Source organism: Pseudoneobacillus rhizolycopersici (genome assembly GCF_054786815.1).
Map to the genome: position 1 here is coordinate 57672 of NZ_JBTOOE010000006.1, position 57671 is coordinate 115342.

At 38.8% G+C, this 57671-nt stretch carries 47 protein-coding genes (2 of these 47 cut by a window edge); 13 read left to right on the forward strand and 34 right to left on the reverse strand.

Going from position 1 to position 57671, the window contains the following annotated elements; all coding sequences use genetic code 11:
• The 7 genes from helD to ACX9YW_RS08565 form a co-directional block, all read right to left on the reverse strand.
• Window positions 1-1059: the 5' portion of an RNA polymerase recycling motor HelD gene (gene helD, locus ACX9YW_RS08535; RefSeq protein WP_460344831.1), read on the reverse strand. It extends 1263 nt beyond the left edge of the window; 1059 of the gene's 2322 nt are visible here — the first part of the coding sequence; it begins with the start codon at window positions 1057-1059; the stop codon falls past the left edge of the window.
• A gap of 102 nt (window positions 1060-1161) precedes the next feature.
• Complete coding sequence (locus ACX9YW_RS08540) at window positions 1162-3150, reverse strand: DUF4855 domain-containing protein (RefSeq protein ID WP_460344834.1); 1989 nt, start codon at window positions 3148-3150, stop codon at window positions 1162-1164.
• A 175-nt stretch (window positions 3151-3325) separates the two neighbouring features.
• Window positions 3326-4105 carry a tryptophan 2,3-dioxygenase gene (gene kynA, locus ACX9YW_RS08545; protein ID WP_460345220.1) on the reverse strand — a complete coding sequence of 260 codons (780 nt, stop codon included), beginning with the start codon at window positions 4103-4105 and terminating at the stop codon, window positions 3326-3328.
• A 199-nt stretch (window positions 4106-4304) separates the two neighbouring features.
• Entirely contained in the window at window positions 4305-6083 is a 1779-nt protein-coding gene (locus tag ACX9YW_RS08550; RefSeq protein WP_460344837.1) for a S9 family peptidase, read from the reverse strand.
• Between the two features lies 1 nt (window position 6084).
• Window positions 6085-7338 carry a M20 family metallopeptidase gene (locus ACX9YW_RS08555; RefSeq protein ID WP_460344840.1) on the reverse strand — a complete coding sequence of 418 codons (1254 nt, stop codon included), beginning with the start codon at window positions 7336-7338 and terminating at the stop codon, window positions 6085-6087.
• A 122-nt stretch (window positions 7339-7460) separates the two neighbouring features.
• Entirely contained in the window at window positions 7461-9074 is a 1614-nt protein-coding gene (locus ACX9YW_RS08560; protein WP_460344843.1) for a sigma-54 interaction domain-containing protein, read from the reverse strand.
• 184 nt (window positions 9075-9258) lie between these two features.
• Entirely contained in the window at window positions 9259-10011 is a 753-nt protein-coding gene (locus ACX9YW_RS08565) for a GNAT family N-acetyltransferase (protein ID WP_460344846.1), read from the reverse strand.
• A gap of 95 nt (window positions 10012-10106) precedes the next feature.
• Between ACX9YW_RS08565 and ACX9YW_RS08570 the strand changes: the two genes are divergently transcribed.
• Both ACX9YW_RS08570 and ACX9YW_RS08575 read left to right on the forward strand, forming a co-directional pair.
• Entirely contained in the window at window positions 10107-10370 is a 264-nt protein-coding gene (locus ACX9YW_RS08570; protein WP_460344849.1) for a ferritin family protein, read from the forward strand.
• A 71-nt stretch (window positions 10371-10441) separates the two neighbouring features.
• Window positions 10442-10771: a spore coat protein gene (locus tag ACX9YW_RS08575; protein ID WP_460345223.1), complete on the forward strand. Its 330-nt coding sequence runs from the start codon at window positions 10442-10444 to the stop codon at window positions 10769-10771.
• 75 nt (window positions 10772-10846) lie between these two features.
• On the opposite strand, the gene ACX9YW_RS08580 is transcribed toward ACX9YW_RS08575, so the two are convergent.
• The 3 genes from ACX9YW_RS08580 to ACX9YW_RS08590 all read right to left on the reverse strand — a co-directional run bounded on the left by ACX9YW_RS08580 (window position 10847) and on the right by ACX9YW_RS08590 (window position 15735).
• Complete coding sequence (locus tag ACX9YW_RS08580) at window positions 10847-11788, reverse strand: D-2-hydroxyacid dehydrogenase (protein ID WP_460345226.1); 942 nt, start codon at window positions 11786-11788, stop codon at window positions 10847-10849.
• A gap of 4 nt (window positions 11789-11792) precedes the next feature.
• Entirely contained in the window at window positions 11793-13259 is a 1467-nt protein-coding gene (locus ACX9YW_RS08585) for an amidase family protein (RefSeq protein WP_460344852.1), read from the reverse strand.
• Between the two features lie 82 nt (window positions 13260-13341).
• Window positions 13342-15735, reverse strand: coding sequence for a glycoside hydrolase family 31 protein (locus tag ACX9YW_RS08590; RefSeq protein ID WP_460344855.1), 2394 nt, complete (start codon window positions 15733-15735; stop codon window positions 13342-13344).
• 188 nt (window positions 15736-15923) lie between these two features.
• On the opposite strand from ACX9YW_RS08590, the gene ACX9YW_RS08595 reads away from it, so the two are divergent.
• Window positions 15924-16619 (forward strand): DUF1287 domain-containing protein, encoded by a 696-nt coding sequence (locus ACX9YW_RS08595; RefSeq protein ID WP_460344858.1) that lies wholly within the window; start codon window positions 15924-15926, stop codon window positions 16617-16619.
• 70 nt (window positions 16620-16689) lie between these two features.
• The gene (locus tag ACX9YW_RS08600; protein ID WP_460344861.1) at window positions 16690-16905 is read left to right on the forward strand and encodes a DUF1540 domain-containing protein; all 216 of its coding nucleotides are present in this window, start codon (window positions 16690-16692) and stop codon (window positions 16903-16905) included.
• A gap of 68 nt (window positions 16906-16973) precedes the next feature.
• Here the strand turns inward: ACX9YW_RS08600 and ACX9YW_RS08605 are convergent, their stop codons facing one another.
• Window positions 16974-18566, reverse strand: a complete 1593-nt coding sequence (locus tag ACX9YW_RS08605) for an aspartate:alanine exchanger family transporter (protein WP_460344864.1) — start codon at window positions 18564-18566, stop codon at window positions 16974-16976.
• Between the two features lie 263 nt (window positions 18567-18829).
• Here ACX9YW_RS08605 and ACX9YW_RS08610 point away from each other — a divergent pair, with 263 nt between their 5' ends.
• The gene (locus ACX9YW_RS08610; RefSeq protein ID WP_460344867.1) at window positions 18830-19597 is read left to right on the forward strand and encodes a cell wall hydrolase; all 768 of its coding nucleotides are present in this window, start codon (window positions 18830-18832) and stop codon (window positions 19595-19597) included.
• A gap of 84 nt (window positions 19598-19681) precedes the next feature.
• On the forward strand, window positions 19682-19900 hold the full coding sequence (locus ACX9YW_RS08615) for a methionine aminopeptidase (RefSeq protein ID WP_460344870.1): 219 nt from the start codon (window positions 19682-19684) through the stop codon (window positions 19898-19900).
• Window positions 19901-20185: 285 nt separating this feature from the next.
• On the opposite strand, the gene ACX9YW_RS08620 is transcribed toward ACX9YW_RS08615, so the two are convergent.
• The 8 genes from ACX9YW_RS08620 to ACX9YW_RS08655 form a co-directional block, all read right to left on the reverse strand.
• The gene (locus ACX9YW_RS08620) at window positions 20186-20590 is read right to left on the reverse strand and encodes a hotdog fold thioesterase (protein WP_460344873.1); all 405 of its coding nucleotides are present in this window, start codon (window positions 20588-20590) and stop codon (window positions 20186-20188) included.
• An 81-nt stretch (window positions 20591-20671) separates the two neighbouring features.
• A complete protein-coding gene (locus tag ACX9YW_RS08625; RefSeq protein ID WP_460344876.1) occupies window positions 20672-21847 on the reverse strand; it encodes an ABC transporter substrate-binding protein in 1176 nt (391 codons plus the stop codon).
• Window positions 21848-21878: 31 nt separating this feature from the next.
• A complete protein-coding gene (locus ACX9YW_RS08630) occupies window positions 21879-22610 on the reverse strand; it encodes an ABC transporter ATP-binding protein (RefSeq protein WP_460344879.1) in 732 nt (243 codons plus the stop codon).
• The gene (locus ACX9YW_RS08635; RefSeq protein WP_460344882.1) at window positions 22607-23395 is read right to left on the reverse strand and encodes an ABC transporter ATP-binding protein; all 789 of its coding nucleotides are present in this window, start codon (window positions 23393-23395) and stop codon (window positions 22607-22609) included. Before ACX9YW_RS08635 ends, ACX9YW_RS08630 begins: the two co-directional genes overlap by 4 nt.
• Complete coding sequence (locus tag ACX9YW_RS08640; protein ID WP_460344885.1) at window positions 23388-24428, reverse strand: branched-chain amino acid ABC transporter permease; 1041 nt, start codon at window positions 24426-24428, stop codon at window positions 23388-23390. The genes ACX9YW_RS08635 and ACX9YW_RS08640 overlap by 8 nt, the downstream gene beginning before the upstream one ends.
• Complete coding sequence (locus tag ACX9YW_RS08645) at window positions 24429-25307, reverse strand: branched-chain amino acid ABC transporter permease (RefSeq protein WP_460344888.1); 879 nt, start codon at window positions 25305-25307, stop codon at window positions 24429-24431.
• Window positions 25308-25372: 65 nt separating this feature from the next.
• Window positions 25373-26698 carry a phenylacetate--CoA ligase family protein gene (locus tag ACX9YW_RS08650; RefSeq protein WP_460345229.1) on the reverse strand — a complete coding sequence of 442 codons (1326 nt, stop codon included), beginning with the start codon at window positions 26696-26698 and terminating at the stop codon, window positions 25373-25375.
• A 284-nt stretch (window positions 26699-26982) separates the two neighbouring features.
• Entirely contained in the window at window positions 26983-27519 is a 537-nt protein-coding gene (locus ACX9YW_RS08655; RefSeq protein WP_460345232.1) for a GNAT family N-acetyltransferase, read from the reverse strand.
• A 267-nt stretch (window positions 27520-27786) separates the two neighbouring features.
• Between ACX9YW_RS08655 and ACX9YW_RS08660 the strand changes: the two genes are divergently transcribed.
• Window positions 27787-29394: a ribonuclease J gene (locus ACX9YW_RS08660; protein ID WP_460345235.1), complete on the forward strand. Its 1608-nt coding sequence runs from the start codon at window positions 27787-27789 to the stop codon at window positions 29392-29394.
• A 107-nt stretch (window positions 29395-29501) separates the two neighbouring features.
• Here ACX9YW_RS08660 and htpG read toward each other — a convergent pair whose 3' ends face one another.
• The 12 genes from htpG to ACX9YW_RS08720 form a co-directional block, all read right to left on the reverse strand.
• The gene (gene htpG / locus ACX9YW_RS08665) at window positions 29502-31382 is read right to left on the reverse strand and encodes a molecular chaperone HtpG (protein ID WP_460344891.1); all 1881 of its coding nucleotides are present in this window, start codon (window positions 31380-31382) and stop codon (window positions 29502-29504) included.
• 211 nt (window positions 31383-31593) lie between these two features.
• The gene (locus ACX9YW_RS08670) at window positions 31594-32301 is read right to left on the reverse strand and encodes an ABC transporter ATP-binding protein (protein ID WP_460344894.1); all 708 of its coding nucleotides are present in this window, start codon (window positions 32299-32301) and stop codon (window positions 31594-31596) included.
• Window positions 32302-32315: 14 nt separating this feature from the next.
• On the reverse strand, window positions 32316-33095 hold the full coding sequence (locus ACX9YW_RS08675; RefSeq protein WP_460344897.1) for an ABC transporter ATP-binding protein: 780 nt from the start codon (window positions 33093-33095) through the stop codon (window positions 32316-32318).
• On the reverse strand, window positions 33076-34413 hold the full coding sequence (locus ACX9YW_RS08680; protein ID WP_460345238.1) for a branched-chain amino acid ABC transporter permease: 1338 nt from the start codon (window positions 34411-34413) through the stop codon (window positions 33076-33078). The genes ACX9YW_RS08675 and ACX9YW_RS08680 overlap by 20 nt, the downstream gene beginning before the upstream one ends.
• 18 nt (window positions 34414-34431) lie before the next feature.
• Complete coding sequence (locus tag ACX9YW_RS08685) at window positions 34432-35418, reverse strand: branched-chain amino acid ABC transporter permease (protein ID WP_460344900.1); 987 nt, start codon at window positions 35416-35418, stop codon at window positions 34432-34434.
• 65 nt (window positions 35419-35483) lie between these two features.
• A complete protein-coding gene (locus ACX9YW_RS08690) occupies window positions 35484-36692 on the reverse strand; it encodes a branched-chain amino acid ABC transporter substrate-binding protein (protein WP_460344903.1) in 1209 nt (402 codons plus the stop codon).
• A gap of 570 nt (window positions 36693-37262) precedes the next feature.
• On the reverse strand, window positions 37263-40781 hold the full coding sequence (locus ACX9YW_RS08695; RefSeq protein ID WP_460344906.1) for an AAA family ATPase: 3519 nt from the start codon (window positions 40779-40781) through the stop codon (window positions 37263-37265).
• Entirely contained in the window at window positions 40781-42052 is a 1272-nt protein-coding gene (locus tag ACX9YW_RS08700) for a metallophosphoesterase family protein (protein WP_460344909.1), read from the reverse strand. The genes ACX9YW_RS08695 and ACX9YW_RS08700 overlap by 1 nt, the downstream gene beginning before the upstream one ends.
• A gap of 134 nt (window positions 42053-42186) precedes the next feature.
• Entirely contained in the window at window positions 42187-42996 is an 810-nt protein-coding gene (gene zupT, locus ACX9YW_RS08705) for a zinc transporter ZupT (protein WP_460344912.1), read from the reverse strand.
• A gap of 192 nt (window positions 42997-43188) precedes the next feature.
• Window positions 43189-43428 carry a glutaredoxin family protein gene (locus ACX9YW_RS08710; protein ID WP_460344915.1) on the reverse strand — a complete coding sequence of 80 codons (240 nt, stop codon included), beginning with the start codon at window positions 43426-43428 and terminating at the stop codon, window positions 43189-43191.
• A 30-nt stretch (window positions 43429-43458) separates the two neighbouring features.
• Window positions 43459-44400: a magnesium/cobalt transporter CorA gene (gene corA, locus ACX9YW_RS08715; RefSeq protein ID WP_460345241.1), complete on the reverse strand. Its 942-nt coding sequence runs from the start codon at window positions 44398-44400 to the stop codon at window positions 43459-43461.
• A 126-nt stretch (window positions 44401-44526) separates the two neighbouring features.
• Window positions 44527-45291, reverse strand: coding sequence for a nucleoside-diphosphate kinase (locus tag ACX9YW_RS08720; RefSeq protein ID WP_460344918.1), 765 nt, complete (start codon window positions 45289-45291; stop codon window positions 44527-44529).
• A gap of 98 nt (window positions 45292-45389) precedes the next feature.
• Here ACX9YW_RS08720 and ACX9YW_RS08725 point away from each other — a divergent pair, with 98 nt between their 5' ends.
• On the forward strand, window positions 45390-46067 hold the full coding sequence (locus tag ACX9YW_RS08725; RefSeq protein ID WP_460344921.1) for an SOS response-associated peptidase: 678 nt from the start codon (window positions 45390-45392) through the stop codon (window positions 46065-46067).
• A gap of 84 nt (window positions 46068-46151) precedes the next feature.
• Here ACX9YW_RS08725 and ACX9YW_RS08730 read toward each other — a convergent pair whose 3' ends face one another.
• Window positions 46152-48254: a peptidoglycan D,D-transpeptidase FtsI family protein gene (locus ACX9YW_RS08730; RefSeq protein ID WP_460344924.1), complete on the reverse strand. Its 2103-nt coding sequence runs from the start codon at window positions 48252-48254 to the stop codon at window positions 46152-46154.
• A gap of 209 nt (window positions 48255-48463) precedes the next feature.
• Between ACX9YW_RS08730 and ACX9YW_RS08735 the strand changes: the two genes are divergently transcribed.
• Window positions 48464-49276 carry a hypothetical protein gene (locus ACX9YW_RS08735; protein ID WP_460344927.1) on the forward strand — a complete coding sequence of 271 codons (813 nt, stop codon included), beginning with the start codon at window positions 48464-48466 and terminating at the stop codon, window positions 49274-49276.
• Between the two features lie 69 nt (window positions 49277-49345).
• Here the strand turns inward: ACX9YW_RS08735 and ACX9YW_RS08740 are convergent, their stop codons facing one another.
• Window positions 49346-49501, reverse strand: coding sequence for a hypothetical protein (locus ACX9YW_RS08740; RefSeq protein ID WP_460344930.1), 156 nt, complete (start codon window positions 49499-49501; stop codon window positions 49346-49348).
• Window positions 49502-49618: 117 nt separating this feature from the next.
• On the opposite strand from ACX9YW_RS08740, the gene ACX9YW_RS08745 reads away from it, so the two are divergent.
• The 4 genes from ACX9YW_RS08745 (at window position 49619) to ACX9YW_RS08760 (ending at window position 56147) form a co-directional block, all read left to right on the forward strand.
• Window positions 49619-50038 carry a hypothetical protein gene (locus tag ACX9YW_RS08745; protein ID WP_460344933.1) on the forward strand — a complete coding sequence of 140 codons (420 nt, stop codon included), beginning with the start codon at window positions 49619-49621 and terminating at the stop codon, window positions 50036-50038.
• 425 nt (window positions 50039-50463) lie between these two features.
• Window positions 50464-53547: a GNAT family N-acetyltransferase gene (locus ACX9YW_RS08750; protein WP_460344936.1), complete on the forward strand. Its 3084-nt coding sequence runs from the start codon at window positions 50464-50466 to the stop codon at window positions 53545-53547.
• A gap of 17 nt (window positions 53548-53564) precedes the next feature.
• The gene (locus ACX9YW_RS08755; RefSeq protein ID WP_460344939.1) at window positions 53565-54419 is read left to right on the forward strand and encodes an amidohydrolase family protein; all 855 of its coding nucleotides are present in this window, start codon (window positions 53565-53567) and stop codon (window positions 54417-54419) included.
• Between the two features lie 135 nt (window positions 54420-54554).
• Entirely contained in the window at window positions 54555-56147 is a 1593-nt protein-coding gene (locus ACX9YW_RS08760; protein ID WP_460344942.1) for a M2 family metallopeptidase, read from the forward strand.
• Between the two features lie 64 nt (window positions 56148-56211).
• On the opposite strand, the gene ACX9YW_RS08765 is transcribed toward ACX9YW_RS08760, so the two are convergent.
• Window positions 56212-57671: the 3' portion of an MMPL family transporter gene (locus ACX9YW_RS08765; RefSeq protein ID WP_460344945.1), read on the reverse strand. It continues 649 nt past the right edge of the window; 1460 of the gene's 2109 nt are visible here — the last part of the coding sequence; the start codon falls outside the window, past its right edge; the stop codon is at window positions 56212-56214.

The following is a 57671-nucleotide window of genomic DNA, read 5'->3' on the forward strand; positions in this document are numbered from 1 at the left end:
ATCTTCCCTAGGTGCAAGGCTTATTTCAATATCATAGAGGTAACGGTCAATCAAATCTTTAAATTCCAGCGATCCTTTAAAACTAGATACCCATTGAACTGAACTCATTTTATCGCCCTTTTCGAGAAGAGACAGGAGTTTTGCATTCGGTGACATCATTTTCACCTTATTGCCTAAACATTGGCGCATATAGTCCATATAGGTAGTTTGGTTAATTTTATTTACCCCTAGTTCAGGTAGTACGGCTGAAATATAATCAATAAACAAACGATTTGGTGCTAAAATCATTAATTTTTCTGGAGGAAAACGGTAGCCAAAGGAATAGAGAAAGTAGGAAATTCTATGGAGTGCAATGGTGGTTTTCCCGCTTCCCGCAGCCCCTTGAACGATGATGGGGTGTTGAAGTGATGCTCGAATGACTTCATTTTGTTCATTCTGAATGGTTGCAACGATTTCGGTTAGTCGATTGTCGGCTTTACCCGACAACGATTTCTGTAAGAGTTCATCATGGGTGGTTAAATCAATGTCTCTGATTTCTTTTAAAATACCATCTTCAATTTCATATTGTCGTTTCAGCGACAAATAGCCGGATTGCATCTCGCCGTACGCCTCGTAGGTCACTTCCCCCAGACGCCCATCATAGTAAACATTGGCGATGGGTGAGCGCCAATCAACAATAATCGGCGTTTGTGTCTCACGGTCAAACAACGACGCTTTTCCGATATAGAGAATCTCTTCGTTCGGTTCGCTATCATTTTTAAAATTGATCCGTGAAAAATAAGGTTTGTTCACGACGCTCCTCAGCCTTTTTAATTCTGTTTCGGCTAGTTCTAAAAAGTTCGCATTCGCCAAAAGGTTGGTATAGCTGGCACTGCTGTCCTGGGGATCCAGATCAGCAAAGGCTTGCTTCATATTTTCGACAAAAAACTCTCTGTTACCCTTGGAAATTTCTAGGACGGTTTTAATATATTCCTTCGTAAATTCTAAACGTTCCACTTCGGCTTGATAATCTTTATGCTCGTGCACAGATTTCTGATTTTCGGAACTCATGCGGGTCATTCGTCACCTCACAATTTAATTTGGAAATAATAGATTATACCGAACTTTCTGTCTCGTCAAGTATCTAGATTAAAAAAGAGAGGACATAGATGTCCTCTCTAGTTACTTACCGCGTAAAAACTGATATATTTTTTCATAGTATTCTCTATATTTTGCTTCGTACATCGGAGAGTTTGGCGCTCCGAGACGGTGCATCATGACTGTTCCTTGGTACATAATTGTGCTATGCCCCTGAATACCATAGCGTTTTCCAAATTCCATATATGGATCAAAATCCTTGATCAGATTGTCAATCGCTGAATAAGATAGATCCTCCATTTCCAAGTTGACGCCCATACCGTATTGGTATGCATTCATATAGCCCCAATGAAGTCGAACCTTTCTTTCATCAGGATCATTAGATCTTCTGGAATTGCTTTGAAAATAAGCCGCATCAAAGCCGTATTCCTTCCAATTTTTATAATTGGTAGCATTGGCGTGCGGAGAAAAGATAAATCGTTTTTGTTGATCATGAATGAGAGTAGCTACTTCCTTAACCAGCTTTTCATCATCGATCCCTCTGACCGTTTCATTCAACCAATAGAATCCTTCAAATTGAAGATGAGGATACTTTCCACTATTAAACTCAGCAAGCATTTGATCGACATACCATTTGACCAGTTCGAAACGGGCTTCATAGCTTGCCGTCGTTTCGGTTCCATCTAATTTGGTGATGTTTCCGACCTTTTTCGGATACGGTATGCCCATATAAACTTTCACTTTATCAATTTCCGGAATGGCTGCCGCATCGGCATTTAAAGTTGAGATGACCCCGCCCGGTTGCAATGTACGGTCTTTATACCATTTCCATTCTTTATAATTCGCCTCGTTTGTTGCTGTTTCCTCAAATCTACCTTCCTCTGAGTAAAACCGCCCTGCAATAATGAAGGTATCAAAGAATTGGTCTACAAACTTTCCATCCTTTTGATAAGCTATATATGGTGTAAAGAAATTGTTTGGAAAATAGCCAGCAGTCCCTAGTTCATAATAGCCCTTATTCTTTTTATCAATTTCATAACCATTATAAATGATGACACCGTTCCCAATGTTAGCAGATTCCCGAGTTAAGAAGGAATTCGTGTATTGCGTGATATCATCGTTTAATGGTTGAATGTAGCTTTGGAGGTTGTCTCGTTCCAGAGCAATCGTGTAGGCATCCTCTAACAATCTAGTTGTCGTGTCAAAGCCTTCCGGACTTTTGACAACATAGCGGTCGTAGTTATCCCATATTGATTTGTCCCTAATTCCTTCGATAATTCGAGATTTGTATTTTTCTAATTTTTCCGCATATGCGATCGCATTTTCAGTAGAATCAAATCCAGCAACTCGTTTTCCGTTGACATACAAATGATAAACGATTTTTTGATTGTCTTCCGGATACCAAAGAACCATCCCTGAAGCTGTATCAACGACCTTGGTATAATGATAATTTTTGGCAAAATCATAAGCCTTTTGGAAAGTTGTATACGTTTTTACTGGCGTATAAAACGAATCGACTCGATATTCGCCGATTTTACCATTTTCATTTTTTTGAAGTGTAGAATATCCTGCTCGTTTTAATTTTGCGACAAAATCTTGTGCCTCTTCTTTTGTAATGATCGATTCAGGTTGAAAAGATTCATATGTCATTATTTCGTCGGAATACAACTTTTCGTCATATAACCAGATGATGGAGTCCTTTTCATTGTATAGTTTCCCTGTAAAAGCTTGGGCAATAATTTGTGCAGCCTTTTTTCGCGGAATTGGATCGTCGCCAAACGTTGTATAGCTTGAACCACTGACAGGTATACCCAATCTTTGAGCAAGGTGATAAACCTTTGCTGCTTTATAAGTTCCATCTGCGGGCATCTTGATTAAATCACTTGCCGCAAATTCTCTCATTAATAGACTAAGAAACTGGGATTCTGATAGATTTGTATTAGTCGTCGTAGTGCCCGTATTAGTTGTAGTTTCCGTATTGGCGAGCACTGACTGAACAGTCAGTTGATTTATTAATAAACCTAGCAATAAGAGCACCGGAACACATCTCTGTATCAATCGTAAACACTTCAATTGTACTCATCCTTTCAAACGTACTGAGTTTTTATCATAACACACTTTAGAAAAGATGCCCAAAAATAACACTATTTTCATAGAAAAACAATACTTTCCACCCACCCCTTTAACGCTTTAAAGCATGTGGGGACTGTCCCCACATGCTTTAAAGCGTTAAAGGTTTTTTCCTTTTTTATAGTTCGGTTCGGACGTCCCAGAGTTCTGGGAAGAAGCGGTGGTCGAGAACTTTTTTTAGGTAGGTTACGCCTGATGAGCCGCCGGTGCCAACTTTGTGGCCAATGATTCGTTCGACCGTTTTCATATGGCGGAAACGCCATTGTTGTAATGAGTCTTCGATATCGACGAGCTCCTCCGCAAGCTCATATAAGTCCCAGTATTTTTCTACGTTCCGATAAACCTCTAACCATGCGTCTTTAACCGTTTCGTCCCCCTGATATAGAGTGGAGAAATCCCTAGACAGAACGTCAGGATTGATATCAAATCCCGCTCTAGCTAAAGCCTTTATTGCAACATCATATATACTTGGTGCCTCTAATGCTCTTTTTAGCTTTTGATGAAGTTCGGCATCCTTTTCATATATTTTCAATATATGTTTTGTTTTGTAACCTAGAGCAAATTCAATCATGCGGTATTGATAGGATTGAAAGCCTGAGGATTGGCCAAGAACGTCGCGAAACTCGATATATTCGGAAGGAGTTAACGTCGACAGCACATCCCATGACTGAATGATTTGGGCTTGAATTCGTGATACTCTGGCTAATCTTTTAAACGAAGTTGATAAATCGCCTTTTTCAATCGAGACGATGGCCGAATTCAACTCATGCAGAATTAACTTCATCCAAAGCTCGCTAGTTTGATGAATAATAATAAACAGCATTTCATCATGGTGGTCAGATAATCTAATTTGATTGGAAAGAATTTGATCAAGTCGCAAATAATCGCCATACGTCATATTATTTTTAAAATCGGTATGTATGCTTTTTTCGGTATCTGCTGCATATGGTTGTTGGTTATTTGATTCTACCAATGGTTTCACTCCCTTTTTGGATTTCATCACTAAAAGTATTCGTTACCCACTCCGTTATTTCCTTTTAATCCATGCTCCGATTAAAAAACAAAAAGCGATGCCAGAGGCTATCGCTTCTTCAAATCTATTTACTAATGACTTTTTCTAAAAAGCTAGCAATCGCCTGGAAGGCTTTTAGCTCATTTTCCTTTTTCGAAAACCCATGTCCTTCATCATCAAAAAATACATATTCATAGTCTGCCCCACATAAGTTACAGGCCTCAACGATTTGGTCAGATTCTGATTTTTTAACGCGCGGATCATTCGCTCCCTGCATGATGAACAGCGGCTTGCTAAAATTTTTCACATACGAAATCGGGGATTGCTCGATTAAACGATCGCGGTCTTTAATGGGATTACCAATCCAAGAATTCATTCGTTCCTTCCAATGGTCTGGGCATGTTTCGATCAAGGTTAATAGATTCGTTGGGCCGAAAATATTGACACATGCTTTAAAACGCTCTTGATGTCGTCCAAAAAGGAGTAAGGATAAATAGCCGCCATAGCTTGCCCCGAACAAGACCAATTTATCGGCTTCTACCTTCCCTTCTTTTACTAAGTGGTCAATACCCTCCAAAACGTCCATTCGCGGACCGCCGCCCCAATCGCCCTCAATCATTTTCAAAAAGGTTGTTCCATAATTTGGCGTTCCTCGGAAATTAGGCGCAAAAATATGATAACCACTGGCAAGAAGGTACTGGAAAAAACCAAAATAATCTGCTTGTTCATTGTATTGCGGACCACCATGCGAATAAATGATTGTATGACCGTTCCAGTTCTCTTCCTTTGTTTTGTAAAACATCGCTTCGATTTCAGTTCCATCAAAGGACGTATATTTCACTAATTCAGGTTTCACCAAGTCTGATTCACTGAAAAATGGAACCTCATTATCAACTAGTGTTTCCCATTCCTCCCTGTTTCGTGAACAATACAAAGTGATTGGCTTGTTTGCAGAGGATCCTGCTAAATAAATCGTTCCTTTTGGCGTAACCATCCATTGTAGAATCGTATCTGTTGGCAAAGCTATCTTCTTTAGTTCCTGATCCTTTAAGTCGTAACGATACAATTCCCCAATCGGACCTACTTTTGTTTCCAAAAGGATTTCTCCATCGAGATCAAATTGAATTTTTTCAATATCCTGATTTTCAATGGCCATAATTTTCTCAAACTCGCCTGTCAAAAGATCATAACCTGCCAAATAACTGAATTCTTCCAGATAATCGGTCGTAAACAATACCTTATCTTCAGTCAAGAACACTAGGTTTGAAACCCGATAAGAGCTCTTAGGCTCTTTAATTAATTCGGTATCTTGGCCATCCTTTTTTAAATAGATTTTCATATTGCTATGATTATATCTTACGAAATAAGCAACATCCTGTCCGTTGGGGCTTACCGATAACAAATGGGTTTCTGCACCGCTTCCTTTATGTAACAAGGTTTCAGTACCTGTTGCTATATCGTATGAAAAAATCGACAAGTAGATGGGATTATCCTTTGACGAAGTGTAATAAAGTTTTTCACCATTTTCGGAAATTCCCCCGAAAAAATAACGTACATTCTCATCGTTTCGAACGGCCTGCCAATTTTCACCGTCTTGATTAACAGAATAAATCTTCATTAATTCATTTCCATTTTCATCACAAGTTAAATAAATCGGATCCGAGGCAACAATGCAATCCATTTTTTGATTATGATTTGTTATTCTCTGAACGCTTTTATCGGCCAAATCCATTTTCCAAAGGTTATAGCCTCCCGATTGGTTGGAGCAGAAGTATAAAGAAGTTTCATCTTTATTGACTGTAAAAACTGGCATACTGGATGGAGCGAGAAATGTCTCCAAAGTCCCTTTTTCTGTTAACCTCATATTATTTTACCCCTTCCATCAACAGATTTTTATTTCCAACGACATTCAGACAAAATAATGCTACAACGGCTATCGTATTCATTAAATCGGCAATATTCATATATTCGTCATAACCGTGAATCCGATTAGAAGCTGTCCCCGGTCCGTAATTGATGGCCGGAATACCATTCCCTATAAACCAACGGGCATCGGATTGACCCATAACACCAACCACTGGTAGCTCCCGCCCGTTAACTTGCTTGTTGGCCTGCTGAAGAGCGTTGATTAACGGGTGGTTTTCCTCGGTAATGGTAGGCGAACTTTCTGCTTCTACTATTCTTTCTATTTTGATATCCATTTCATTGTCCTCAGCCTGTACCTGTTCGATCGCAGAATGGATCCGTTGTAAAATCTCTTCTATTGAATGTTCTGGAATAATTCTAAGATCGATTTCGATTTCACAGCTACCTGGAACTACATTGGATTTGGTCCCCCCTTTAATCACACCGATATTAATCGTGGTGTACTTCATCCCTGGGATTTGAGATGGCTCACAATATAGCTCCCTTTGTAATCCCTCCAGCCGATTGATGACCTTAGCCATTTTTTCAATTGAATTGATTCCGTTCCATTTAAACCCTGCATGTGCCGGCTTTCCTCTTGAAATGATTCTCAATTTAGTCATCCCGGCCATAGCGCGAATAATTTCGCTGCTGTATCCTTCAACCAAAGCATAATCAGCTTTTAGCAAGCCATTGTTCGTTAAATAACCTGCGCCTAATTCACCACCCGTTTCTTCGTCACAGGTGGCAGCAATTATAATGTCACCAGGCAACTCGATTCCGGTAATTTTTAATGCCAACGCTGCTCCAACATAGGCCGCAATTCTTCCTTTTGAATCCGTTGCCCCACGTCCATAAATCTTGCCATCATCAATGTGACCAGAAAATGGATGAAAAGTCCATTTCGATTCGTCATCAGTCGGGACGGTATCTAAATGGGCGTTTAAAATGATGGACGGACCCGTACCCTTTCCTTTTAACGTTGCAATGACATTTTTACGTGGAGTCGATAATTTTTTTTCGCTTACAAGCGTGTCTGGAACCTCGATTACTTCGACTAAAAATCCATAGTGAAGTAACTTTTCTTGTAAATAGCGACTAATTTCCTCGTATTCACCGACTGGATTTTCACTTGGAATTTGAATCAACCTTTGTAAAAGACAAACTATTTCATCCTGCAAGTTTTTTACGGATTGGATTACCTTTTCATGCACGTTACACACCCCTTTTCAATTTATAAATAAGAAATGCAAGTTCTGTGCCAACGTAACGAGTCCCTCTTGAAAAGGTTTTTGAAAACAAAAAGTTGAATTAGGTTCATTTTGAACACCCTAATTCAACCTAATTTATTCTTTATTATTTTTAATGCTTCAAGCCCTGCTGCGGTGATCCAACTTCCTTGTCTAGTTGAACCTATTTCAACCAAATGGTATTTTTTTAAAATGGCCATCCTACTCTTAATTTGCTGAGCCGTCAACGGGGTTGATTTTTCTATTTTAAAATAGTTCTCCATCGTCGTACGCCCCGTTTTCCAATTCTTTTGTCCCGCTGTCTGCAAATAAGATAGAATCGTGAAAAACTCCTTCAAGTTTCCTTCTGTTTCAAGATAATCGATGAAAGACTTTTCCTTGACATCGTCATGTAGAAATTTTTGCGGCAAATCTCGTACAGCAATAGTAGTGTCTTCGCAATTTGACGTTAAATAGGAAACGGTATTTTTAAGTTCCCTAACATTTCCTGGCCATGGGTACGTATAAAGAAGTTCCCTTACCCGAGTTTCCAGGGAAATTGGTTTCTCAAAAAACGTTTCCATTAATGGGATAATATCTTCCTTTCGTTCCCTTAAGGAAGGAATGTGCAAGGGCAATACACAAAGTCGATGGTACAAGTCTTCTCGAAAACTTCCCATTTCGACTAGTTTCACCAAATCCTTATTCGTTGCAGCAATGATTCTTACGTTAATCGGAATCAGCCTTGTTCCCCCAACTCGCAAGATTTGACTTTCCTGTAAAACTCTAAGTAGTGCAGCTTGAATCCCTAATGATGCATCCCCTATTTCGTCTAGAAAAATAGTACCATTATGCGCTAATTGGAATAATCCAGGTTTTCCGCCTTTTTTCGCCCCAGTAAAAGCCCCATCCTCGTAGCCGAACAATTCACTTTCAGCTAATGATTCAGGCAAACCGGCGAAATTAATCGGAACAAACGGTTGATTCCTGCGGTTTGATACTTGATGAATGGAGTGAGCAAACAACTCTTTCCCCGTCCCATTTTCACCAAAAATCAAGATAGGATGGTCAAAACTTCCAAATCTAGCCGCTTTTTTCATCACATCTTTCATTACAGCAGTCGAACCAATGATGTCAGAAAACATGTATTTTGCCTTAAAGTCATGATCGTGATTTTTCCGTTGGACAATTTCATTTAAATGAATGGCTTTATAAACATTCTGTGTATGAATGGGTAGTTTCAATTTAAAGGAAATCTCTATCATTGTGGAAAAATCGATTGGTCGCTTGCCAATTTCAACAACCGTTAAAAACCTCTCTGGATGAATAACCTTTCGATCAAATGTAATGACTGTTGTAATCTCTTCACTAATTTCAGCCTCATTATGAGGATAAGGAAACATCTTTACTCCTACACCAAATCCATTTAACATTTCTATCGATTCTAGCGATGCCTCATAAGTATTACTTGCGACATAACAGACAGAGGTACTAGGAAGCTGTAATAACCTTTCAATATCAGATACATGAATAGTCCGTTTCGTTATGACTACTTTTTCTTTAGGAAATGCCGCTAACTTTTCGTGCTGATAAGTAGCTACAACGAGGTCATAATGATTTTGTTTAGGGTTCGCGGTATCCATATCAATCTGGATAAATCTCGGAAATATATCCTCTAGTTGCTGTTTTAATAGTAAATAAGCTTTTTCACTTTTCGTCAAAAGCAAAATTCTTTTAAAAATAAAACCACTTCCTTGGCTCTGGAATTAGAATATTGTTCATTTCGACAGATGCTAGATATTTCCTTCTAATTTACTATTTTCCCTCATTTATTATAATTAAGTTTCATTTTATCCTAATTACGATAAACCAAAAAATTCCCTCCTAAATAAAGGGGGGATTTCTTTAATAGACTTTAAAACTTTCATATTGATAATTGAGATATTGATAATTTTGTTTCCGATACATATCTTTTGGCGTATCTTCTCCATCGGCGACAAGGATAATCGTTTTAGTAGGAAAAAGCTCCATCACAAACTTTTGCAGCCTGCTACCAATTCCTTTTCTTTGAAACTCTTCTGCGACAATTAAGCTATCAATTTCAGCCGTTTCCTCTGAGATAATCACATCTACTGTGCCCGCAGACTGCCCTTTATATAATGCGATAATCTGCTGTATTTTTTCAGAGTTAAAATTTCTTTCATACAAAGCTTGTTTTTGTTCAGCGAAACCCTGACCGTAAGTAGCGTCATGTGGATATTGGAATTTCAAATAAACGTCCAAAATCTCTGAGGTCACTTTCTGAACAGCGATATCAGGATTTGGTGATACGCTTAGGAAGTGTGCAGGATCAATGGCAAACAACTCTAAAAAGCCTATATTATGTTTATTTTCTTCGAGGTATGCTTTCAAATCATCTGGTATCATTTCGCCTTCCGGATAATAAAAGCGGACATGCTTTTGGCCGTGTTTTTCATGAAAGGCTCTTAGATAACTCTCAGCGTCCACAAACTCTTGAACCGTTGGCATTATTTTAAATCGAATAAAATTACTGTCATATTGGAGCAGCATTTCCGGGTTATGAACATGAAGATAAAGCTCGTTTTCTAAAACTAGCCTACCAGCTTTATATATATCTTTAAATGTGATCGATTTCATGATGTTCTCCTCTTTTTAAAAATGTATTGAATAACTACTCCATAATTTGCTAAATCTAAGGGAGGATTTAAATATTTGATGAAAGGAGTTTACTTATGAATACACAAGCACAGATTCCTACGCCACCTCCAGCCATTACAACGAAGGATTTATCCTATTTAAAGGATGCTCTATCCTGGGAGCTTATGGCGTTTAAGAAGTTTCATTTTTACGCTCAGCAGTGCCAAAACCCTGACATTAAACAAGCTCTTGAGAATTGTGGCATGATGCATCAAAACCATTACAAAAAAATACTTACACATTTGCAAGTCGATAACAATTCTGTATTAGCTAGTTTACCGAAAACTCAAATGCAATAAAGAATGGAGGTATTAACATGTCAAATCAACAAATGGGCGGACAGATGCAGGCGCAACAAGGTCAGCAACAAATGCAGAACCAAAACCAAATTGCCAACCCTCAAACTGGCCAGCTTCCTAAAGTAAAAACTCCGGAAATGAATGACCGTGATTTCCTGAATGATGGTCTAGCTACCTGTAAGTATATTACTGATAGCTTAAACATTGCTGTTCGTGAAATGAGCCATGATGCACTTCACCAGGATCTCTTGCAAATCCTTAATGAAACTCACAAAAGTGCCCGCGAGCTCTATAATATCATGTTCCAAAATGGCTGGTACAAGCTTGAAGCAGCCGAACAACAAAAACTAGACCAAGCTTACCAGCAATTTAATAACTATTCATCCCAGTTTCCCTACTAAAATTTCAGCCTGGTCCCTTGTACCAGGCTTTTTAAACATTAACAAAACATTATTATTTTTGTTAACTCTACTACCCTAATACCCCTTCATCACATCTACCGTATTCCGCAGTGGTTTTCCAGCCTCCAAATTTTTCAGTGTCTCAATAAAGCACGCTACTCCTTCTTCAGGTGTTGTTACTGCTGAAATATGTGGGGTGACAACTACTTTATGGTGTTCCCACAATGGATTATCACTAGGTAATGGCTCGATCGCGAATACATCAAGAACCGCAAAGCGAACATGCCCACCATTCAAAGCTTTCAACAAAGCATGTTCATTAATGGTTGCCCCTCTTCCAACATTAATAAATCCAACTCCCTGCATCCTTTCGAATACATTCGCAGAAAACAAATTCACCGTTTTTTCGGTTAATGGCAAGGTATTAATGACGAAATCTACTTCGCCTAGTATCGAATGAGCAGACTCAAACGCTTCTACCTTTTTAAAATGGTCCTTCCCAACCCCACTTAACGAAATCCCATACACCTCCATTCCCAATGTCGAGAAAATCTTCGCCACAGTTTGCCCAATCTCTCCGGTTCCATAGACCATCACCTTTTGGTCACTTAACAACTTTGGTGTACAAGGGCTCCACATTTTCTCACATTGAGCCTCACGAAAATAGTCATGAAACTGCAAATCTTTTAAAATATAACTCAAGCAATACTCTGCAATCCGCTGCCCAAACGAGCAAATCGTCCGTGTTAATAAAACATCCTGTGGCCATGTTTTCCCGAATAAAAACCGGTCTACACCTGCACCAAGCGAATGAACCCATTTCACTCTACTATAATCAATATTGGACTTTAAATTAAAACAAACCATCGCGTCTGCCCAATCTAGATCTTCACCCCGGAACTCCTCTTCTGGTAAATAACGAAAATTCTTTTTGATTTGCTCTTTTTCAATCAAAGGCTGAAGCTGCTTATACATGGGACTAACCATTACTATATTTTGAATTTCCAACTCTAACACCTCTTTAAAGAACTGGTTTCTTTCGATGCTTTGTTGCCTGTTCAAAGGCATAGCCAAGTTTAATTAAGACGGATTCACTAAACTCCCCTCCGGCAAAGGTAATGCCGAATGGTTTCCCATTATCCATATAGCCTGCTGGTAATGCGATTGAAGGATAACCTGCTTTCGCTGAAATGGTTGAACCGATATAAGACGGGAACAATATCGCATCAAGTTGATACTTCTGTAGAGCAAAATCAATTCCTTGGTTCTGTGAAAAATACAAATCGTCAAGGATGGCTTGTAAATACTCAGGATTTCTCAAGGTATTCGGTAACGTTTCTCGATACTCAAGTTTATTCTGCCCATATTTCAGCGCTTTTTCGGCATGAGTTTGATTAAATTGGATCAGTTCCGAAAAAGAATGGACTTCAAAGTGGGACGGTAGCTGGGAGAGAAAATTCCCCAAGCTAGCTTTAAGCTCATAGGTCATGACATCCCAGCTCCAATCACGATGGAGGGAGGGAATCTCGATTTCCTCGATTACATCTGCCCCAGCCTCTTTAATCGATTCGATTGCTTGATGATAAAGATTCTCATCAAATTCATTTAGAGAATCATCCTCCGGTGTATCGATTCGGATAACTCCAATTCTTGCACCCTTTAAGCCGTTTTTATCTAGAAATGCGGTGTAATCGATGCCAGTTCTACCTTCACTCTTACAAGTAGCTGGATCTTTTGAATCTACTCCAGTGAGTGCCCCTAGTAAAATGGCAGCATCTTCAACGGTCCGCGCCATTGGTCCGGCTGTATCTTGTGAATAGGTAAACGGAATGATACCACTACGGCTAATCAATCCCACTGTTGGCTTAATTCCAACAATTGAATTTTGTATCGCTGGACTTAAAATGGAAGCATCTGTTTCTGTTCCGACAGCTAACACCGCAAAGTTAGCCGCCACTGCCGCTGCGGAACCTGAACTCGATCCGCCAATGAAGAATTCCCCTGGTCCATAAGGATTAAGGACTAACCCCCCTCTGGCACTGTATCCTGCCCACATATCCGATGACATGCCATTGGCCAATTCCGTCATATTTGTTTTTCCTAAAATAACGGCTCCTGCTTCTCGTAATTTTGCAACTAGGAAGGCATCTTCACCACTAATATAGTTTTCTAGTGCAAGCGTTCCTGCACTAGTATGCATCTTATCACTTGTTCCGATATTATCTTTTAGCAAGACCGGTATCCCATGGAGTGGCCCCCTACTGCCGCTTAATTTCCGCTCTTGATCTAAGCCTTCCGCGATAAAAATCGCATCGGGATTGATTTCAAGAATGGAATTGATTTTTGGTCCATTCTGGTCAAATTTAGCCATTCTCTGCATATAGTACATGACTAGTTCTTTTGAAGTCACGATTCCTTCATCCATTGCCTTTTGTAGCTCAACCACTGTTAACTCTTCTTTTAATAATGAATTAAATAGTATTTCCATTCTTCTTCAACCTCTTCTACCTTTTGATTGCCTCAATTTTACCATTAATTTCATTATTTGGGACAAAAAAAGACGAAATCGGTTAGATTCCGTCTTTTTTCAACATTACATCGTGATCGATTGTCATTTTTAAGACAGAGTCTACTTGCTTCCATTCGCTCACTTCTAACCCATTCACTTTCATTTCCATCCCAGTTTCCAATCCATGAATGATGAAAGTAGCTTTTTTCCAATCGGGTTTATATTCATCATGCTCCACCTTTATGGAAATATCGAGGTTCTTACCATCATGATTCATCGCAAATTGACATGTATAATAGGCACCATTTTGATAGGCAAACGTTTTTCCATCGTCTTCATAGTAGGTGAACATAGAGTGACTATTCTTAACTGGATACAGATGGACGATTAACTCGGTTTCCTTTATTTCAGTCGATTGTTTTACTGTCCCATGGGGAATAATCGCACCACTTTTCACAAAAATCGGCAGCACTTCAAGGTCAGCTTGAACCAAATGATGTTTTCCACCATCAAGTCTTTCATCTGTCCAGTAGTTAACCCATTTCCCAGCAGGTAGATAGACCACTCGATGGTTCGTATCAGGTGTTAAAATTGGCGCCACAATCACATCATTCCCAATCATAAACTGGTCATAGAGATTAAACGTATTTCTATCTGCAGGAAATTCCAGCACTAATGGCCGCATAACCGGGACACCGTTCACACTTGCTTCTTTAAAGAGAGTATATAAATATGGAAGCCAAACATAGCGTTGTTCGATATACTTTTTGATGATTTTTTCATATTCCTCACCGAACGACCACGGCTCTTGGCGAATCGATTCCAGAACACTGTGATTTCGGAAAAACGGGGTAAACATGCCTACTTGTGTCCAGCGAGTTAATAACTGACCAGTTGTATCATGAGCGAAACCGCCGACATCCGGTCCGCAAAAAGGTACACCTGACATGCCTAGATTCATACACATGGGCAACGACATTTGCAAGTGCTCCCAAAAGCTGCGATTATCCCCAGTCCAAACCGCACTGTAACGCTGGACACCAGCAAAACCGGCTCGGGTTAATAAAAATGGCCGCTTGCCGTTTAGTTGTGCCTTCATTCCTGTATAGGTCGATTCCCCCATTAGCAGCCCGTAAACATTATGTAGTTCACGATGTGTTTTTGGGTCCCCATCATTTTCATGCATGACCTCCAAATCCATCGTTTTCGATTCGTTAAAAACAGCCGGTTCATTCATATCATTCCAAATACCTTCAATACCTAGGTCCGTATAGAATTGATGATTTTCGCCCCACCATTTGCGAACATCACTGTTTGAAAAATCAGGGAATACACTCTTACCTGGCCAAACGTCGCCAAAATAAAGATTCCCTTCAAGATATTTACAGAATCGATTCCTATTTATTCCTTCCCGATAAATATCATATTCTGGATCTGATTTTACACCTGGGTCGACAATTGGTACGACATGAATTCCTGTTTCTTTTAAATCGTTAATCAGTCCTGCGGGATTCGGAAACTTTTCCCGATTGAATGTAAAGACACGATAGCCATCCATATAATGGATATCTAAATAAATCGCATCAAGCGGGATTTCTTTTTTCAAAAAAAGATTGGCAAGTTCGCGTACCTCCTGCTCGGATTCATAGCTGTAGCGAGATTGATGGTACCCAAGGGCCCACTTCGGTGGCAACGGCATTCTTCCCATCAGGTCAGTATACTGTTCGATAACCTGTTTGGGTGTTGGTCCAGCAAAGACATAATAATCAAGCTGTCCACCATCCCCTGCAAATGAATAGCTTTCATTTGAAGATTTCATATCAAACACCGTTTTGTTGGTGTTATCAAAATAAATTCCATGGGCTACACCATTTCTTAGTGTCATAAAAAAGGGAATTGATTGATAAAGTGCGTCAATTTCCGGATTATGCGGGGCATATACATCGGTATTCCACATCGTTAGTTTTTCACCGCGTTTGTCCAAAAAGCCGGTTTTTTCGCCAAAACCATAAAAGTGGTCATTTTTATCCAGTTCTTTGTAGCAAATGACTTCTTTTTTAGTGTTAAACCCCATTCCAATTCCAGTATCTTTGACGAGTAGCTTACCGTCATGATCGAAAATGGAAATGGTTAACGGTGCTTTTGTTATTTTCAGTAGAAGACCCCCACTATGAAACGCCAATTCATCATCCTTCTCCAATAAATGAATATGGACATCTTCCGGTTGCTTTATGACAGCAACACTTGATTTCAAAGAAGGATTCTCTTTCGGATTCATGATAATTCGAACGATATCCTCACGATAAAATTGGATTTTCATAAAAGCAGCTTCACACTGCATATAGAGGATGTTTTTTTCTAAATGGAAAGTAACAAGCGATCCAACACCTTGAAAATTCGTCCTATTATCATTAACTATATTGCCTGGATGAATCGCAAAACTCGTATCCTGCACTGTGCCAAACCTCCTTAATGACAAGCATTCCCCTAAATTATACAAAAGAAATACTGAAAAATAAAAAAGGAATCTCCATATCTTTATTACCTTACCACCCTGTAAAACTAAAATGAACTGAAACCATTCAACCTATTGAACCGTCTAAATGATGAAGAGTTTATTTTAAGTGACGGACGAGGTGTGTAATGATGCTGAAAAGGCTAATGTACATCATCATCTTATCGATTAGTACGATTATAATTGTGCTGTATTTTTATCGAGATGGGATGATTCTTCATACTTTGGGGTTGGATTTTGATCACCCTTTCACTAAAAGAATTTCCGTGCCAGCAACGTATTCCATTGCGGATCAAAACCAAAACGGCATCCCTGATCCTTTAGATATCGTTCAAACGGCTCGAAAAGAAGTAGAGCAACGTACGAAGTATGAAAGTAATTATTATGATGGTGGTTTTCCTCCTGAAGATGAGGGCGTTTGTACGGATGTCATCTGGCGAGGGCTTTTAGGAGCAGACATTCCACTTAAAGATTTAATGGATGCTGATATTAAGAAACATACGGAGCTATACCCAAGGGTAGACGGTAAACCCGACCCTAACATTGATTTTCGACGTGTTCCGAATCAGCATGTCTTTTTCCAACGACATGCAGAGACGTTAACAACTGAGCTTATTCCCGGTAATGTTGAAAACTTAAAAAACTGGCAGCCTGGTGATATTGTTGTTTTTTTAGATGGATATCACCATACAGGAATTGTATCGGATAAGCGAGCTAAAGATGGTACTCCTTATCTCATTCATAATAATCCTCCATTTGCTGCGGAAGTGAAGTTAACTTCGTTTAAAACGCCAATCGCAGCGCATTACCGTTGGAAATATTAGGTGCGGACTAAAAAATGTTTTTTAGCGAAAACTATAAGCCTAGAGGAAATTTTTTTAGGGAGGTAAATTCATGCCTAAAGTAGAGGTTTCATGTGCCATTTCAAACTGCTCCTTTTATGGTGAAGGAAATGTCTGTACTGCGAAAAAAATCATGGTTGAAATCGATCAGCATGCTAGATATGATACCGAAATGTCTGGAGAATTAGGTGAAAAAAATCATGTCGATGAAGCAACGACTTCTGCACAAACATGCTGTAAAACCTTTAAACCTAAAAAATCTTCCTAAATAAGATGCCCCTTTTCTGTTAAGGGGCATCTCCTTAGTAAACGACATTAAAAATCCACGGTAAATGGCTAAAGGAAAAATATTAAAAGTTGGGCAGTAATAGAGACGAAAATGAGCGCAAACGGATAAGCTGCTGCATAGGCGATAGCCGGTTCATCTGAATCAATCAGTTGGTTGACTGACCCTAGACCCGGTGTACTGGTCATTCCCCCACAAAGTACTCCCAACGAATGAACAATGCTAAGTTTGAAGCATTTTCTAGCTATTAAATATCCGCTAATAATTGGAATAAGCGTGATAATCGAACCCCCAAAGACAAGGCCAAGTCCTTCCTTTTGAACAACTTCGATAATTCCGCTACCTGCTGTTGTGCCAGCCCCTGCCAAAAATAATACTAGCCCGATATCGCTAACAACGCGAGTCGATGGTTGATAATAGCGCGCTTGAATAGGTCCAAGTTTTCCAAAATGCCCGATGATTAAAGCAACAAATAATGGTCCACCAGCTACCCCCAAATGTATGGTCCCTAGTCCAGGAAGTGGGATTGGTATCATACCAACTAGTATCCCAATTAATAAGATAATACTCAAGGAGAGAATATGTACATTGGTTACTGATAAATTTTTTCTATTAAATAATTTTTCTACTTCATTTAGACGGTCTTCACTACTAACAATCGTTAGAATATCACCGCGTTCTAATCGCCATTTTGGATTTTGGCTATACTCAAACCCCCCGCGCTCAATTCGAGTCACAGTAACTCCATATGCTGTCCGTAAGCCCAACTCCGTCAAATTTTTACCAATTACATTCTCGGAATCAACAGTCATTTTGCGTAATTTGATATGATCTGAATTTCGAAAATCAATGTCCACCCTTTTTCCAATATCCTTACATAATTCTTCTAAATCCTTTTTTATACCTACAACAACTAATAAATCTCCTAATAAAATAACCGTATCATTCAATGCAATGATGGTCCGATCGCCGCGAATTACCCTGCTAATCACAATGTCATGATAGTTTTTTAATGGTAATTCCTCTAAAGTCTTTTTATTAAAGGAAGGAATCGTCACCTCTATTGTCATCATTTCCGGTGACTCTTCATTTCTTCTCACCCTTTTGGAAAGCTCGATATCTTTCTTGAGATCAGCCTTAATGAATCTAGGGATTAATTGAACAAACAGCACGACCGCTATGACTCCAAAAGGATAGACAATCCCGTAACCTACTGAGACAATCGGATCGTTAGTAGCATGGATGGCAGATGCTAATCCGGGCGTACTCGTCAACGCCCCTGTCATTAGACCAATACTTAATGCAGGACTAAAATCGAAAAGTTTTGCGACGACTATGGTGACAAGGGCAGCTACTAAAACAATTAATAGTCCAATGATGCCAAAAACGATCCCGTTTGTACGCATCATTCGAAAAAATCGCGGCCCTGCCTGCAACCCTACCGCGACAATAAATAATGCTAGACCAAGTTGTTGAATCGCATTCGACACTTGATAGCCAAAATGGCCAAAAACCATTGCCACAAGTAATACTCCCGATGATCCTAAACTCAAACCCTTAACACTAAGAGCTCCAAACACAGAACCCAGGGTCAAAATAACAAATAATAAAAACAACTGATTATCCAACAAAGAACCTAACACGTTTCAATCTTTCCCCCCAAAAAACAAGATATTTATCCCTATTGTAATCCCAAAACCCCAAAACATATGTAGCCAAAATGTGAAAACCACTTTAACACTTTAAAGCATGTGGGACAGTCCCGCTATGCTTTAAAGCGTTAAAGGATTTTTTTGTGGACATGCTTGTAATGAAATTGTAATACTATTCTATTTATTTTGTTCATAGTCATAGAGTAATAAGAAGGACATGCTTTAGACTTTTATTTTTTAGGAGGAACTAAACAATGAGATTACTAATAGCAACTCTTACCATTTTAATAGGCTCTTTATTATTTGCGGTGAATATTACATATGCATATACCGTTAAACAAGGCGATACGATGATTGGTATTGCGGAAGAACATAATTTATCATTAGGAGAACTAGCAGATTTAAATCCTCAGATTGATGATCTTAATGTAATTTTTGCTGGTGATAAGCTGCAAACAAAACTGCCGGAAAAAACGGTTGAAATTACATTTCCTGAGCGAACTACTAAGGAAGGTTATGAAATTTATATCGGGAAAATAGTGGATACAGTAGAACCGCAAACAGCTATTAATTTGATGATGAAACCAATAGATGAGATGAAAAAACAAAAAGAAACGAACACCGAGAAACCGAAACTTGAAAAAGCAAAAGTGAAACACAAACTTACGGAAAATGAAATAGACTTACTTGCTAGATTAGTTAGAGCTGAAGCCCAAGTTGAACCGTTTCACGGAAAAGTTGCAGTGGCCTGTGTTGTACTAAATCGCCTTGAAAGCTCCCATTTTCCAGATTCAATAAGAGAAGTTATTTATGAACCGGGACAATTCCAACCTGTTAGGAACGGTGAAATCAATAAACCTGCCGATGAGGAATCTATAGCTGCTGTTAAAGCGGCATTAACAGAACAGCGCCATGCGGCAAAAAAATCTTTATTCTTCTATAATCCGAAAATTGCTACGAGTCGATGGCTAGATACACGATCAACCACTCTCGTCATTGGACAGCATGTATTCAAAAAATAGGACAAGCTAAAAACTTTTCGTCAAGTCATGTATATTCCTCTTCCATTTCTCACAAAATAAGGAAAAATGGAAGAGGTGTTGATTGTGGGCCTACTAAGTGCCTTTAATGATTGGAGAAATACGAGATACGAAAACCATCTTTCCGAAATGCGGGAAGCTAATAAATGCCCCGATTGCTATGGGAGGGGGTTTCTCGTCTACCCTGCCAGTGAAATTTCATATTTGCCACAATCATTCGATTGTCCAGGCTGTAATGGCAGTGGCCATTTTAACGATTGGGAAAACCCAGCTGAACTGGGCTAAAATAATTTCCACCCAAAGACCTATTTTATAGGTCTTTTTCTTTTGAAAAAAATTGAAAATATTTCTTCCGTATGTATAAAAAATTCATTAATAATAATCTTTATGTTATTTCATAAGTGAAATCTTTTTCACATGCATCGCTAAAACGCACGCTGGGACTCTCACCAATCGTGTTTTCTTGGCTTAGACAAATCAAAACAAAAAACCACTTTAGCGCTTTAAAGTATGTGGGGACTGTCCCCGCATGCTTTAAAGCGCTAAAGTGGTTGTGTGTATATACCCTTTTTATCCGAAGTGTTCTTTTTTGCGGTAGACCATTCCGTCGGCTATGGCTAGTATGTCGCCTTGTTGGTTTGTGACAGTTAGGCGGTAGAGTCCAAGTTTGGGATTTCGTGAGACTTCTTCTGCTATGGCTGTTAATGAGTCTTCAAGTAAGCCGGCCTTCATATAATTGATGTTGACGTTAATCCCGACGGCTGTTTGCCCATAAGAATTACTCGCAATGGCAAAAGCTACATCCGCTAACGAAAAAATGACTCCCCCATTAACTGCCCCATGAAAGTTCAACATATGCTCCTTTACTTGTAAGGAAACAACTGCCTTACCTTCTGCCACCTCTACTATTTCAATCCCCAAAAATTTCGCATACGGATCAGCGGTCACTTTCTCTAAAATCGCTTCCTTCAACATACCCCACTCCTTTTCTAGAATAAAGGGCTGACCCGATAATCATCCGTCAGCCCTTCAAACTATTAAATTTCTCTTACCTTACTACTTCTTTAATACCCACTTACCATCTTTTACTTCTGCCATTACCATACTATCAGCGGATAAACCATTATGATCTTTAGAACTAAAGTTGAAGATACCTGTTGCCCCAACATAATCCTTGACCTTATTTTCTAAGTAATCACGGATGGATTCACGGTCGGTTGCCCCTGACTTTAACGCCTCAACAATTAACATAATATTATCATACCCGTATGAACCGAAGTTCGTTGGCTCTGAACCGTATTTAGCGCTATAGCTATCATAGAACTTTTTAATAACTTCATATTGCGGATCATCGCTAGGGATTTGCGTTGGGAATAAGAGCTTACCCGTTGGAATGACAACGCCTTCAGCCGCATCACCTGCTAAGTCAAGGAATGATTGGTTAGCAATACCGTGGCTGCCGATATATGGGATGGTCATACCAAGCTCCTTCATATTCTTCGCCGCGATGGCCGGTCCAGGATTGGTTCCCCAAACGATAACTGCTTTTGCACCTGAGCTATTTATCTTCGTCAATTGTGTTTTCATATCCGCATCTTCCGTGTTATAGGATTCTTTTGCAACAATTTTAATCCCGTAATCGCCTTTTAAGGCCTCTAATTGCTCGACTCCACTTGCACCATACGCATTAGAATCGGCTAAAATCGCTATATCAGTCAGTCCGGAATCCTTTAGATACATATAAACCCGCTCAACAGCATGTGCATCAGAGTGTGGAGTCTTGAACACCCAAGTAGATTCTTCAACTGGAGAAATAATTCCAACAGCTGCCCCAGCAGAGATTAGGGGCACCTCATTATCCATGGCAATCCCCTTCATCGCCAAACTAGGACCACTAGTCGTTGTACCTAACATCGCAATGACCTTTTCATCGTTAATCATCCGGTTCATTTCTTCGGTTGCCTTTTCCGGTGTCGACTCGTCATCTGCTAAAATAATGTCAATTGGAACTCCATTAATCCCACCATCATCGTTAATTTGTTTTTCTAAAAGCTCAGTCGCATTCCATTCTGGTTCTCCAAGTGGACTACCAGGACCCGTTTTCGAATAAATCGCGCCAATCTTATAAACTTCTTGCTTCTTTTCCTTCCCACCGGACTCCTCACTGCTACAGGCCGTCATCCCGACCGTTAACGCCACCGCCATCATCCCTGTAAAAAGCTTTTTCACCATTTTTTCCCCCTCAAAATTTTTGTCATTCGGATTACACCACAGAATGTCCTAAGAAAGCTTCTTTGATTTCAGGATCGTTCAATAACTTCCTAGCTTCACCCTCTTTCACGATACTCCCGTGAGACATCACATAACCTCTGTCAGCAATTTTTAATGAAGCGCTTACATTCTGCTCAATTAAGAGAACAGTAACAGCAAATTCATCCCGTAATTGTTTAACATAATTTAATACTTCTTTTACAATCAGCGGTGCTAACCCAAGAGATGGCTCGTCTAGTAAAAGCAATTCCGGTTTTGCCATAATCGCTCTAGCGATGGCTAACATCTGTTGTTGACCGCCTGAAAGGGTTCCCCCCAATTGATTCTGACGTTCTTTCAAAATCGGGAATAACTTGAAAACCTTCTCAATATCACTCTCAACCTCTTTTTTTCCTGTCTGTTTAAAATGATGGAAGGCACCAAGATACAAATTATCCAACACACTTAATGTACTAAATACCTGACGATGCTCCGGTACTAGAATCAAACGTTTTTGAACCACTTTTTCCGTATCCAATGCGGTAATATTTTCATTTTTAAATAAAATTTGTCCATTTGCCGGCTTCAACAATCCGGCAATATTATTAAGCATTGTCGTTTTCCCAGCACCATTAGCACCTAAAAGGGCGACAATTTCTCCCTTATCAACATGAAAACTAATCTGATCTAGCGCCTGAATCGGACCATAGCTAAACGAAACATTTTTTACCTCTAAGGTTTTCACAGGTCTACAATTACCTCCTCATCTTCACTGGCACCCAAGTAAGCTTCAATGACACGTTGATTATTTTGGACTTCCTTTGGGGTCCCTTCAGCAATTTTTTCCCCTTGATCTAAAACGATGATTTTATCACAAATCCTCATCACCAGATCCATATCGTGTTCCACGATAAAAATCGTCATGCCGGTTTCTTTTAACGAAACAATCAAATTTCCCATTTCAAGTGTCTCTTGATGATTAAGCCCTGCGGCAATTTCATCAAGTAAAAGTAGTTTTGGGTTGGTCGCCAGCGCCCTTGCCAATTCTAGTAAGCGCAGTTTTCCGAGCGGCAGGTTTCCCGCTTCCACCTCACAAATGTCTTCCAGTCCAACTAACTGTAAAACATCCCATGCTTTTTGATAAATAAACGCTTCTTCTCTTTGTGAATTTGGTAGTTTTAGAGCCGCTGCCAATATCCCGGACTTCGTTCGTGTATGTAACCCAACCATCACGTTTTCCATCACAGTCATTTTTTTAAACACTTGCAAATTTTGAAAGGTTCTTGAGATCCCGATCTTGGCAATTTTATAAGTCGGTAAGGTATCAATTCGGCCATTTTCAAACCAAATTTCTCCTTCGGTTGGAGAAAATACAGCCGATACCATGTTAAATAAGGTACTTTTTCCAGCACCGTTCGGTCCTATTAAACCGGTAATCTTCCCTTGGTCAATCGCAAAAGAAACTTCACGGTTAGCCACAACCCCACCAAATCGTTTTGTTACCTTTTTTACCTCCAACAGACTAGACATTTTGCTTTTCCCCCCTTACCGCACCTAACCCTTCGCTTGATTGAACCATATTTCGCTTTGACTGGAATTTTTTCAACCAAGAAGTAAGTGCTGGAAAAAGTCCTTGCGGTAGAAAAATCACGACTAACATCATGATCAATCCGTAAAGAACTTGTTCAAAATCACTGGTGATAAAGGAAACGTGCTGCCCTAACGCATGTACTACAATATTAATGACCGTAATTAACAAGGCTCCAAACACGGCTCCCCAAATGCTCGTTGCACCACCCAACACGACCATTGTTAAAAATAATATCGAACCATTTAGTCCAAAAGAGCTAGGAGCAATACTATAAGACATATGTGCAAAGAGCCAACCCGCTAACCCAGCGAAACTCGAGCTAATGATAAATACCTGCATTTTGTATCGGCCGGTGTCCACTCCCATAGAACTTGCGGCTATTTCACTATCATGAATCGATCGCAATGCTCGGCCAATTCGCGAATGGATGATATTAAGTGCTATTAATATGACAAGGACGGCAAAAGCCCAAACTAAATAATAGTAGGAGAGTCCTTGTCTAAAAGTAAAACCAAACAATTCAATTTTTGGAATTCCATAAAATCCAGAAGCGCCTTTTGTAACGGTTTTCCATTCAATCATAAGAACATGAATAACAATACCAAACGCCAATGTCGCCATCGCTAAATAATAGCCGTGAAGTCTAGCCATCGTATGACCTAATATATAGGCAATTAAGGCTGGTACTGCTAATGAAATCAATAAGGTTAACCATGGATTCCAGTTATAGGTTGATGAGAGGACGGCTGTCGAATAAGCCCCCACTCCATAAAAGGCGGCCTGACCGAGAGAGATTTGACCAGCGAATCCCATTAATAAACCAAGCCCAACGGCGATAATCGTATATATTCCTGCAAATGTTGCTTTTGTTAAATAGAACGAGCTAGAAAGAATAAAGGGTAGGGCTACAATGAAAACAGAAAATGCGATTACACCTATCCAACTAAACGGACTCACACCTTTACGAACCATTTACAGCCCTCCCTTACCTACATTTTTCTCACCCAATAAGCCAAAAGGTCTGATCAGTAAGATGATGAGGACAACCCCGAAGGCAATCGCATCCTTCATTCCCGAACTGATGTAGCCAGCTCCTAATGACTCAATCAATCCTAATAGTAAGCCCCCGACCACAGCACCTGGCGCACTACCTAAACCACCCAAGATGCTTGCCGAAAATCCTTTAATCCCAAGCATCATTCCCATATCATAGGATGGAAACAGAATTGGTGCGATGACAAGTCCAGCTAGTGCCCCAAGACCTGCACTAAGTGTAAAAGAAAACGAAGCCATTTTTTTCGGACTTATCGCCATTAATCGAGCAGCAACCGGATTGACCGAACAAGCACGAAATGCTTTTCCAAGCATTGTTTTTTCAATTAAGACATAAAGAATCAATACGACAATGATCATAAACACCATTACCCATATGCTTTGTGGGGTAATAGTGGCACCGAAAATTCGGACAGGTTCATCTCCTGTAAATGAATCAACCTTGACAGAATTTTTACCCCAAATGATTCCAGCCATCCCTTCGATAAATATTGCCGTCCCAATCGTTAAAATAATTAAACTTAGTGGATTTGCTCCTCTAGCCCGACGAATCACGATTAATTCTAATAGCCAGCCAACAATCATGACGATGATAATCGTTAAGAAAAAGGCAAGCATATATGGAAGGCCAAACTTTAATAAAGAAAACATAACCATTCCACCGAGCATGACAAATTCACCTTGTGCTAGATTAATAACCTTTGTGACACTATAAATGGTTACGAATCCCAATGCCACGATCGCATAAATGCTACCGATGGTGAGGCCAGATATTATAAATTGGATTGAATCGTTCATTTCATCACCTATTTCGCTTGAGGTGTTATTGTATTACTATAAAATAACGATAACCCCCATAGTTGTTATACTTCTGTCGTTTCACTAATATGATTGACAATCCGTACGGCCTTCCCTTCCGATCTTGGAATTGAATCTGGCTGTAGGATATTGACTTCGACGGTTACTAAACAATTGCTTTTAATTAGGTATTCAATTTCTCGTTTCAGTTGGTTTATTTTTTCATGATGCATATCAGCATGAACTTCGTTATACACGTCTTCGGTTACTTCGACCTGCAATTCAATCTGCAACATGTTTGCCTTTTTAAATAAATGAAGCTGATAATGTGGCTCGATTTCTTTTACTGTTAATAGATAATGCTCGATTTCTGAGGGAAACACATTGACACCACGAATGATTAACATGTCATCAATACGTCCCTTTACCCGAGACATCCGAATTGTGGTTCGGCCACACTTACATTTCTGTCTTGTCATCGAAGCGATATCACCAGATCGGTAACGAATGATTGGAAATGCCTCTTTTGTTAAACTGGTAAAAACAAGTTCGCCATCTTCCCCATCAGGTACTGGTAATTGAGTTTTCGGATCAAGGACTTCAACAAGAAAATGATCTTCTGCCAAATGCAAGCCTTCTTGTGCTTCATGACATTCCATAGCCACACCTGGACCCATAACCTCACTTAGGCCATAAATATCGCATGCCTTTATGGCAAATTTCTCTTCAATCGTACGACGCATTTCTTCCGACCAAGGCTCTGCGCCTAATACACCGAATTTCAAAGAAGTTTCTCGCGGATTTTTCCCAAGTTTCTCCATTCGTTCGGCAATATTTAATAGATAGGAAGGAGTACAACAAATGACAGTTGGTTTAAAATCTTCAATTAAAGTAATTTGTCGATCTGTATTTCCACCTGAGATGGGCACTGTGGCCATGCCAAGCGCTTCCCCGCCATAGTGAAGGCCAAGTCCTCCTGTAAATAGACCATATCCATAAGCATTATGTAGAATCTCACCAGGGTTCCCACCGGCAATCGCAATCGCACGGGCCACTATTTGGGCCCAATGATGAATATCGTTTTTTGTATATCCAACAACCGTCGGCTTCCCACTAGTACCTGATGAAGCATGGATACGGGCTACCTCATCCTGATTGACGGCGAACAAACCAAAAGGATAATGGTCCCTTAGATCCTTTTTCACCGTAAAAGGAAGCTTGATCATATCACGAATAGAGTGGATGTCTTCAGGCTTTACCCCTAGCTCATCAAACTTCTGTCGATAAAATGGGACCTTCTCATAAACCCTTTTGACCGTTTCCTTCAAACGTTTCAATTGAAGCACTTCTATTTCCTCTCTGGAAGCGATTTCAATGTCGTGGACAATCATTGTCATAAATCCCCCTTGTTTATCTTTCATACGTATGACACTTTTTCACCGAGATGCGGTTTTTTCGTTCTGCTATTTAACACTAAATTTAACTTGTATATAGTGTAATGTCAATAATATTTAGAAAATTATTTATATTCGTAATTATTAATATAGTATTTTTAGAGTTGCGAAATAAATACTATCAATATTCTTTGAATGTTATTCCACTCTACTTATTTTTAGAAAATAATATTAGTAAAATAAAAAAATGGCTTGAAGTATGTCTTCAAGCCATTCTAATGCTACTTATAGAAATTTTCCTTTAGTATTCCGTAGTAGCATAAATCCTTAAACTCACCGTCTCTAGCGACGTGCTGCTTTAATGTTCCTTCATAGCTTAGGCCGATTTTTTCCATGACTCTCCAAGACCCCGGATTATCGGTGAAAGCTGCTGCAAATACTTTATTTAATTCAAGTTTTTCAAAACAGTAAGTAAGCAGAGCCTTCGCTGCCTCTGTTCCATATCCTTTTCCCCAAAACGGTTTTCCTACCCAGTAAGCTAACTCTCCCCGTTTGTATTGAGATTGAATACTTACATTCATAATACCGAGAAACTGCTCTGTTTCCTTTTCTATCATCGCGTAAATCAAGATTCTTCCTGTTTTCTCTGACTCTAATACACTTTTAATAAAATCTTCTGCCGCTCCTTTAGGATAAGGATGCGGAATCGTTAAGGTTGTTTTGGCCACTTCATACTCACTGGCTAAACTTTCAATCATATCTGCATCGTCTAAATGAAGTGGTCGAAGAATTAATCTTTCTGTTTCTATCATCATGATCTCTCCCTGTCGTTCTATTATTTTTATCTCTATTAACAATTTTTAACTATTATTGCACCTTGTTTTAAATAATTCAATTCATTTTCAAGGAAAATATTTATATCATGACGTTAGGAAAAATTTCGTTCAATCTATTTTTCATATAAATTTTTTAAAATGGTGAGAATAAGAATACTCATTTTATGTGTGGAGGGGATTAATTTGGAAAGAAATGCTGGCCTATTATCTATATTTTCTTTAGGCGGAATTAATGAAATTGGTAAAAATATGTATGTCATCCAAAATGAAGATGATCTATTTGTCATTGACAGTGGGGGAAAGTTTCCGGATGAAAGCCTTTTAGGAATCGACTTGATTATTCCCGATATCACGTATTTGGAGGAAAACAAGGAAAAAATTCGAGCTTTAATCGTTACCCATGGCCATGAGGACCATATCGGTGGAATTTCCTATTTTATCAAGAAGATTAATGTTCCTATTTATGCGACAGCCTTTACGTTGGGGTTAATCGAATTAAAATTAGAAGAGCATCGACTGATGGCAGATGCAAAACTTATCACTGTTCACTCAGACTCTGTACTTGATTTTGGTGCGACGAAGGTCTCTTTTTTTAAAACAAGCCATAGTATCCCTGATTGCTTAGGGATTGTTTTTCATACCCCACAGGGAGTTGTGGTTCACACGGGGGATTTTAAGTTTGACTTAACCCCGGCTAATGATCAATATGCGGAAATTCATAAAATGGCTGAAATCGGAAAAAATGGAGTGTTAGCGCTTCTTTCTGAGAGCACCAACGCTGAACGCCCGGGGTTAACACCATCAGAACGAAAAGTTGGGGATCATATTTTGGAGGCCTTTATTAAGGCTGAAGGGAAGATATTTCTATCCACTTTTGCTTCCAATGTAAATCGTGTTCAGCAAGTCGTAGATGCCTCTCTCAAAACGAATCGCAAGCTAGCTTTACTTGGGCGTAGTATGGTTAATGTAGTGGATGTAGCGATGGAACGCGGGTATTTGCAAATTCCGGAGGGGATGTTAATCGACACCCTTGAAATTGATCGACTCCCTCCCGAAAAGGTAACTGTTCTTTGTACAGGTAGTCAAGGGGAACCGATGGCAGCCCTTGCACGTCTTTCCAGTGGAAATTATCGAGATGTTTCGATCTACCCCGGTGATACAGTGATTTTGGCTGCCTCCCCTATTCCAGGGAATGAAAAAGATGTTGCTCGGATCATCGATAACCTTTTCCAATTAGGAGCTAAAGTTATCTATGGTTCAGGTGGCGCAACAGGGATGCATGTGTCTGGGCACGGGTATCAAGAGGATTTGAAACTGATGCTCACATTAATGAATCCTACCTATTTCATCCCTATTCATGGAGAATATCGAATGCTACATCATCATCGACTACTAGCTGAGGCCGTTGGTGTGGATAAAGGGAATACCTTTATTTTGCGGAATGGCGATGTTGTTGATTTTGAAAATTCAGTTGCTCGCCAAACGAGGTCCGTACCAGCAGGTGACACTTATGTAGATGGTATAGGTGTTGGGGACGTAGGTGATATCATCTTACGTGATCGAAGACAGTTATCTGAGGATGGCATGTTAGTGATTGTCCTTACCTTAAGTAAGACAGAAAGAAAAATCATCCAAGGACCAGATACAGTTACCCGTGGATTTGTGTTTGTTAAAGAATCAGAAGATCTTATTAGAGAAGTCAATCGTTTAGTGAAAAAGACAGTGAACAATCTGCAGTCAGAGAATGTCCGCCAATGGAATATCATCAAACAATCTATAAAAAAAGAAATCGGAGGCTACCTCTACAATCAAACCAAACGCAAACCAATGATCCTACCCATCATCATCGAAATCTAAACCACCACACCACTTTAACGCGTTAAAGTACATGGGGACTGTCCCCACACCCTTTAACGCGTTAAAGTGCTGAGGGACTGTCCCCCCAGCGCTTTAAAGTGTTAATGTTATTTCATGATTTTGCAGATGTTGTTAGTAAATTCGACTGGGTCTTGTAGTGGTAGACCTTCAATGAGTAAAGCTTGGTTGTATAATAAATTTGTGTATAGACCTAATTTATCTTTGTCGGTTTCGAATGCTGCTTGTAATGATTTGAATACTTCATGATTCGGATTAATTTCTAAGATTTTTTCCGCCTTTACATTTTGGTTGTCAGGCATCATGCTTAGAACTTTTTCCATCTCGATGGTTAGTTCACCGTCAGAGGATAAGCAAACCGGATGTGATTTTAAACGTTTTGAAACCTTGACATCCTTTACTTTTCCGGTAAGTAGAGATTTCATTTCTGTAAACAGTTCCTTATGCTCGTTTTCGACTGATTCGGATTTTTCTTGATTTTCATCAACCTCGATTCCAAGGTCACCGCTTGATACTGATTTAAATTCCTTCTCTTTATAGTTCATTAACATTCTTATCGCAAATTCATCGATATCGTCAGTGAAATATAGGATTTCGAAGCCTTTGTCTGATACAAGCTCAGCTTGTGGCAGCTTATCAATTCGCTCATAAGATTCACCGGAAGCGTAGTAAATGTACTTTTGATCCTCTGGCATTCTTGACACATATTCATCTAAAGTGACCACTTTCTTTTCTTTAGAAGAATAGAACATTAGTAAATCTTGAAGTTCTTCCTTGTTCATACCGAAATCGCTATAAACACCATATTTTAATTGTCTGCCAAATGATTGGAAGAACTCTTCATATTTCTCGCGTTCATTTTTTAACAAACTTAGAAGTTCACTCTTTATCTTTTTGTTAATGTTTTTGGCAATTAACTTTAGTTGGCGGTCATGCTGCAGGATTTCACGAGAAATGTTTAAGGACAGATCCTCGGAGTCGACCATCCCTTTTACAAAACTGAAATAGTCAGGAAGTAAGTCAGCACATTTATTCATAATTAACACGCCGTTGGAATATAGTTCTAAGCCCTTTTCAAATTCCTTGGAGTAATAATCGAACGGAATTTTCTCAGGAATATAAAGAATGGCATTATAACGGATTGTTCCATCTACACTGATATGAATGTGCTTTAGTGGCTTATCAAAACCGTAATGTTTTTCTTCATAGAATTTCTGATAATCTTCTGTTGTCAATTCGCTTTTATTTTTGCGCCAAATTGGTACCATGCTGTTGATGGTTTTTTCTTCTTCGTAATCTTCCCATTCATCTTCGCTGCCTTCTTTTAATCTTCTTCCTGTAACATCCATTTTGATTGGGTAACGAATGAAATCGGAGTATTTTTTAATGATTGACTTTAATCCATACTCCTCTAAAAATTCATCGTATTTCTCATCTTCTGTGTTTTCCTTAATTTTTAAGATGATTTCTGTACCAACCGAATCCTTAGAAACAGGTTCTATCGTATATCCATCAGCTCCTGAAGACTCCCACTTATAAGCCTCGTCACTGCCAAGTGCTTTACTAATTACCGTTACGACATCAGCCACCATAAAGGCAGCGTAGAAACCAACCCCAAATTGACCAATGATATCATGGCCGTCCTTCAGTTCGGTTTCATTTTTGAATGCTAAAGAGCCACTCTTGGCAATCGTTCCAAGATTTGTTTCAAGCTCTTCCTTCGTCATACCAATACCAGTGTCAATTATCTTTAATTGGCGATTTTCTTTATCAGCCACAATCTTAATATAGTAGCTGTCTTTATCAAACGTCAGATTTTCATCGGTTAATGCTTTGTAATAAATTTTGTCAATTGCATCACTTGCATTGGAAATTAACTCACGTAAAAACACTTCACGCTTGGAATAAATCGAGTTAATCATCATTTCTAACAAACGTTTGGACTCGGCTTTAAACTCAGTCTTCACCATTAAGAACCTCTCCTTAACTAAAAATATATATCGTTATATTAGCACTCATCTTAATAGAGTGCTAATAAACCCAATACATTTTTAATATCATAACTAACAAATCCCTGTCAACCCAAAAAACACTTTAACACTTTAAAGCATGTGGGGACAGTCCCCACATGCTTTAAAGTGTTAAAGTGAAAAGGTCAGGCACAATATGCGCCTGACTGGTTTATGCGAGGTATGCTTCTCGAATTTGTTCATCGTGTAGGAGAATGGAGCTTGGTCCGCTCATCGTGATTTCTCCTGTTTGGATGACGTAGCCACGGCTAGCAATTTGTAACGCCTGATAGGCATTTTGCTCTACCAAGAGAATCGTCATCCCAGATTCATTTAATTCTTTAATAATCGAAAAAATCTGTTCAACGATAATAGGTGCAAGACCCATCGATGGCTCATCGAGCATGAGGACGTTGGGTCCGCTCATTAGTGCTCGCCCCATCGCCAACATTTGCTGCTCCCCACCACTCATCGTACCGCCGCGTTGATGCAGACGTTCTTTGATTCGAGGAAAATAGTGAAACACCTTTTCCATTCTTTCAGTTATTAGTTTTTTATCCTTGACCGTAAAGGCACCCATTTCAAGATTTTCCTTAACCGTCAATCTCGGGAAAATTCTCCGTCCTTCAGGAACTTGTGCTACCCCTGAGGCTGCCGTTTCATGTGGTAACGCACTTGTAATATCTTTTCCATTTAAATAGATATTTCCTTGTTTCGGTTTTACTTGAGCACTAATTGTCTTAAGTGTCGTCGATTTACCGGCTCCATTACTTCCGATGAGGGTCACAATTTCTCCCTTATCCACATATAAATTAATTCCCTTTAACGCCTGAATTCCTCCATAATAGGCATGAATGTCTTTCAGTTCTAAAATATGCACCGCTTATCCCCTCCTTACGAAACTGTCGAAGCAGCACCACTACCTAAGTACGCTTCAATCACTTTTGGATTATGACGAATATCTTCCGGAGTACCTTCAGCGATTTTCTCACCATGATCCAAGACGATGATATGCTCCGATATTTCCATCACTAGTTTCATATCATGCTCGATTAAGATAATCGTAAGATTTAATTCTTCTCTCATTTTAAAAATGAGATCAGTAAGTTCTTTTGTTTCACGAGGATTCATACCTGCTGCCGGTTCGTCTAATAATAAAATCCTTGGCTTAGTGGCAAGTGCCCTAGCAATCTCTAATCGCCGTTGAGCCCCATAAGAGAGGTTCTGGGCTTGTTCGTTAAGAAATTCAGCGAGACCTACGTATTCCAATAACCGATAGGCCTCTTCTTGAGCAGCCCTTTCTACTTTTTTACTAGATGGCAAATTAAGAATAATTCCAAGAAGACCAACCTTTAATTGGTTATGCAACCCGACCATAACATTTTCTAATACTGAAATATTCCCGAATAAGCGAATGTTTTGGAAGGTTCGGGCAATTCCTTTTCGTGAGATCGCATGCGGTTTTAAACCAACGATCGAATTATTATCTAATAGAATGGAACCCTCCGTTGGTTTATACACACCTGTTACCATATTAAAAAAAGTCGTTTTACCTGCACCATTAGGTCCTATCACAGCCGTTATTGATCCCTTATCAACATCAAATGTAATATCCTGGTTCGCGACAAGTCCGTCAAACCGTTTTGTTAAGTTTTTAACTGTCAAGATTGACATAACCCGCACTCTCCTTCTGAAGGCCAACGTTTTGAATTTCAGGTTCATTTGGCGTTTGTCCTGCCTTCAACTTCTCTGCATCGAAGGTAGGATTCTTCGCCGGTATCAGACCCTGTGGTCGATAAAGGGCAAATAAAATTAATATACCCCCGAAAATCAAGCGTTGCATTTTGGAAGGTGATAACGCATCAGGAATTTGAACGACGCCATTCAAGCTTAGCTGATTTAACCAGTTGGTCAGCTCTGTCAAAACCTGCATATTCAAAATCGTCATTATCGCTGCTCCTAAAATAACCCCAGGAACAGAACCCATTCCACCTAATATAACCATTACCAATATCGTTATGGATTCTAACAAGGTAAAGCTTGTAGGATCAACAAAGGTCTGCTTCGCGGCGAAAACAACACCCATCATTCCTGAAAATGATGCACCAACAGCAAAAGCCATTAACTTTGTCCGTACAAGATGAATTCCCATCGATTGCGCAGCAATTTCATTTTCACGTACAGCCTTCCAAGAGCGGCCAATTTTTGAATACTCTAAACGCTTCACCACAAAAATAACTAAAATTAATATGAATAACGAAATATAATAAAACTGGCTAGGGAACGTGAAGGTAAATCCAAACAGTTTAGGCGGAGTGATGGAAGAAATCCCCATCGCACCATTCGTAATGTTAACAGGTCTGTCCAAATTATTAAAAACAATACGAATAATTTCACCGAACCCTAACGTTACGATGGCTAAATAGTCACCCTTTACTCGTAATACCGGTATTCCCAAAAGAATCCCAAAAATAGCTGCGACAAATCCTCCTAATAAAATAAATATCCAGAAACTTTCGCCGCCTAGTGGAAATGTCCCGAAACTTAGGAATTTCCCAGCCTGTGCCGTTGCGAAAATACTATAGGTGTAAGCACCAACTGCAAAAAATGCGACAAATCCTAAATCGAGTAGACCAGCTAAACCAACGACTATATTAAGCCCTAATGCCATAGCGACATAAATCCCGACTAAGGTACCTACTTCCATATAGGATTGATAAGCAACCCCTTGACTAGCTGATACCGGTAGTAATACGACTAAAACTAAACCTGCCACACCCCATTTCAGCTTCATTCCCAGTTTAGTGAAATGCAGTAATAATAAAGAGGCTAACAATAACAAGAAGGCAATGACCGACTTTTGGGAAAAATAAAGACTGAGTGTAGTGACAAGTATATAGGCAGCAATCAATGAACCCTGGGCTAATTTATTATTTTTGACTTTATCGAAATACTTTGTTAGTAATCTGTTTTTACTCCATAAATTCCTCATGAATTTCATTATCGTCACCTACACTTTCTCCGTTACGGCTCTACCAAAGATGCCCTCAGGTTTAAAAAGTAACACAAGAATTAATATCGCAAAGGCAAACACGTCTTTATACTCTGCACCAAATACACCATTGGATAATATCGTTAAATTCGCAGAGGCAAACATTTCGAGAACACCTAATAACATTCCTCCAAACATCGCTCCCCTGATATTTCCAATTCCACCCAATACTGCTGCTGTAAAGGCTTTCAATCCTAAAATGAATCCAATATATGGATCAATTGTCCCGTATTGAATCGCAAATAAAACACCAGTTGCTCCCCCTAAAGAGGATCCAATGAAAAATACGAGACCAATGACCTTGTTAACATTGACCCCCATTAGAGCAGCAGTATCGCGATCCTGGGCTACTGCCCGCATCGCTGTACCCCATTTTGTTTTATTAATAAAAAAGTCAAGTGTAATCATCATCAGAACTGCCACGACAAAAACAATAAGAATGGATTGTTTAAATGAGGCATCATTAAAAACAGATAAAATCGAGGAGGCTTTGACTTCAACCCGATTAGTAAACATGCTTGGCCCAGTTAAAATATAGTTGCCGCGTTTTACCTCAGTAATGAAACGAACAAGATCCTGGAGTAAAAACGATACCCCAATCGCTGTAATCAAGGTAATTAATTTTGGTGCTTTTCGTAGGGGGCGATAAGCTACTCTTTCGATTCCCATCCCAATAAAACCGGTTAAAAGTGAAGTAATCACAAGCACAAGAATTAGGGCAAGTAATGCAGGCATAACGGCCATCCAACCCAAACCAGTAAAAGTAATTAAAATGGCTGTCCCGATAAAAGCACCTGTCATAAAAATTTCACCATGGGCGAAATTGATTAGCTCTAAAATACCGTAAACCATCGTATAACCTAGAGCAACAATTGCATAAATGGCACCAAGTGCTAATCCATCAATTAATACTTGCGGTAACGTGTGTAGTACTTCTGTCAGCATGAAGTGCACCTTCCTTACTTTTTAAAAAGAGGGTATGACTTTGCCATACCCTCTTTTTTGCTAAATTAATTTTTGCTGATAACTGAATTTTGTTTTGGAGGATAAGCCGCTTGATCAAATTCATAAATGAAAACTTGAGCGTTTTTGTTATCTCCTTTTTCATCAAATGAAACAGTCGTTACAACACCTTGGAAATCTGTCACTCCACGAACTGCATCTCTTACCTGCTCACGAGAAGGAAGCTTTCCATCATTACCATTGATTGCATCCTCGATTCCTTTCAGCACAACACCCATGGAATCGTAACCATATGCAGAATAGGATTCTACGTTTTTATTATATTTCTGTTTATATTTTGCAGCGAAGTCTTGACCTGCTTGAGTTGCCATTGTGTCCCCTGCAACAGAAGTGATGAATACGTTCTTCACCGCATCGCCGGCGATTTCAACTAATGTCGAGGAATCTAAACCGTCTCCGCCCATAAACGGAACATCAATCCCCTTCTCACGGCCTTGTTTAATGAGTAATCCACCCTCAGAATATAAGCCACCGAAGTACACTAAATCTGGTTTCTGTGCAACCACTTGGTTTAGTACACCGTTATAGTCTTTTTCACCAACTGTAATACCTTCAAAGCCGACAATTTCAGCGCCAAACCCTTCAGCCGCTGCCTTAAAGGCTTCAGCTAAACCAGTACCATAAGCTGTTTTGTCTTGAACAACAAAGATTTTCTTTGCTCCTAGTGTTTTGACGGCAAATTCAGCACCTGCAGGTCCTTGGAAGTCATCTCTTGCACAGATCCGGTTTACCGCTTTTAATCCGCGGTCCGTTACTTCTGTTGCTGTATTAGCCGGAGATACCATTGGGATACTATACTTTTCATAAGTAACAGAAGATGGTATCGCAACCCCTGAATTTAGATGTCCAACCACAGCCACTATTGCTTTATCAGCTCCTAGTAACTCTGCATTGGCAACACCCTTTTTCGGATCTCCTTGATCATCGTAAGGAACAAGTTGGAGATCAAAGCCTAAATCCTTAAATTTGTCCTTCTGCTCTTCCAAAGCTAGTTGGGCTCCAAGCTTAATAGCTTCACCTAGCGTCGCACTTCCTCCAGATAGTGGAGATTGCGTAGCAACTTTAATGACATTGCTTCCTCCTCCATCCTTTTTTCCATCAGTGGATGTCTTTTCTCCACCGCCGCTGCAGGCTGCCAGTAAACCTACTGCTAGAGTAGCAGTTGCAAAAAGAGATAAAACCTTTTTTCTTACCATCTTGACCCCACTCCTACCATTTTTTATATTTTCTTACTTTTTTGAATCTTAGCAATAATATAAATTCTTTCCGTTGTCTTGACAATACAATTTTTTAAAAATTTAGAAAATATTTTCATTGACAAATGGACCTAGGGTAATCGTAAAATCCTAACTGGACTTTGGATTACAGATTTCGTGATATCTTTTTTAACCAAAATCGAAATTAAGTTATCCCATTAAATCTTACAATGGTATAGATATCACCACATATTCTTGGGGGATGGCTTGAAAATCCTACTAAACTTGTCCTTCCCGTCCCTGTCTTTAAACCACTAATAGAAAGCTAATATTTTGAAAAAAGTTAACAACGCCAATCAAGAAATATGTATTTTTTCTAAACAAATCCTAATTCGATAAATGAAAAATTCTTCTTTACTGTTAGAGTTTTTCGCCTAAATTGGTGAATAATTATTAAAAGTATGGCAATTCCTTTTTGCAGAATACTTCGTAAACCTCAAGAAAAAACACCTTCAGTTCCAAAAACTGAAGGTGTTTTTTATATTACTATAGAGATAGTATTATTATTTATTATACTAAGACCGAGCTTTGGGTTACCAATTCTATCGATTGGTAATCATGATCTAACGCAATATCAGTCATAATATCTACAAGTCTGGCATGATGGGTAAAGAAAATAACCTGCGTCTTCTCCGATAATTCTAGTATTATTTTTAATGTCTCTTTTGAACGCAAATCGTCAAAGTGAACAAGAATGTCATCTACAATAAACGGCAGTGGTTCATTTTCATTGGTATATTTTTCAATACTAGCAATCCGTAACGCTAAATACAATTGATCTGTCGTACCGTCACTCATACCTTCCATTGGAACCTTTTCGCCATTATGGCGAATACCCATTAAAACCGGCTGATCTTTTTCATCATAATCAACCATTAATCGGGAAAATGATCCGAGTGTTAATCGTCCAAAAAGTTCACTTGCTCGCTGTAATATCGGATCTTGATTTTGATTTCGATAATGCTCAATTCCTCTGTGCAACAGGGATGCTGCTAGTTTTAACCCGATATATTGTTCTGTCAAATGAGCTAATTGGGCTAGTACGCTCTCTTTCTCTTGCAGAGCAAGAACCGATGATGTGTTTGCACCTAGGATAACTTCCTCGTACTCTTTTTTTACACCTCCATGCTCTTGCTCTAAATGGGACCGGCTGGTTTCGAGATCTTGTAACTTTCGCTTAATTTCTGCTAAATCTCCTTCAATTGAATCTAGCTCTATTTCTTTCGATTCAGCTAGTAGTTCTTGTAATGACAGGCCATTCCCCAGTAACAGTAATTCTTCCTCTAAGTTTGCAACACTAGCTTCATAGGTTTTCTTCAAATTATAATCATTTTCTGTATCGATTAATTCTTCGATTGTTTGACAATCCAGTTGCTTCATTAAATTACTTATCGTTTCCTCAGCACTGTCAATTTCATGGGTAAATTCCTTAATGTTTTGTTGGAGCTTCTTCAATTGGGTTTGTATATTATTAATTGTTTGGCTATCCTTCTTGGCTTGCTGTAATATCTTATATAATTGTTTTACGATATACACAATATTATCGGATTCCAACATTAAATTGGTATTTTCTAGCACGCTTTTTGCTCTCTCTTCAAACATAGCCATTAAATTAGTAGCTGTTGTTTGTTCCTTCAACTTAAAGGTCAGTGCATCGTACGAAGCGATTCCTATTTCAAACTTCGCCAATAAGTTTTCTACCACTTCAGGAGAAGTATTTTCCGAGAAAGTAGTACCTTGAATCACTTCTGACCAATTGGCTTTCCAGCGAATAAGCCTTTCTTGAGCTTCAAGAATCTTCCCTTCCATTTGCCTATCCTTTTTTCTTTTTTCTGCCAATCCTTCCTCTATGTTTCTCCGTTTAAACATTGATTCTTGAACTTGCTTTTGATACTTTTCAGCGAGGATTAACAGCTCGTCCAAATTTAAACTTTCAGAAAGACTAATAAATGGTAACAACGCCGTTTTAAGGGATTGATAGTAATTCTGCCTACTTTCTTCCAGTTCACCTAATAACAATTGTTTATTTTTTAACTCCGCTGCACTTACTCGCATTTGCTGGTACATACCTAGCCATTCTTTCATTTCCACTGGCGAAAGAGGCTTGATTGAGGTTGGTTTCCATAGCTCCATCCATGCTACATCCAAATTGGCCAATTCATTTTCTGTAGACCTTTCTTCGAGATCCAGCTCTTGAAACTTTATTTCTGCATTGCGTATATCCGCCATTAACTTATTTTTTTCACCAACCTTAGCCGATTCAATCCGCATTTTATCAGCAATCGTATCAGCAAGACCAACACTTTCTTCGTAAACCGTTTCAAGTGCTTTACCATTTGTATATTCATCATTATTTTCATGGTGATTTCCAGATAATTTGGAACGAATTAGTTGCCAACCTTTATTTCGATGGTTTCGCACCATTTTTAAGTTATCCTCAGAAGGGATTTCTGATAATGATTCAAGCTCCCGAATTCTTGCTTCGGAATTTTCTATTGCCTCGAGCTGACTTCTTTTTAGTTCAGAAATCCTTTGCAACTTGGCATGGAGTTGACTCATTTCTGTTTCGTATTTTTTAATCGTCTCTATCAATACTGGAACATGGAGCTCCATTAACTGTTGAAAATTACCTTCCCATTGTGGCAGGCGATTTATTTCCTCTATCAAAAACTGTTCCTTCTGTGCACATTCTTGACGAAGTAATTTGATTTTATCATCCATTGCTCCCGCTTTTTTTACTATATTGATCATCAATTCTAATTCATGAATATTAGGTATCTCTGTCAAACGATCGAACTCTGCTTGAATTTTCTCTAATTGCTCACCGTTTTCAGCCTTTTCTTGTTTTAAACTGGACAGTGCTTGCTCAAGTAATGGCAATTGTTTAAGAAGTGACCGAATGGTGTCTTTCTTTTCAGCAGACAAACGGAAATATTCGATTGTACCTAAATCAGTGCCATAGTTCATTTCCTTTAAAAAGGATAAAACCTGTGCCTCTAGCTGATTTTTTTCACCGAATAATTTGGGAATTTGTTCAGATACATTTTCATATGATTGAAGCTCACGATATAAACGGTCAATGGAGGATTCCTGCTCTAATACGCCAGTTGGAAGGGATATTTCCTTTAAATTCCTATCTAAATCCCTCATTTCCTCTTCCGCTTTTTTCTTTTTCCATATTGATTCCTCAAGGTTTTGCTGCGCTGTTTTCCGAAGTTCTTGGAAATGATCTGTCAAATTTGGCACATCCGCTAGATCAATTAATCTATTTTGAACATCCTTTAGCATAGCAATTTTGGGAAGAGTTAACTTCATTCGATTCAACTTTTCCTGCTCACTTCTTAATTTCTTAAGGTCACTCAGTAAACGTTCAATATCCTTTTTGCCTTGTTCATATGTTTCTTCAAGGTCTTTCCAATTCTGAAGTTTTAGTTGATATTGGGAAATCTTCTTAGCCAAGTCCCGTTCTTCTTTAATTAATTTATTTAACGCTGGATTAGATGCCTTTTTCTTGTAGATTTCCCCAGATTTCTTCTCTAAATTCTCAAACACTTTGCTTAATAAGGTAATACCGGATGCTGCTGAGAAAAGACTTTCACCTAAATTTCCACCACTTTGAAGTAAGGCCTCGCCACCTTCACGTAAGCGGACATGATCCAACGCAAACATATTAAGAAATTGATTTTCGGATATACCGTTTAAAAAATGGGTTACAAGTTCTTCTTTCATAGCATTCCCGTTCTCATCAAGGACCGTATTGGTACGCCCTTTACGACGAGTGTAATGAAGGATATCGCCATTTAAATTTCTTAATTTCCCTTCAATTCGCAATTTGCTATTTCCATGGAGAAAGGAATCCCCCGTTTGGGTTGGGAATCCGTACAAGAAATGGGTAATTGACCTTAAAGAAGTACTTTTACCCGCTTCATTCGGACCATAAATAAGATGAAAATTTTTGGCTTGATCAAAGGTTATTTCATAATCGGTAAAGTGACCAACCGCTCGTAAATTTAGGAAATCAAATCGCATTAACTATTCACCTCAGCTCTCGTTAAATAATATAAAATTAAATCTTCTACTTCAGCTAGTCGCTGTTTAATTAGTTTCTTGTCACGGAAATGAAAGCCATCCTCTTTATTTTTTAATTCTACTGGCAAAACTTGTCCAATATCTTCAAATTCTTCTAAAAGCTCCGATAACAATTCTTCGTCCGTTTCTACCTTTTCAATAAAATCTAATATTATTGCAATTGGGGTATGTTGCTCTTTTAATTCTTCAATATTTATCAGTCTTGTAGTTTCTATTTTTACTTTTTCGACCCAGATATCTCCCATGCCTACCTCGCTTGAAAGGGCTCGAATATTATTAACGAAATGGTCCTTATTGACGATTAGCTCTTGGTGAATTTTTGTAGCTCCTTGAATGTTAAACCTTACTGCTAAAAACCTACCTTCTGCTGCTCGGTAAATTTGTTGGAGTGCTTCACGGGAATAATCCAATAATTCATCTATACTATTCGCCATTTGCGCATCCACTTCACAAATCTGCCAGCGCAAAACATCTAGGGAAAGATGGGAAAGACTTTGAATCATACCATCCCTAACAGTAACTAACGTACAGCCTTTATCCCCAGTTTCCTTGATGTGTCGTCCTTGAATATTGCCTGGAAATAGTACTATAGGATCCTGTTCATGTAGTAATTCACGAAGGTGAATATGTCCTAAAGCCCAGTAGTCATATCCTTTTTCCTTCATGTCTTCAATCGAGCATGGAGCATAATTTTCATGCCCTTCCCTTCCTGTCGCACTAGTATGAAGAATTCCGATATTCAGGTATCCCTCTTTTCGATTTGGATAGTTTTTGACCAGGTTATCCTCTACAGAGCGGGTAGCAAAGCCTTGTCCATGTATCGCCACACCTAGTTCCTCTAGAAAATATGATTCGGGTTGCTTGGTAGATAATTCGAAGACATTATTCGGAAGTTTCAGTTCTCTTGTAATTAAGCTTGCAGCATCATGATTGCCACGGATGAGGAACACTTTGATTTGTTCTTTTTGCAGTCGTACCATTTGATTCGCAAAAAACAACCCAGAATTATAGTCCTTCCAATCACCGTCGTACAGATCCCCGGCAATTATCACAAATGCGACCTTTTTTTCAATGGCCACATCAACTAGATTTTTAAAGGCATCACGAGTAGCACTACGAATCTTCTCTGCAGGAGCACCATCGTATTGCTCCAAACCAGAGAGCGGGCTATCAAGATGAATATCGGCGGCATGGATAAATGTAAATGACATGCTATTCCCTCCTCTTTTATATATTATTTTAATTAGTTTAATCTCATAATCTATTTTATCTCTTTTCTAAAGTTGCTAGCAACCTAATAAAAATGGATGATACCATCTCTAAGGTATCACCCACTTCGCAAACATTAAATAAATAAAAGCAAGCTAATCGCCATAACAGCCATTCCACCAATTAACCCGTAGATCGATAAATGGGCTTCATCGTACTTTTTGGCTGCTGGTAAAAGTTCATCAAGAGAAATGAATACCATGATTCCAGCAACGGCTGCAAAAATGATTCCAAACATGACATCGTTTAAAAACGGCATTAAGAAAAGCCAAGCAACAAGTGCACCAATCGGTTCAGATAAACCTGATAGAAAAGAAAGTTTGAACGCCTTTTTCTTGTCTCCAGTGGCAAAGTAGACAGGGACAGATACAGCAATTCCTTCTGGAATATTGTGAATCGCAATCGCCACAGCGATAGCAATACCAAGTCCAGGATCTGTTAACGCCGCAGTAAAAGTGGCAATTCCCTCGGGAAAATTATGAATCCCAATCGCTAATGCAGTAAACATTCCCATTTTCAGAAGGTCAGGTTCTTTTCCTCCTGTTCCCAAACCCTTCATATCTTCTACTTTTTTTAGCTCATGCGGATTGCCTTGTTTCGGAATAAATTTATCAATAGAGGCAATTAACAACATGCCTGCGAAAAATCCACCAACAGTCAACCAGTTTCCAGCTACATTCCCAAGGGAATCAACTAAAGCGACCTTCGCTTTAAAGAAAATTTCTATCATCGAAACGTAAATCATAACACCTGCGGAAAAACCTAAGCTAATCGATAAAAATTTCGTATTTGTTCTTGATGTAAAAAAAGCAAGCACACTGCCAATTCCTGTTGCAAGGCCGGCAAATAAAGTTAATCCAAATGCAAGTAATAAATTTTCGGCCATCCATACCTACCCCTTTAGAATCAATCTATTTTATTTCATTAAAAGTATAATATGCCCTAACTCAGAAAAGTTTCCTATGAGAAACATTTTACACCAGCCGAAACAAAAAAGCAGTAATAATGATTTATTCATGAAAAATAAAAAACGTGAAATGAAACGGCTTGTCGGCCGATCCATTTCACGTTTTTATCACTACTGTCCTTTTACCAATTCCATTAAGTCCTTTAATTCATTCGTAAAACCTTTAACGGCTTTACCCTCATACACCGTAACAGGGACACCTAAGAAACCATACTTCTCAACATCTTTTTGAAATTCAGGATTAAGTGAAATATTTCTTAATTCAAAGGGGATACCTTCGTCGGTTAGAACGCGTTTCACCATTGTACATTCAATGCAATCATTTGTCGTATATACGATCACTTTCCCCATCAATTAACCACCTCCAGCAAGTGTGTTTATTCATTTGAACCACCCTTTTCTCCATAACCAGATTATCATGGATGTACCGACAATTAACATTACCACTAGAACTCCAAAATAACCCCATTTATAAGTCAACTCTGGCATATAATTAAAATTCATTCCGTAAATACTCGCGATGAAAGTTAATGGTATAAAAACTGAGGTCATGACCGTTAACGTCTTCATGATGGCATTCATCCGATTGGAGTTAATCGAAATATAACTGTCGCGAATGTCCGCTGTCATTTCACGGTTTGATTCAATCATCTCAGAAAGCTTTAATAAATGATCATAAACGTCCATAAAATAGACGCGGTCCTCTTTTGGAATGATTAGTCTCTCAGAGTTTAGTATCCGATACATGAGCTCCCGCATCGGAAACACCGTTCGTCTTAATTTCAGCAATTGGCTTCTAATTCCGTATACCTCTTCAATAAGATTTTCATCTGCATCCTTTGTTTCTAAATCATTCAAATTGTCTTCAATTTTATATACGGTCGGAAAATATTCATCGACAATTTTATCCATGATGTGATAAAAAACATACTTAGAGCCTTGTTCGGCACTTACCTTTTCAGAATTTAATTTCTGGCGAACCATTTCTAGCTCCAATGAAGGCAAAAGATGAAAGCTGACAATAAAATTATGTCCAAGGAAAATATCGATTTCCTCAGGAACTAACGTGCTTGGATTCATTCTATGAAGAACGAAAAAATCATAACCATCATAATAATCTAGTTTCGGCCTCTGTAACAAGTGTAAACAATCCTCTATAGCCAATGGATGAAAATGGAAAAATGTTTTCAACAATTGAACTTCATCGTCTGTCGGTGCATCAAAATCAACCCAATACCATTGAATATCGGGTTTGGACAATCTCTCTAAAGGAATATTTGTTAATAATTTCAAATCTGTTGTAACCGCTATTGTTCGAATCATCATTCATTCGCCCTTTATACATTCAATATATCCTATTTTGGACGAAGATAGGAGAACTATCCACTATTTAGGTAAAAAAATAATCTCTTTACCTACTACTGTCCAAGCATACTGGTATTCTACCATTTATTTTCGACAAAACTCCGCTATGCCTGAGGCACTGTTTAGGTCATGCACCTGATCGCTTGAGAAACGACAGAATAAAAGACGGTCGCGCCAATATTCATTTTCAAATTGGTGAGGGTCTTTCATGGATTGGAAATTTTTCAATAATTTTTCAGGGTAATAGATAAGCTGAATCGTCCATTCTTTGATCTGCCTTTGCATTAAGACACTAGAGAGCCCATAAAGTTTTTCCCATTCCACTTCTTCCGTGAATTTAGTCGAATTTGCGAAGGTAACGATATGAACATATTCAGAAACTTGATTAGAAGCATGACTTAAAATGGTTTGATAGGTATCGCTTAATCCATACTGATCTCTGATACTTTCTGGGATAGTTGGATTCACATACATATCGGCCAAGTTCGGAAAAAATGGCTGCAGTAACTTTCGATATTCCAATATCGCATCATTTCGCCACTTCATTTCACTATAGTCATCATGATCAATCTGAAAGTTCTCATTGGCTGATAAACGGATGGATATTTCCGGTTTTTTAACTGGATGGACATCGATGGTGAACCAACCTGTATCATCCCCCAAAGCTTTTGAATAGTCTGCCAAGTCAACTACAAATTTCTCGTTATACTTTTTTTCCATATACGATAATGCTGACTTTTCAGCACTGCCAGTTTTGGCTTGGTAATATAGAAGGTCAAAAAAATAGATGCCAAATCCTACTAATGGAAGTAAGGCGAATATTCCAATGATGATTAAAATTTTCCTCATATTGCCTCCGTGGTATATCATATTTTTACCATTTTCTATCATAGCAGACTGGCCCCATTTTTTGCTAAAATTAGTTAATAATATTTTGAGGTGAAATTATGTGCGGTAGATTTACGTTGACTGTTACGATTGATGAATTATTGGATCGGTTTGAAATAGAATCTTTCCTTGAACAAGAGAATTACCTGCCAAGTTACAATGTTGCCCCTTCTCAATCCGTCATCGCAGTTATCAATAATGGTAGGCACAACAAGATGGGCTATTTGCGCTGGGGGCTCATTCCTCCTTGGGCTACCGATAGGTCTATCGGCCATAAAATGATTAATGCACGGTCGGAAACCTTAATGGATAAACCAAGCTTTCGAACAGCCTACCAAAGAAAACGCTGTTTAATTATTGCTGACAGTTTTTATGAATGGAAACGGGATGGGGATCAAACCAAAACACCGATGCGGATTAAATTAAGATCCGATGAACCTTTTGCTATGGCGGGATTGTGGGAAAAATGGGTAGCACCAGACGGCAAGCCAGTTTTTTCGTGTACCGTTATAACGACTGCACCAAATGAGTTAGTTCGCGATATTCATAATCGAATGCCTGTGATTTTACGGCAGGAGGATGAAAAGGTTTGGTTAGACCCTACGATAACTGATACTCGATTATTGAATCCCTTACTTGCACCACTAAACGAAAGCCTAATGGAAACCTATGAAGTTAGCCCCCTTGTCAACTCACCGAAAAACAACTCGATTGAATTGATTCAGCGGATTTGTTAAAGGAAATCGAAAGTTAGACTCTCCTTAAAAAGTACGGATATAGATAAAAGGCCAACCAGATTTTTTGTCTAGTTGACCTTTTTTTCACTGACCATTTTCTGTTGTTGATACCTGGTCATCCTTAGGCTGTTCTACTTGTGCCTCAGACTGTTTTTTTAAATCAAAATAAGCTTTGATAATATCTTGACCAATTAATTTACTAATTGGATGTTTATCCGTTTTTACATAAGGTACCACAACTGAAAAAGCAACCTCTGGATTATTAAATGGTGCATATCCAACTAACGTTAAATTGAAGGTCGGTTCATTAGTATGGAGCTTTTTCGTTTCTGAATCATAATAGAAGGATTGGGCAGTACCTGTTTTTCCTGCAAGGTTGTAGTCAGAATATGGTCTATAGCCAAAAGAGCCGGTCGCTGTTCCGCCGCTCTCCTGATATACCTGTCTAAAGCCCTCTTGAACCCTCTTAATATACTCATCTTTCATATCGACACGATTTAAAATCGCTGGTTCAAATGAGTCGACAATTTTCCCTAATTCACTATCTAAATTTGGTTCTCTAATTTCCCTAACTAATTGCAATTTCGCACGATAACCGTCATTAGCGATGGTAGAGACATATTGAGCCAACTGCATCGGTGTATAAGTATCATACTGACCGATTGCATAGTCTAATAAGAAGTTTGGACTATTTCCTGGAGCAAGTCCTGAAGCTTCATTAGGTAAGTCAATCCCTGTTTTAACACCTAGTCCAAACTGATTGAAATAGTAACGATAGGTGTCAAACGCTTTATAATTTAAAGGCAGTTTCATCATATGATAATACTCTGAGCCCAAAGAGCGGATTGCCGTTTTAAACATATAGACATTGGAAGACCGTTTTAAAGCTTCTAAATCATTAATTCTTCCCATTGTCCGCCATGAACTTTTCACAGGTGTGCTGGCAAGATGAATCGGTTGGTCAACCATATACGTATTCGGTTGAATGACTCCAGTCTGGTATCCAGTTAAAACCGTTGCCCCTTTCACCACCGAGCCCATTTCATAGGCCGAAGTAAATGTTCCTAATGCATAGTCCTGAACCTCATATTTACCATCTTTAAATGTTAATTTTTTACCTGACATAGAAAGGATTTCGCCTGTTCTTGGATTGGTCATGACAACGAACGCACGATCAAGGAATGGTCCACCGCCATTTTTTTTACCATCCACTAGCTGTTTCTCAATAATATCTTCTACTTGTTTTTGTAATTCTAAATCGATTGTTAAAACTAAATCTTTGCCACGTTGACCTTCAGAGATCACCTTTGCTTGTTCCACTTTGCCAGAAGAATCTACTTCGTATTCGGTCTTCGCTTTTTGACCACTTAACACATCTTCGTATTGCAATTCGATTTGACTTTTTCCGACGCGGTCATTTCGACTATAATCTCTTGATAGATAGTAATCTAATAAATCAGCCGGTAATCCTTCCTGATCTGAAGTAATGTTCCCTAAAATCGAGCGAAATGTATCACCATTTGGATAAATTCTTTGCCAATCTGTAAAAACATCAACACCAGGAAGATTCTCTAAGTTTTCGCTGACAACAGCCACTTCTTGAGGAGTAACATTTTCATTTTTTACAATTTGTGTCGTCAAAGCATAACCTGCAGCCATTTTACTATAGATCGCGGCTATTTCCCTTTCAGCAGGTGTAATAGTTAAGAGTTCACTTTCCTTAATTCGTTTCAATTGCAGCTTATATAGGTCCTGATTCGAGAGCTTTTTGTTGCTAAGCTCAGCTTTTGTTAGCTTCTTTTTCGCTTCATCAGGACGAGTTAGAATCCAAAAATCTTTTAAATCTCGTTCGGTCAATTTGTCTGCTTTTACGGTAATTAATTTTGCCAGTTTTTTAGCCGTTGCTAAAATTTCATTTTGCTTAGTATCTTGAGACTTCGTATAGGAAATCGCGTTTTTACCCGTGTTATCAACAACAATTCGACCATTCCGGTCATATATTTTCCCCCTAGGAACGGATTCTCGAATAATATGATTCTCTGTTCTACTAATCTCCTTTCGAAAATCCTCCCCTTTGACTATTTGCAAGGTTCCTAATTTTATGACTAGAATACTAAAACAAATAAACACAACTAAAAAAAGGATATTTAAGCGAAACGGTAACCCCGTATTTTTTTTGATTTCCATCTTTAATCACCTTTAGCTTCATATATTCAGTTATTTTTACGTTATTTCATTTTATCATAAATCATAAATGTATGGCTCTTTTAAAAATTTCCTATTACCCAAAAGTGAATGCATTTTATATTTTTGAGATATAGGGGTAGAAATGTTGCAATTGATTCTGCTTACTGGCAAACTAATGACAGAAATAAGAGAAGAAAGGGCGTGTGAAGATGACGGTCCAATTATCATTAAACGAATTTTTGAGTTACATCCCACCTAAAGGTGAATATGAGCATTTTCAAAACGAATCCCATTATGCAGAGAAACTAAAAGAATGGGGACTTTCCGCGAAAAAAGAATTTTGGTATAAGGATAAATTTCAGCAGAGAATGGTAAAAATTATTGGTTATGAACGATTTGGGTCCTCCGCTGAATTTAATACCTTAGTGATTGAATTTCCTGATGGAATGCTTTCATGTATCCATCCAGCATACTTAAAAGAGATGCAAGCATCCAGTTTCGGCAAAGAGCTTACGGTCCAACTAGCCCCTGAAACGCTCGACAATACCACTGAACCTACAATGGTAGAAGAAAACGCTCTAAATGATCATAGTACTTCAATAGAAAACTCGCCTGAAATAGTTGTCGCTGAGACAAAAGAAACGGCCAAACCAAAAGCATTTAAAGGGAAAAAAGAAAGTAAAACGAAACTTGTGCTCCCTGAAGATAAAGTCCATTTTACGGGGATTGTTAAACAGTTTGCCCTAAGCTGGAACCATTTTAATGAAGAAAACGATGAAGTTGTTGTCCTAGATAACGTTGTTATTGAAGGTGATGAACCAATAGAGGTTGGTCTTGCTTGGTGTGCTCACAGTAAAACTTTAAAAAAATTTGAGTTAGCGACTGGGAACCAGCTCGAATTCGATGGGAAAATCGTCAAAAAAAGCTTGCCTAAAGGGAAGAATGTTGAGGATGCGGCATTATTACTGGAAGATTCTGTTCCATACAAAATTAACAATCCATCTAAATTAGTGAAGAAATAAAAGAGCTAGGGCTTACCTGGCTCTTTTTACATTCCTGGCTGCATACTTTTTAAGTGTTTCGCTAAGTCTTCACCGTCCATTTTGCCTTCCTTCGAAATGGGATTTAGTCAGGTCCGTCGAAAATTCCGTTGTAGTTTGCCCCTTTTTTCTAACTAATTTTGAAGTTTGGATTGTCGCTGCAGTTAGATTATTATTTGGTGCTGCTTGTTCATTCCAGTCGCTCATATTTTTAGCCCCTTTCATCACTAATATGAACTCTAGCCGTTTTTTTATCCGTTCCAAAAAGACCCATCATAATCCTTCGTCAATAATACAAACTATCTATTAAGGTTGGTGATTATTTTGGTTCATAAATTCATCGTCTTATTACTTATCATGAGCTTTTTGAACCCATCTATATCAGATGGTGATTCCGTTAAATTTGTTGAACTTTTTGATGTCCAAAAGGACGCTGTTATTCAAACAGTGCCCCATAGCCCTACATTTCAAAAAGCCGCAAATGATTATCTTAATGGCATAAACCGAATATTTGTCAAAATAAACCCGATCCCAACGTCTGGGTATATGGTTAGAATCCCGTTAGAACCAGCCATTAGAGTTAAAAACGAATGGATAAACGAATTAGTTGACGAAGTTGTCATCGTACTGCCCAAAAACGACCAAGCATACCTAATGATCTTTGACGACGAAAACACCCCTCACTTCTTCTACTTCAAAGGAAACACAAACACCCTAACCAAAACCCTCACTTTAACGCTTTAAAGCAAGTGGGGACAGTCCCCACTTGCTTTAATGTGTTAAAGTGTTTTTTGTTTTTAGAGGAATGTGTTCCAGATGGCGTAGAAGAAGATTCCTAGCCCTCCAAGAAATACTCCTAGGCAAGCGAGGCTTGCTGGTGAACCCCATTGTATGTCTTTCATTATTTCTCCCCCAATCAATCTAATAGAATATCACTTCATAGTATAAATGACCTAGAGATATTTTCCAACAAACTTTTAAAATATTCTGTTTATAAGATATTTGCAAATTCCTTTACAACTTTCACCTTTCGCTTTACGATTAATAATGGAGTGCATGGAAAAACATTCCTAAACTACCTAAAGGAGGATGCGCGAAATGGATAACCAAAAGAATCAACTTAACACGAATAAAAGGGACTTAGTCACCTAGTTGGAGGAGAATTTTTTATGACCCAAGCTACAAAAGGAATCCAAGTTGTCCAATACCACGAGGGATTGGCAAAAGAAATTGCAAAGATGTGGAATTTAAGTCGTGACGGTTGGGGCGGTGATACACGCGTCATGACCGAAGAACAAGTCAAAACGAAGGAAGCCCACTCGGAGAATATCGAGCTTTACCTTGCCATTGACGGGGAAGAAGTGGTCGGTTATTGCAGCCTTTCGGAATACAAGGAGGATACCGGTTCCCTTTACATCCCGCTCCTTAATGTCCGTTCGGATTACCACGGAAAAAAAATCGGAAAAATGCTTGTATTAAAAGCACTTGAAAAAACCATTGAACTTGGCTGGCCACGCCTTGATCTCTACACTTGGCCAGGAAACACGAAAGCGGTACCGCTATATAAAAAATGCGGATTCTTTTGGGAGGATCGTGATGACTCCACCCATTTAATGAACTTTATCCCGACCGTTCTAAATACACCGCTTTTAAAATCGGTCTTTAGGAATCTTGACTGGTACAGCTCAAGCGTGCGCCAAATCGAGGTAAAGCCTGATGGACACAAAGAAAATGGCTTTACTAATTATGAGTATAGTTGGCAAAAAGATAACATGTTTGCCAGAGTACAATTTGAAAGAACCGGTCGTGGAATGAACTTAATTGAAACCGATGAATTTCTTTTGGAACTTAAACTAGGCGAACATGAAATGATCGAACAAGAAAGTAGAACATTTGACATTAAGCTTATTAATAAAACGGATGCGCCTATGTCATTTAAAGCTTTTGGCAAAAGCGACGCCCGAGTCCAATACGCCGTTGACACGGAGCAAACCGTTGAAGATCAGGCTGTGATCTCTGGTCAGATTATTGTTAAGCCCGGGGATGAACCAAGCAATTGGAAGACACATCCTTATCTATCGGTAACTGTTTGGGTGAATGATCAGGAATGCGAACTTCGGTTAGGAGTGTTCCCGGTTCCTCCGGCTACACTGACTGCCACATATAGCAGCAATCTTAGCTATCTAAATCAAAACACATCCATCCAACTGGAAGTAAAAAATAACTTAAAAGAACATTGTGATTTTACGATTCAACTTCCGGAAAACGAGTTAGTCAGGTTAGAACAGGATACGATTTATGTCGAATTAGAAGCAGGACAAAGAAAAACAATCACCATTCCGTTAACGATCCTAAAATATGGTTTTTATCATCGGACCATCCATCTAACTGCAAGAAAAGCGGATAACACCTTACTTTCATTCCAACAACAAATCAGCGCAGCCTTTAAAGGCTTCGGTGAAAAATTTGGAGGTGAATCAAAAGAGCATTGGTTTGCTTTCAACGGTTTAACGCAAATAAAGGTTAGGAAACGGGATTTATTAATGACTGTTTCAAAAAACAACTTGAAAAATCAACCTATTGCCCTTTTTCCGCCAAAATTAGGAAAGCCATTTTCAAATGAATTTTCAAAGATAAAACCAAGTCAGGTTACCTGGGAAACTGATGATAGCGCCATCCTTTTTAAAATTGTTCAAGATTCAAATGATAAAAAGGGTTTAGAGTTAACTCAAACCTTTCAGGTATTTGGTGATGGGATTGTTCATAGGTGGATTAGTATTGAAAACGTTGGGAATGTTGTCCATGAGGATATACACATGAGCTCTTCCCTATTCCATGAGCTTGTGGATTCTTATTTTCCATTAGAAGCTGGCATTGTCCAATTCAACGCAAAACGGATTCTAGAATTTGGAGACCTGAAGCCAACTAGTATTACCGGGAATTGGTACTTCTCAGAAAATACACCGTATCCAATCGGAGTCACTTGGTCTAATAAGAACAATGCTACTCCGGAAGGCTGGCAATTTGTCATTGAAGACCGATTTGAAGATTTAGAACCTGGAGTTAAAAAGTCGTCAGAAATGATTACCATTTCTGTTGGTGCCTTTAATGAATGGGAAGAATTCCAAGCGTTCGCCAACAAGTCAGTTACGATCAATAAAGCTAACGTCGGTTCAGAAAATTTCATCAAGAGTGATAAACTTATTGTTGACTCCGACTCTGAGCTATCTCTTGCCTTAAAAACGTTCAGAAACAGCTATTTAAATGGCCAATTAGAATTATTTGTAAATGAAAAAGAACACTACCAAACCGAGTTAAAACGTGATGATGAACGCACAGAGCATCCATTTTCCAGTAAGATTCTTCACGCTGAGCCAGTCTCAATAATAGAAGGAACATTTATATCTGAAAGCCATCATACTCATTTGGAAGAATTAATCCTTGTCCCTAGCCAAAAGGAGCCTGTCACGATTCTTAATACGGAAAATGAGATGACAACCTATGAAGTCAATAATGGCATTATAAAAATTAAATCGGCCCCTGACTTCTATCCTGGTCTATATTCGATTAGAGTTAACGACTCAGAATGGCTAGATACTTCTTTTCCGAATAAGACAGCAAAAAGCTGGTGGAATCCATGGGCTGGCGGTATGAAAACAGTTCCAGCTAGCCTAAACACCTTCTCATTAATGAAGGAAAAACATTCTACACAGTCAATCGAGCTTCAAGACCTTAATGGAAACAACTGGAGTGGCCTCGCCATTCATACCGAAATGAAAGAACACTCCGGCTGGAAGGGTGTCGAATTTACGCAATACTACCTGATGCTTCCAGGTGTGCCAGTACTTGCTACCTTCCTTGAAGTCAAACACGATGGTGGAAAAAATCTTAATGATGAAACATGGAATACCGACTTCTTCCTCGGCGGTGATGAGCTTTCAAATATTTCCGTTAATGGCGATCTTTCTGAGAGGATGAATAAGTTCAAGGCCGGGATTGAAGAACTACCGATGTATTTAGATACAGGTAACTATTTTACAATGGATTCTAGACCTGAAAAACTTTATCTTGTTTCAAGTCTTTATACCCATCACACGGAGGCCTATACGAATAAACATGCCCTTCAAGTGCTGGCAACCCAAACGGCGCTTCCTGAACAAAATGTGTTTAAGACTGCACCGCTTTTCCTATTATTTGATCAACGCCTGTTGAGTAAAAATCTCTTGCAAAAGCTAAGAAGAGTTCAATTTTAGAAAACAAGGAGTGCCTTATGAAAATCATCGATGCCCATATGCATTTATCTAACATAGAGTCATTTTATGAAACAGCTGAAAAGCTCTCCTTTGTGGATTATTCAAACAAAGGGATAATAAAAGAATACGCTGAAGCAAACGTCGTATTAGGCATCGGGATGGGGGTTACTGAAACTCCAAAAATGGGATTTCCAGATTACGAAGCGGTGACACCGATGGGCCTTGACCTGGAAGTTGAGATTCCAGCCAATATCGTTTATTGTGCTGGGGTCAATCCTTATGACCTAGGGGAAGAAGCATTAGCCCGATTGGAAGATGAAGTTCAAAAACCAAACGTTGTCGGGATTAAAATTTATCTCGGTTATTATCCTTTTTATGCTTATGATGATGTATATCAGCCTGTGTATGAGCTTGCTGCAAAATACAAGCTGCCTGTCGTTTTTCACACAGGTGATACGTACTCAGAACGCGGGTTTCTAAAGTACTCCCACCCATTGGCTATTGATGAGGTCGCCGTTAAGCACCGCAATGTAAACTTTATGATGGCCCATTTTGGAGATCCTTGGACTTTAACAGGTGCCGAGATTATTTATAAAAACCCAAATGTGTATGCGGACCTTTCCGGTCTGATTGTCGGAACCGAAAAGGATCTATTAAGTAAGAGCGAAGGTCGTTTCCTAGATCATTTACGCCATGCTCTTGTATTTGCCGATTCCTATGATAAATTACTTTTTGGAACAGATTGGCCACTGATTCCAATTGCGCCATACATTGATTTTATCAAAAAATTAATTCCGGAAGAGTTTCATGAACAAGTATTTTACAGTACGGCCGTAAAGCTTTTCCCTAAAATCAAGTCATTTTTAAAATAATTCTTGTGAAAATAGACTGGAAAATTTTGCATTGTCCAGTCTATTTTCTTGAAAAATTTGACTCATCAAGCAGGTTTCTCTATCAAAACAGCGAATTCTTATAATGATTCTTTTCATAGAAAGGTAGCGATACAAATGGCAGTAGTTGAACAGTTTCTACAGCAATATAATGATAAAATGCAAGCTTTATTAAAGGATGTTACTCATTCAAGCTGGATGGCCCAAACCACTGGAGACCCTGAGTGGGCAACAAAGCTTGGCGAAGCAGCAACAAAATTTGATTTACTTTTTGCAGATAAGGAAGCCTACGAACAGGCACAGCAGTATTTAAGCTCTGAAGCCTTAACGGATATCCAAAAGCGACAGCTACAACTTCTGGTCAATGCAATGAAAGAAAATCAATTGCCGGAAGAAGTGATTGCTGATTTAGCCAAGCGTTCTTCTGAGTTAAACCTACAATTTAATACTTTTACTCCAGAAGTGGACGGCAAAAAATACTCAGCTAATGACATTCGTGAGATTTTAGTCAATAGTACGGACTTGGAACTACGTAAAAAGGTTTGGTTTGCTAGCAAAGAGGTTGGTAAAGTAGTAGAAAAAGGACTTCTTGAATTGGTTAGAAAGCGTAATGAAGCAGCAAGATCTTTAGGCTACGAAAACCATCATCAGATGGCGTTTGCCCTACAAGAGCTTGATCGAGATGAAGTATTTTCCATCTTTAAGGACTTAATTGAAAAATCTGATGAAACCTATCGTTCGATGAAACAGGAATTAGACGAGCGTTTAGCTGCTAAATTCGGTATTTCAGCTGAGGATATTCGCCCTTGGCATTATGTTGATCCGTTTTTCCAAGAGGCTCCACCTTCTGACATTACTAATCTAGATCCATATTACAAAGGAAAAGATCTTGTACAGCTGACAACTGATACATTTTCTTCTATGGGAATTGAAATTGAAGATCTTTACGAGAAAAGTGACCTTTTCCCTCGTGAAAAGAAGAACCCAACAGCCTTCTGCTCAGATTTAGACCGTGAAGGTGATGTACGTGTCCTTTGCAACCTTACAGAAAGTGCCTATTGGATGGAAACGAATTTACACGAATTCGGTCATGCTGCTTACTTTAAATATGTGGACCCTTCCTTCCCATTCAGCTTACGTACTGTTAGCCATACATTAACAACCGAAGCGATTGCGATGCTTTTTGGAAAAATGGGGAAAGACCCACGCTGGTTGAAGAGATTTTTACAAATGGACGAAGCGAAGGTAAATGAACTAGCACCTGAGTTACAGAAATATCAACAGCTACAAATGTTAATCTCTGGCCGCTGGATTATTACTTTTGTTTTATTTGAAAAAGAATTATATGAAAATCCTGATCAAGATCTCAATTCTTTATGGTGGAAAATTGTAAATGAGGTACAGTTAGTGACCCCACCTGATTCCACTGATAATCCAGACTGGGCAGCAAAGATTCACTTCACTCTTGCACCAGTGTATTATCAGAATTATCTATTAGGAGAACTGATGGCAGCACAACTGCAACGTTATATTGAAACGGAAATATCACCGGAAATTTTCACGAAGGCTACCGGTGATATGTTGATTCAACAATTCTTCAAGCCTGCAGCCCTATATAGCTGGAATGAAAAAATTGCCCGCGTAACCGGAGAAAAATTAAATCCAGCCCATTTTGTTGATTTATATTGTAAAACGGAAGTAAAGAGTTAAGAACATAAAAAGGATAGCCTATGAACCTATATGGTTCAGGCTATCCTTTTCCTTTTACTAATCCTTATTTTACCGATTCTTTCTGCTTATCTCTTTCAAACAACACTATTAACGCAGGCAGTAATATTCCACGGATTAAAAATGTATCTAGAAGTATCCCTACTGCCACAATAAATCCAAACACAAACAAAATTTGCACTGGCTGTGTCATTAGAACGGCAAAGGTCGCCGCAAGCAAGATCCCTGCAGAAGAAATGACTCCCCCTGTTGCAGCTACAGCGTTTTCCACTGCTTTTTTCACAGAGTGCTGTCTCCGTTCCTCGATAAACCTTGAAATCAAAATGATGTTATAATCAATGCCAAGAGCTACTAGGAATACAAAAGAGTAGATGGGAACTCGGTTACTGATTGTATCGATATCAAAAAATAATTTACTTAAGAACATTCCTAGCCCGACAGCAGCCAAAAACGAGATTAATATTGTTCCCATCATATAAATTGGCATTTTGAAGGATTTGGTTAAGAAAATTAACATCGCAAAAATTAACAACGACTCGATTATGACAATGACGATAAGGTCTCGATTATTGACAGCCCGATCATCGACTTTTTTAGCTGTTTCACCGGCAAAATAAAGTTCCCCATTTATAGCACTATCAGATGCTATTTTTTTAGAATTCTCTCGCATCTTTTCAAGAGCATCCATTGCTTCGACCGAGTATGGACTTTCTGTAAATGTAAGGCTATAGGCAATCACCTTTCCATCATTGGCAGAATCACTAAACCGGACACTGCTTACAAGCGACTGCTCAGCTAAGATTTTTCTAAGCTCCTCTTGTTGCTCGGAAGTGACTGTTTCATTTGCTTCTAACAAGACCGTTGTAGGTGCTAAATCTCCTTTTGCAAACTTATCTTCTAGTATTTCATATCCTTGTCGAGATGGCATGTCCTCTGGAAAGGACTTCATCGTATCGAATTCATACTTGAGATTAAACATGTTACTTGCCGATACAAGTAAGATGATGCTGATCACAGCGACCGAAAGTACGGGTTTTCTAACGACAAAACGTCCGACTTTACTCCAAATAGAATGGCTTGCAACCTTCTCATCACCAACACGGGGAATTTTTGGCCAAAATGATTTTCTACCAAATAGCGTAAATAGTGCTGGTACTAAAGTAACCGAAGCCACCATAATCACTACCATCGTTGTTCCAAAGATCGGGGCAAAATTACGGTAATCACCAAACTCGGCAAAAAACAAGACTAACATCGCAGCAAGAACGGTTCCACCTGAGAAGAATACCGGCATTCCAGTTTCTCTCATCGCCTGTTGCATCGCAGCAAATTTATTATCATGAGTTTTTAACTCTTCTCGAAAACGCGAAAATACAAATAATGAGTAATCAATGACGGCAGCAAATAATAAAATCGTCATAATCGAAAGTGTCTGATTACTCAACATCAATCCTGCTTTTCCCATCAAACCTAGGATTTGATTCACAACCTCATAAACAAAGGCTG

Bases quoted from the DNA above. Each gene is read 5' to 3' on its own strand.
- kynA (WP_460345220.1), bottom strand. From the start codon at position 4,105: ATGACGTATGGCGATTATTTGCGACTTGATCAAATTCTTTCCAATCAA.
- ACX9YW_RS08550 (WP_460344837.1), bottom strand. From the start codon at position 6,083: ATGAGGTTAACAGAAAAAGGGACTTTGGAGACATTTCTCGCTCCATCC.
- ACX9YW_RS08565 (WP_460344846.1), bottom strand. From the start codon at position 10,011: ATGAAATCGATCACATTTAAAGATATATATAAAGCTGGTAGGCTAGTT.
- ACX9YW_RS08570 (WP_460344849.1), top strand. From the start codon at position 10,107: ATGAATACACAAGCACAGATTCCTACGCCACCTCCAGCCATTACAACG.
- ACX9YW_RS08575 (WP_460345223.1), top strand. From the start codon at position 10,442: ATGCAGAACCAAAACCAAATTGCCAACCCTCAAACTGGCCAGCTTCCT.
- ACX9YW_RS08585 (WP_460344852.1), bottom strand. From the start codon at position 13,259: ATGGAAATACTATTTAATTCATTATTAAAAGAAGAGTTAACAGTGGTT.
- ACX9YW_RS08595 (WP_460344858.1), top strand. From the start codon at position 15,924: ATGATGCTGAAAAGGCTAATGTACATCATCATCTTATCGATTAGTACG.
- ACX9YW_RS08600 (WP_460344861.1), top strand. From the start codon at position 16,690: ATGCCTAAAGTAGAGGTTTCATGTGCCATTTCAAACTGCTCCTTTTAT.
- ACX9YW_RS08610 (WP_460344867.1), top strand. From the start codon at position 18,830: ATGAGATTACTAATAGCAACTCTTACCATTTTAATAGGCTCTTTATTA.
- ACX9YW_RS08620 (WP_460344873.1), bottom strand. From the start codon at position 20,590: ATGTTGAAGGAAGCGATTTTAGAGAAAGTGACCGCTGATCCGTATGCG.
- ACX9YW_RS08625 (WP_460344876.1), bottom strand. From the start codon at position 21,847: ATGGTGAAAAAGCTTTTTACAGGGATGATGGCGGTGGCGTTAACGGTC.
- ACX9YW_RS08635 (WP_460344882.1), bottom strand. From the start codon at position 23,395: ATGTCTAGTCTGTTGGAGGTAAAAAAGGTAACAAAACGATTTGGTGGG.
- ACX9YW_RS08640 (WP_460344885.1), bottom strand. From the start codon at position 24,428: ATGGTTCGTAAAGGTGTGAGTCCGTTTAGTTGGATAGGTGTAATCGCA.
- ACX9YW_RS08645 (WP_460344888.1), bottom strand. From the start codon at position 25,307: ATGAACGATTCAATCCAATTTATAATATCTGGCCTCACCATCGGTAGC.
- ACX9YW_RS08650 (WP_460345229.1), bottom strand. From the start codon at position 26,698: ATGATTGTCCACGACATTGAAATCGCTTCCAGAGAGGAAATAGAAGTG.
- ACX9YW_RS08660 (WP_460345235.1), top strand. From the start codon at position 27,787: ATGTATGTCATCCAAAATGAAGATGATCTATTTGTCATTGACAGTGGG.
- htpG (WP_460344891.1), bottom strand. From the start codon at position 31,382: ATGGTGAAGACTGAGTTTAAAGCCGAGTCCAAACGTTTGTTAGAAATG.
- ACX9YW_RS08675 (WP_460344897.1), bottom strand. From the start codon at position 33,095: ATGTCAATCTTGACAGTTAAAAACTTAACAAAACGGTTTGACGGACTT.
- ACX9YW_RS08680 (WP_460345238.1), bottom strand. From the start codon at position 34,413: ATGAGGAATTTATGGAGTAAAAACAGATTACTAACAAAGTATTTCGAT.
- ACX9YW_RS08685 (WP_460344900.1), bottom strand. From the start codon at position 35,418: ATGCTGACAGAAGTACTACACACGTTACCGCAAGTATTAATTGATGGA.
- ACX9YW_RS08690 (WP_460344903.1), bottom strand. From the start codon at position 36,692: ATGGTAAGAAAAAAGGTTTTATCTCTTTTTGCAACTGCTACTCTAGCA.
- ACX9YW_RS08695 (WP_460344906.1), bottom strand. From the start codon at position 40,781: ATGCGATTTGATTTCCTAAATTTACGAGCGGTTGGTCACTTTACCGAT.
- ACX9YW_RS08700 (WP_460344909.1), bottom strand. From the start codon at position 42,052: ATGTCATTTACATTTATCCATGCCGCCGATATTCATCTTGATAGCCCG.
- zupT (WP_460344912.1), bottom strand. From the start codon at position 42,996: ATGGCCGAAAATTTATTACTTGCATTTGGATTAACTTTATTTGCCGGC.
- ACX9YW_RS08710 (WP_460344915.1), bottom strand. From the start codon at position 43,428: ATGGGGAAAGTGATCGTATATACGACAAATGATTGCATTGAATGTACA.
- corA (WP_460345241.1), bottom strand. From the start codon at position 44,400: ATGATTCGAACAATAGCGGTTACAACAGATTTGAAATTATTAACAAAT.
- ACX9YW_RS08720 (WP_460344918.1), bottom strand. From the start codon at position 45,291: ATGAGGAAAATTTTAATCATCATTGGAATATTCGCCTTACTTCCATTA.
- ACX9YW_RS08725 (WP_460344921.1), top strand. From the start codon at position 45,390: ATGTGCGGTAGATTTACGTTGACTGTTACGATTGATGAATTATTGGAT.
- ACX9YW_RS08730 (WP_460344924.1), bottom strand. From the start codon at position 48,254: ATGGAAATCAAAAAAAATACGGGGTTACCGTTTCGCTTAAATATCCTT.
- ACX9YW_RS08735 (WP_460344927.1), top strand. From the start codon at position 48,464: ATGACGGTCCAATTATCATTAAACGAATTTTTGAGTTACATCCCACCT.
- ACX9YW_RS08740 (WP_460344930.1), bottom strand. From the start codon at position 49,501: ATGAGCGACTGGAATGAACAAGCAGCACCAAATAATAATCTAACTGCA.
- ACX9YW_RS08750 (WP_460344936.1), top strand. From the start codon at position 50,464: ATGACCCAAGCTACAAAAGGAATCCAAGTTGTCCAATACCACGAGGGA.
- ACX9YW_RS08755 (WP_460344939.1), top strand. From the start codon at position 53,565: ATGAAAATCATCGATGCCCATATGCATTTATCTAACATAGAGTCATTT.
- ACX9YW_RS08760 (WP_460344942.1), top strand. From the start codon at position 54,555: ATGGCAGTAGTTGAACAGTTTCTACAGCAATATAATGATAAAATGCAA.